The organism is Streptomyces sp. NPDC058092 (assembly GCF_042884935.1).
Classification (GTDB): domain Bacteria; phylum Actinomycetota; class Actinomycetes; order Streptomycetales; family Streptomycetaceae; genus Streptomyces.
Window position 1 is genome coordinate 56,220 of record NZ_JBHVSY010000020.1, and the last position, 57,671, is coordinate 113,890.

General features: G+C 70.6%; 47 protein-coding genes, 1 tRNA gene and 2 pseudogenes (2 of these 50 cut by a window edge). 21 read left to right on the forward strand and 29 right to left on the reverse strand.

The genetic code is table 11. The annotated features are described in order from the left end of the window. The 5 genes from folP to ACFVV1_RS28490 form a co-directional block, all read left to right on the forward strand. On the forward strand, positions 1-541 hold the 3' portion of the coding sequence (gene folP, locus ACFVV1_RS28470; RefSeq protein WP_389994965.1) for a dihydropteroate synthase. Its footprint begins 257 nt before the window's first position; only the last 541 of its 798 coding nucleotides appear in the window; its start codon lies beyond the left edge, outside the window; the stop codon is at positions 539-541. Continuing rightward, the gene (locus ACFVV1_RS28475) at positions 538-1,017 is read left to right on the forward strand and encodes a nuclear transport factor 2 family protein (protein WP_266746975.1); all 480 of its coding nucleotides are present in this window, start codon (positions 538-540) and stop codon (positions 1,015-1,017) included. The genes folP and ACFVV1_RS28475 overlap by 4 nt, the downstream gene beginning before the upstream one ends. A gap of 235 nt (positions 1,018-1,252) precedes the next feature. Further along, positions 1,253-1,612, forward strand: a complete 360-nt coding sequence (folB, locus tag ACFVV1_RS28480) for a dihydroneopterin aldolase (RefSeq protein ID WP_189546133.1) — start codon at positions 1,253-1,255, stop codon at positions 1,610-1,612. After that, positions 1,609-2,220, forward strand: coding sequence for a 2-amino-4-hydroxy-6-hydroxymethyldihydropteridine diphosphokinase (folK, locus tag ACFVV1_RS28485; RefSeq protein ID WP_389994769.1), 612 nt, complete (start codon positions 1,609-1,611; stop codon positions 2,218-2,220). The genes folB and folK overlap by 4 nt, the downstream gene beginning before the upstream one ends. 102 nt (positions 2,221-2,322) lie before the next feature. Beyond that, complete coding sequence (locus ACFVV1_RS28490) at positions 2,323-2,805, forward strand: DUF3180 domain-containing protein (RefSeq protein WP_389994772.1); 483 nt, start codon at positions 2,323-2,325, stop codon at positions 2,803-2,805. Positions 2,806-2,842: 37 nt separating this feature from the next. Here the strand turns inward: ACFVV1_RS28490 and folE are convergent, their stop codons facing one another. From folE to dacB, 6 genes are all read right to left on the reverse strand, one after another. Further along, the gene (folE, locus tag ACFVV1_RS28495) at positions 2,843-3,448 is read right to left on the reverse strand and encodes a GTP cyclohydrolase I FolE (RefSeq protein ID WP_389994775.1); all 606 of its coding nucleotides are present in this window, start codon (positions 3,446-3,448) and stop codon (positions 2,843-2,845) included. A 148-nt stretch (positions 3,449-3,596) separates the two neighbouring features. Continuing rightward, on the reverse strand, positions 3,597-5,627 hold the full coding sequence (gene ftsH / locus ACFVV1_RS28500) for an ATP-dependent zinc metalloprotease FtsH (protein WP_389994778.1): 2,031 nt from the start codon (positions 5,625-5,627) through the stop codon (positions 3,597-3,599). 212 nt (positions 5,628-5,839) lie between these two features. Next, positions 5,840-6,379: a hypoxanthine phosphoribosyltransferase gene (hpt, locus tag ACFVV1_RS28505; protein ID WP_266752243.1), complete on the reverse strand. Its 540-nt coding sequence runs from the start codon at positions 6,377-6,379 to the stop codon at positions 5,840-5,842. A gap of 100 nt (positions 6,380-6,479) precedes the next feature. Continuing rightward, a complete protein-coding gene (gene tilS / locus ACFVV1_RS28510; protein ID WP_389994781.1) occupies positions 6,480-7,562 on the reverse strand; it encodes a tRNA lysidine(34) synthetase TilS in 1,083 nt (360 codons plus the stop codon). 199 nt (positions 7,563-7,761) lie between these two features. Then, complete coding sequence (locus tag ACFVV1_RS28515; RefSeq protein ID WP_389994784.1) at positions 7,762-8,895, reverse strand: zinc-dependent metalloprotease; 1,134 nt, start codon at positions 8,893-8,895, stop codon at positions 7,762-7,764. A gap of 49 nt (positions 8,896-8,944) precedes the next feature. After that, a complete protein-coding gene (gene dacB / locus ACFVV1_RS28520; RefSeq protein ID WP_389994787.1) occupies positions 8,945-10,450 on the reverse strand; it encodes a D-alanyl-D-alanine carboxypeptidase/D-alanyl-D-alanine-endopeptidase in 1,506 nt (501 codons plus the stop codon). Between the two features lie 86 nt (positions 10,451-10,536). On the opposite strand from dacB, the gene ACFVV1_RS28525 reads away from it, so the two are divergent. Together ACFVV1_RS28525 and ACFVV1_RS28530 are read left to right on the forward strand one after the other, a co-directional pair. Beyond that, positions 10,537-11,031 (forward strand): inorganic diphosphatase, encoded by a 495-nt coding sequence (locus tag ACFVV1_RS28525; protein WP_003968257.1) that lies wholly within the window; start codon positions 10,537-10,539, stop codon positions 11,029-11,031. A 186-nt stretch (positions 11,032-11,217) separates the two neighbouring features. Then, positions 11,218-12,933, forward strand: a complete 1,716-nt coding sequence (locus ACFVV1_RS28530; protein ID WP_389994791.1) for a threonine/serine exporter ThrE family protein — start codon at positions 11,218-11,220, stop codon at positions 12,931-12,933. 24 nt (positions 12,934-12,957) lie between these two features. Here the strand turns inward: ACFVV1_RS28530 and ACFVV1_RS28535 are convergent, their stop codons facing one another. Continuing rightward, positions 12,958-13,653 (reverse strand): DedA family protein, encoded by a 696-nt coding sequence (locus ACFVV1_RS28535; RefSeq protein WP_389994794.1) that lies wholly within the window; start codon positions 13,651-13,653, stop codon positions 12,958-12,960. 146 nt (positions 13,654-13,799) lie between these two features. Here ACFVV1_RS28535 and ACFVV1_RS28540 point away from each other — a divergent pair, with 146 nt between their 5' ends. Beyond that, a complete protein-coding gene (locus ACFVV1_RS28540) occupies positions 13,800-14,165 on the forward strand; it encodes a YbjQ family protein (RefSeq protein ID WP_389994796.1) in 366 nt (121 codons plus the stop codon). Between the two features lie 60 nt (positions 14,166-14,225). On the opposite strand, the gene ACFVV1_RS28545 is transcribed toward ACFVV1_RS28540, so the two are convergent. After that, entirely contained in the window at positions 14,226-14,984 is a 759-nt protein-coding gene (locus tag ACFVV1_RS28545; RefSeq protein WP_389994799.1) for a MerR family transcriptional regulator, read from the reverse strand. Between the two features lie 145 nt (positions 14,985-15,129). Between ACFVV1_RS28545 and ACFVV1_RS28550 the strand changes: the two genes are divergently transcribed. The 3 genes from ACFVV1_RS28550 (at position 15,130) to ACFVV1_RS28560 (ending at position 18,687) form a co-directional block, all read left to right on the forward strand. Further along, on the forward strand, positions 15,130-16,416 hold the full coding sequence (locus tag ACFVV1_RS28550; protein WP_389994801.1) for an ion channel protein: 1,287 nt from the start codon (positions 15,130-15,132) through the stop codon (positions 16,414-16,416). 151 nt (positions 16,417-16,567) lie between these two features. Next, positions 16,568-17,191: an NAD(P)H:quinone oxidoreductase gene (gene wrbA / locus ACFVV1_RS28555; RefSeq protein WP_389994804.1), complete on the forward strand. Its 624-nt coding sequence runs from the start codon at positions 16,568-16,570 to the stop codon at positions 17,189-17,191. A gap of 71 nt (positions 17,192-17,262) precedes the next feature. Then, positions 17,263-18,687 (forward strand): glutamate decarboxylase, encoded by a 1,425-nt coding sequence (locus ACFVV1_RS28560; protein WP_389994807.1) that lies wholly within the window; start codon positions 17,263-17,265, stop codon positions 18,685-18,687. A 15-nt stretch (positions 18,688-18,702) separates the two neighbouring features. Here the strand turns inward: ACFVV1_RS28560 and ACFVV1_RS28565 are convergent, their stop codons facing one another. From ACFVV1_RS28565 to ACFVV1_RS28590, 6 genes are all read right to left on the reverse strand, one after another. Further along, positions 18,703-19,488 carry an ABC transporter permease gene (locus ACFVV1_RS28565; protein WP_389994810.1) on the reverse strand — a complete coding sequence of 262 codons (786 nt, stop codon included), beginning with the start codon at positions 19,486-19,488 and terminating at the stop codon, positions 18,703-18,705. Further along, positions 19,485-20,432: an ATP-binding cassette domain-containing protein gene (locus ACFVV1_RS28570; RefSeq protein WP_389994968.1), complete on the reverse strand. Its 948-nt coding sequence runs from the start codon at positions 20,430-20,432 to the stop codon at positions 19,485-19,487. The genes ACFVV1_RS28565 and ACFVV1_RS28570 overlap by 4 nt, the downstream gene beginning before the upstream one ends. A gap of 78 nt (positions 20,433-20,510) precedes the next feature. Beyond that, positions 20,511-21,152 (reverse strand): PadR family transcriptional regulator, encoded by a 642-nt coding sequence (locus tag ACFVV1_RS28575; RefSeq protein WP_389994813.1) that lies wholly within the window; start codon positions 21,150-21,152, stop codon positions 20,511-20,513. A gap of 18 nt (positions 21,153-21,170) precedes the next feature. Beyond that, positions 21,171-21,722, reverse strand: a complete 552-nt coding sequence (locus ACFVV1_RS28580; protein ID WP_389994816.1) for a DinB family protein — start codon at positions 21,720-21,722, stop codon at positions 21,171-21,173. Between the two features lie 139 nt (positions 21,723-21,861). After that, the gene (locus tag ACFVV1_RS28585) at positions 21,862-23,319 is read right to left on the reverse strand and encodes an aldehyde dehydrogenase family protein (RefSeq protein WP_389994819.1); all 1,458 of its coding nucleotides are present in this window, start codon (positions 23,317-23,319) and stop codon (positions 21,862-21,864) included. 54 nt (positions 23,320-23,373) lie between these two features. Continuing rightward, a complete protein-coding gene (locus ACFVV1_RS28590; protein ID WP_389994971.1) occupies positions 23,374-24,255 on the reverse strand; it encodes a helix-turn-helix domain-containing protein in 882 nt (293 codons plus the stop codon). A gap of 326 nt (positions 24,256-24,581) precedes the next feature. Here ACFVV1_RS28590 and ACFVV1_RS28595 point away from each other — a divergent pair, with 326 nt between their 5' ends. Continuing rightward, positions 24,582-25,082 (forward strand): ATP-binding protein, encoded by a 501-nt coding sequence (locus tag ACFVV1_RS28595; RefSeq protein WP_389994822.1) that lies wholly within the window; start codon positions 24,582-24,584, stop codon positions 25,080-25,082. Positions 25,083-25,257: 175 nt separating this feature from the next. Here the strand turns inward: ACFVV1_RS28595 and ACFVV1_RS28600 are convergent, their stop codons facing one another. After that, positions 25,258-25,500 (reverse strand): DUF397 domain-containing protein, encoded by a 243-nt coding sequence (locus ACFVV1_RS28600; protein WP_266746995.1) that lies wholly within the window; start codon positions 25,498-25,500, stop codon positions 25,258-25,260. Positions 25,501-25,776: 276 nt separating this feature from the next. Here ACFVV1_RS28600 and ACFVV1_RS28605 point away from each other — a divergent pair, with 276 nt between their 5' ends. Then, complete coding sequence (locus ACFVV1_RS28605; protein ID WP_389994825.1) at positions 25,777-26,277, forward strand: hypothetical protein; 501 nt, start codon at positions 25,777-25,779, stop codon at positions 26,275-26,277. A gap of 74 nt (positions 26,278-26,351) precedes the next feature. Here ACFVV1_RS28605 and ACFVV1_RS28610 read toward each other — a convergent pair whose 3' ends face one another. Together ACFVV1_RS28610 and ACFVV1_RS28615 are read right to left on the reverse strand one after the other, a co-directional pair. Continuing rightward, positions 26,352-28,553, reverse strand: coding sequence for an FUSC family protein (locus tag ACFVV1_RS28610; RefSeq protein WP_389994828.1), 2,202 nt, complete (start codon positions 28,551-28,553; stop codon positions 26,352-26,354). An 85-nt stretch (positions 28,554-28,638) separates the two neighbouring features. Beyond that, positions 28,639-29,853 (reverse strand): DUF2786 domain-containing protein, encoded by a 1,215-nt coding sequence (locus ACFVV1_RS28615; protein WP_389994831.1) that lies wholly within the window; start codon positions 29,851-29,853, stop codon positions 28,639-28,641. Between the two features lie 328 nt (positions 29,854-30,181). Between ACFVV1_RS28615 and ACFVV1_RS28620 the strand changes: the two genes are divergently transcribed. The 6 genes from ACFVV1_RS28620 to ACFVV1_RS28645 all read left to right on the forward strand — a co-directional run bounded on the left by ACFVV1_RS28620 (position 30,182) and on the right by ACFVV1_RS28645 (position 39,139). Further along, entirely contained in the window at positions 30,182-30,949 is a 768-nt protein-coding gene (locus tag ACFVV1_RS28620) for an ABC transporter ATP-binding protein (protein WP_389994974.1), read from the forward strand. Next, a complete protein-coding gene (locus ACFVV1_RS28625) occupies positions 30,943-33,093 on the forward strand; it encodes an FtsX-like permease family protein (protein WP_389994834.1) in 2,151 nt (716 codons plus the stop codon). The genes ACFVV1_RS28620 and ACFVV1_RS28625 overlap by 7 nt, the downstream gene beginning before the upstream one ends. A gap of 155 nt (positions 33,094-33,248) precedes the next feature. After that, positions 33,249-34,250 carry a DUF1259 domain-containing protein gene (locus tag ACFVV1_RS28630; protein WP_389994837.1) on the forward strand — a complete coding sequence of 334 codons (1,002 nt, stop codon included), beginning with the start codon at positions 33,249-33,251 and terminating at the stop codon, positions 34,248-34,250. Between the two features lie 221 nt (positions 34,251-34,471). Next, positions 34,472-35,677 carry a cytochrome P450 gene (locus tag ACFVV1_RS28635; RefSeq protein WP_389994839.1) on the forward strand — a complete coding sequence of 402 codons (1,206 nt, stop codon included), beginning with the start codon at positions 34,472-34,474 and terminating at the stop codon, positions 35,675-35,677. A 532-nt stretch (positions 35,678-36,209) separates the two neighbouring features. Continuing rightward, positions 36,210-37,268 (forward strand): type III polyketide synthase, encoded by a 1,059-nt coding sequence (locus tag ACFVV1_RS28640; RefSeq protein ID WP_389994842.1) that lies wholly within the window; start codon positions 36,210-36,212, stop codon positions 37,266-37,268. 176 nt (positions 37,269-37,444) lie between these two features. Then, positions 37,445-39,139: a bifunctional 3'-5' exonuclease/DNA polymerase gene (locus ACFVV1_RS28645; RefSeq protein ID WP_389994845.1), complete on the forward strand. Its 1,695-nt coding sequence runs from the start codon at positions 37,445-37,447 to the stop codon at positions 39,137-39,139. Here the strand turns inward: ACFVV1_RS28645 and ACFVV1_RS28650 are convergent, their stop codons facing one another. After that, positions 39,140-39,430, reverse strand: coding sequence for a hypothetical protein (locus ACFVV1_RS28650; RefSeq protein ID WP_389994848.1), 291 nt, complete (start codon positions 39,428-39,430; stop codon positions 39,140-39,142). Between the two features lie 274 nt (positions 39,431-39,704). Continuing rightward, positions 39,705-40,187: pseudogene (locus ACFVV1_RS28655) on the reverse strand (S1 family peptidase); the annotation flags it as partial. Between the two features lie 126 nt (positions 40,188-40,313). Here ACFVV1_RS28655 and ACFVV1_RS28660 point away from each other — a divergent pair. Next, positions 40,314-40,943: a DUF2804 domain-containing protein gene (locus ACFVV1_RS28660; RefSeq protein WP_389994851.1), complete on the forward strand. Its 630-nt coding sequence runs from the start codon at positions 40,314-40,316 to the stop codon at positions 40,941-40,943. A gap of 247 nt (positions 40,944-41,190) precedes the next feature. Here the strand turns inward: ACFVV1_RS28660 and ACFVV1_RS28665 are convergent, their stop codons facing one another. Then, positions 41,191-42,345 (reverse strand): glutathione-independent formaldehyde dehydrogenase, encoded by a 1,155-nt coding sequence (locus ACFVV1_RS28665; protein ID WP_389994854.1) that lies wholly within the window; start codon positions 42,343-42,345, stop codon positions 41,191-41,193. A gap of 441 nt (positions 42,346-42,786) precedes the next feature. Here ACFVV1_RS28665 and ACFVV1_RS28670 point away from each other — a divergent pair. Further along, positions 42,787-43,097 (forward strand): annotated as a pseudogene (locus ACFVV1_RS28670) (putative quinol monooxygenase); the annotation flags it as partial. Positions 43,098-43,182: 85 nt separating this feature from the next. On the opposite strand, the gene ACFVV1_RS28675 reads toward ACFVV1_RS28670, so the two are convergent. From ACFVV1_RS28675 to ACFVV1_RS28715, 9 genes are all read right to left on the reverse strand, one after another. Beyond that, a tRNA-Thr gene (locus tag ACFVV1_RS28675) sits at positions 43,183-43,256 on the reverse strand. Between the two features lie 130 nt (positions 43,257-43,386). After that, positions 43,387-44,931 (reverse strand): alpha/beta hydrolase, encoded by a 1,545-nt coding sequence (locus ACFVV1_RS28680; RefSeq protein ID WP_389994857.1) that lies wholly within the window; start codon positions 44,929-44,931, stop codon positions 43,387-43,389. Positions 44,932-45,069: 138 nt separating this feature from the next. After that, complete coding sequence (locus ACFVV1_RS28685) at positions 45,070-46,275, reverse strand: DNA polymerase III subunit delta' (protein WP_389994859.1); 1,206 nt, start codon at positions 46,273-46,275, stop codon at positions 45,070-45,072. 197 nt (positions 46,276-46,472) lie between these two features. Next, positions 46,473-49,655: a dTMP kinase gene (gene tmk / locus ACFVV1_RS28690; RefSeq protein ID WP_389994861.1), complete on the reverse strand. Its 3,183-nt coding sequence runs from the start codon at positions 49,653-49,655 to the stop codon at positions 46,473-46,475. Positions 49,656-49,952: 297 nt separating this feature from the next. Beyond that, a complete protein-coding gene (gene topA, locus ACFVV1_RS28695) occupies positions 49,953-52,838 on the reverse strand; it encodes a type I DNA topoisomerase (RefSeq protein WP_389994863.1) in 2,886 nt (961 codons plus the stop codon). Positions 52,839-53,178: 340 nt separating this feature from the next. Next, a complete protein-coding gene (locus tag ACFVV1_RS28700) occupies positions 53,179-53,376 on the reverse strand; it encodes a hypothetical protein (RefSeq protein WP_389994866.1) in 198 nt (65 codons plus the stop codon). Positions 53,377-53,745: 369 nt separating this feature from the next. Next, positions 53,746-55,260, reverse strand: a complete 1,515-nt coding sequence (locus ACFVV1_RS28705) for a methyltransferase (protein ID WP_389994869.1) — start codon at positions 55,258-55,260, stop codon at positions 53,746-53,748. A gap of 137 nt (positions 55,261-55,397) precedes the next feature. Then, on the reverse strand, positions 55,398-56,021 hold the full coding sequence (locus ACFVV1_RS28710; RefSeq protein ID WP_389994872.1) for a small secreted protein: 624 nt from the start codon (positions 56,019-56,021) through the stop codon (positions 55,398-55,400). Between the two features lie 343 nt (positions 56,022-56,364). Continuing rightward, positions 56,365-57,671, reverse strand: partial view of a sodium-translocating pyrophosphatase gene (locus tag ACFVV1_RS28715; protein ID WP_389994875.1) — the 3' portion only. It continues 1,144 nt past the right edge of the window; only the last 1,307 of its 2,451 coding nucleotides appear in the window; its start codon lies beyond the right edge, outside the window; its stop codon occupies positions 56,365-56,367.

A 57,671-nucleotide genomic window follows, 5' to 3' on the forward strand; every position in this document is an offset into this window, starting at 1 on the left:
GGAGTCGGTCGCGGCCGGAGCCGCCCTGGTCAACGACGTGAGCGGCGGCCTCGCAGACCCGGACATGGTCGGTGTCGTCGCGGCGGCCGGCGCGCCGTTCGTCGTGATGCACTGGCGCGGCTTCAGCGAGTCCATGAACAGCCGGGCGCTGTACGAGGACGTCGTCGCCGAAGTCGTCACGGAGCTGCGGGAACGGATGGACGCCGTGATCGCGGGCGGTGTCGCCCCGGAACGGATCGTGATCGACCCCGGTCTCGGCTTCGCCAAGGACGCCGGCCACGACCTCGCCCTCGTCGCCCACCTCGACGAACTGCGCGCCCTGGGCCGCCCGCTGCTGGTCGCCGCCTCCCGCAAGCGCTTCCTCGGCCATGTACTGGCCGGCGAGGGCGCCGCCCCGCCACCCGCCCGCGAACGCGACGCCGCCACCGCGGCGATCTCCGCGCTCTCCGCCCACGCCGGCGCCTGGGCCGTCCGGGTCCATGAGGTCCGGGCCACGGCCGACGCCGTACGGGTCGCCCGCGCCGTCGAGGGAGCCGCGTGAGCGGGCGCGACGAGCACGCGGAGGCGGCCGCCGACATCGCGGCCGTCGAGCAGGCCAACACCGCCTTCTACGAGGCGATGGAGCGCGGCGACTTCGAGGAACTCTCCGGGCTCTGGCTGCCCGGCGAGGACCTCACCGTCTCCTGCGTCCACCCCGGCTGGCCGGTGCTCACCGGGCGCGGCGAGGTACTGCGCAGTTACGCCCTGATCATGGCGAACACCGAGTACATCCAGTTCTTCCTGACCGATGTCGGAATCTCGATGACCGGCGACACGGCCCTGGTGACCTGTACCGAGAACATCCTCAGCGGCGGCCCCGCGGAGGACGGCAACGCGCTCGGACCGCTGGTCGGCCAACTCGTCGTGGCCACCAATGTGTTCCGGCGCACGCCGGACGGCTGGAAGCTCTGGTCCCACCACGGCTCGCCCGTACTCACCGAATCCGATGACGAGGACGAGGAAGAAAGCCCCTCCTGACCGGGAAGAGACCCCTCATCGGCCCTCTCCGGCCCTCTCCTGACCGGAACATCCGCGCGACCGGGGGTTGGAAGCGGGTGACGGGGGTAGTAGCGGATACCAGTCCCACGGGGTCCTGTCCATAGCCCCCGCGGGCGGGCACTGTCGGTGCTCGCAGGTAGATTCGAGAGTGAGAACCCGGCCGTCCGCACGCGGCCCCGTGTCTCTACGCCCAACGACAGCAGGAGTGATTCGCGTGGATCGTGTCGCGCTGCGCGGCCTCAAGGCCCGTGGACACCATGGCGTCTTCCCCCGGGAACGGGAAGAGGGCCAGACGTTCATCGTGGACCTGGTACTCGGCCTCGACACCCGCCCCGCGGCAGCCGCCGACGACCTGACGAAGACCGTGCACTACGGCATCGTCGCCGAGGAAGTCGTCGACGTGGTGCAGGGGGAACCGGTCGATCTGATCGAAACGCTCGCGGAGCGCATCGCCCAGAAGTGCCTCAAGCACGAAGGAGTCGAGGAGGTGGAGGTCGTGGTGCACAAGCCGGACGCGCCGATCACCGTTCCCTTCGACGATGTGACCATCACGATTACCCGGAGCCGAGTATGAGTGCATTTTCCACCGAGGGGCAGAGCGACCCGACCGTACAGCCGGTGCCCGCCTCCGTGGTCGAGCAGGTGGACGCAGCGGACATCACCCTCTCCAACCCCAAACGTGCCGTGATCTCCCTGGGCTCCAATCTCGGCAACCGCCTGGAGACCCTCCAGGGCGCCATAGACGCCCTGGAGGACACCCCCGGCCTGCGGGTCAAGGCGGTCTCCCCGGTCTACGAGACCGAGCCCTGGGGCGTCGCTCCCGGCTCCCAGCCCTCGTACTTCAACGCGGTGATCGTGGTGAAGACGACGCTCCCCCCGTCCTCGCTCCTGGAACGCGGCCAGGCCGTCGAAGAGGCCTTCGAACGGGTCCGCGAGGAGCGCTGGGGCCCGCGCACCATCGACGTCGACATCGTGGCGTACGCGGACGTCGTCTCCGACGACCCGTCGCTCACCCTCCCCCACCCCCGGGCCCATGAGCGGGCCTTCGTCCTCGCCCCGTGGCACGACGTCGACCCCGAGGCCCAGCTGCCCGGCGCCGGCCCCGTCGCCGAGCTGCTGGCCGGCCTCGGCCATGAGGGCGTACTGCCCCGGGCCGATCTGGAACTCCGGCTGCCCGAGTAGTCGTTAGGCTCAACGGACACGGACCAGTGGCGACACGGACGACTGACCGACCACTGACCACTGATGGCACGGACCCACCGACGGCGAAGGGCGGATCACTCGGTGAAGCAACTACGGCTCGGGATGCTGGCCGGCCTCTTCGCTGCGGCCGGGGTGCTCTCCTGGGGCGGCGCCCGCCTCTGGGACTCCTTGGGCAGCCTGCCGAGCGTTCCCCTCGCCGCGCCGATCGTGCTCGCGGTGATCGCCGCCATCCTGCTCGCGACGGCACTCTCCATCCGTTCCCGGCTGCGTGCCCAGCGCGAGCGCCGGCCGGGGGCCAAGGGCGTCGAGCCCCTGATGGCGGCCCGGGCAGTCGTCTTCGGCCAGGCCAGCGCCCTGGTCGTCTCCCTGGTCTCCGGCATGTACGGCGGCACGGGCGTCTTCCTGCTCGGCTCCCTCGACATCCCGGCCCGCCGCGACCAGGCGATCTACGCGGGCTTCGCGGTCCTCGCCGGCATCGCGGTGGTGGCCGCGGCCCTCTGGCTCGAACGCATCTGCAAGCTCCCGGACGACGAGGACAAGGACAAGAGCTCGGCGGCCGCTTAGGAGCCGTCGAGCTCTCCTCCCACCGCTGCTCCGGAACTCAGCGCGCCATGATCAGGCTCATGGCCTCGGCGCGCGTCGCGGGGTCGCGGAGCTGTCCGCGGACCGCCGAGGTCAGCGTCTTGGCACCGGGCTTGCGGATACCACGCATCGACATGCACATGTGCTCGCACTCGATGACGACGACGACGCCGCGCGGTTCCAGGATCTCCATGAGCGAATCGGCGATCTGCGTGGTGAGCCGCTCCTGGACCTGCGGACGCCGGGCGTACACATCGACGAGGCGGGCCAGCTTCGAAAGACCGGTGATCTTGCCGCTGGTCGCCGGGATGTACCCGACGTGCGCGACGCCCCTGAACGGCACGAGATGGTGTTCACAGGTACTGAAGACTTCGATGTCCTTGACCAGCACCATCTCGTCGTGGCCCAGGTCGAACGTGGTCGTCAGGACGTCCTCGGGCTCCTGGTAGAGGCCCGCGAATATCTCCTTGTACGCCCTTGCCACCCGACCCGGTGTCTCGCGCAGTCCCTCACGGTCCGGATCCTCGCCCACCGCGAGAAGGAGTTCACGTACGGCGGCCTCGGCCCGCTTCTCGTCGAACTCACCGATCGGAGCCTGGCCGTCCAACGTCACCGGGTCGGTCATCTGTGCCTCGTTCCCTTGAGCTGTCACCCGCACATGTATCCGCACGGGCGTACGAAAAAGCCGCGCCCCCACAGGCTAGAACCTGCGAGGGCGCGGCATCCATTCCGGACCCGGTACGGACCCCGTGACAGGGGCCACACCAGGGCTTCTATGCCTCGGGGCGGTCCTCCGGGATCACCTCGGTGGCCGGGACGGTGTCCGTGGGGACGACCGAGCCGTTCGCCGCGGCAGCGCCGTTGGTGAGGGCGAGCTCCTTCGGCGAGAGCACCGGCGGCCGCGTCGACGGGGTGCGTCGGGCGGAGCCGGTCCATGCCGGACGGGACGGGCGCTTCACGATCGGGGCGAAGATCTCGGCGATCTCCTCCTTGCCGAGCGTCTCCTTCTCCAGGAGCTGGAGGACGAGGGCGTCCAGCACGTCGCGGTTCTCGACGAGGATCTCCCACGCGTCGTTGTGCGCGGTCTCGATGAGCTTCTTGACCTCTTCGTCGACGAGGGCCGCGACCTCTTCCGAGTAATCGCGCTGATGGCCCATCTCCCGGCCCACGAAGGGCTCGGTGTTGTCGCCGCCGAACTTGATCGCGCCGAGCCGCTCCGTCATGCCGTACTGCGTGACCATCGCGCGGGCCGTTGCGGTGGCCTTCTCGATGTCGTTCGCGGCGCCGGTGGTCGGGTCGTGGAAGACCAGCTCCTCGGCCGCGCGCCCGCCCAGCATGTAAGCCAGCTGGTCGAGCATCTCGTTGCGTGTCGTGGAGTACTTGTCCTCCTCCGGGAGCACCATCGTGTAACCGAGGGCGCGGCCGCGGGAGAGGATCGTGATCTTGTGGACCGGGTCCGACTGGGGGGAAGCCGCCGCGACCAGGGCGTGTCCGCCCTCGTGGTACGCGGTGATCTTCTTCTCCTTCTCGGACATGATCCGGGTCCGCTTCTGCGGCCCCGCCACGACGCGGTCGATGGCCTCGTCGAGCATCTTGTTGTCGATCAGCTTCAGATTGGCGCGCGCCGTGAGGAGCGCCGCTTCGTTCAGCACGTTCGACAGGTCGGCACCGGTGAAGCCGGGCGTACGACGGGCGACGGCGCCGAGGTCGACGTCCTTCGCTACCGGCTTGCCCTTCTGGTGCACCTTGAGGATCTCGAGGCGGCCCTGCATGTCCGGCCGGTCGACCGCGATCTGCCGGTCGAAACGGCCCGGGCGCAGCAGCGCCGGGTCGAGGATGTCCGGCCGGTTCGTGGCGGCGATCAGGATCACGCCGCCCTTCACGTCGAAGCCGTCCATCTCGACGAGCAGCTGGTTCAGCGTCTGCTCGCGCTCGTCGTGACCGCCGCCCATGCCGGCGCCGCGGTGGCGTCCCACGGCGTCGATCTCGTCGACGAAGACGATCGCCGGGGCGTTCGCCTTGGCCTGCTCGAAGAGGTCACGGACCCGGCTGGCACCGACACCGACGAACATCTCGACGAAGTCGGAACCGGAGATCGAGTAGAACGGGACGCCCGCCTCGCCCGCGACGGCGCGTGCGAGCAGCGTCTTGCCCGTACCGGGAGGCCCGTACAGCAGGACACCCTTGGGAATCTTGGCGCCGACGGCCTGGAACTTCGCCGGCTCCTCGAGGAACTCCTTGATCTCCTGGAGTTCCTCGACGGCCTCGTCCGACCCCGCCACATCGGCGAACGTCGTCTTGGGCGTGTCCTTGGTGATCAGCTTGGCCTTGGACTTCCCGAACTGCATGACCCGGGAGCCGCCGCCCTGCATCTGGTTCATCAGGAACAGGAAGACGACCACGATCAGGACGAAGGGCAGCAGCGAGAGGAGGATCGAGATGAACGGGGACTGCTTCGACGGCGCGACGGTGTAGCCCTTGTCGATCTTGCCGCTCTCGAACTTCTGCTGCAGTGTGTCGGCCAGCTGGACACCCTGGTCGCCGATGTAGCTCGCCTGGAACTTGCTGCCGGACTCGCCCGAAAGCTTCTGGTCCTTCTTCAATTCGATCTTGATGATCTGTTCGTCACCGGTGGTCAGCTTGGCCTGCGCCACCTGGTCCTTGCTGATCGCCTGGATCACCTTGCCGGTGTCCACCGATTCGTAGCCGCCCGACGAGCCGACGACCTGCATCAACACGACCACGGCGAGGACGGCCAGCACGATCCACATGACCGGCCCACGGAAGTATCGCTTCACGTCCATCCATACGGGGCGATGACGCCCCGTCCCTCCTGCCCGTAGGTAAATGCTGCTGTGAGAAAAGACTGTTCTTCGGACGGTACCCCAGCATTGTCACCCGCGACCGCCGGGGACGTCTGTCAAAACCTGCCTTCGAATGCTCAACGGCGGGAATCCGGTGAAAGGTTCCCGGCGTCCCGTCCCGGTCGGGCCGGCGCCCCGGGGCCGCGAGGCGGTCAGCCGCCGTAGACGTGCGGGGCGAGCGTGCCGACGAAGGGGAGATTGCGGTACTTCTCCGCGTAGTCCAGCCCGTATCCGACGACGAATTCGTTGGGGATGTCGAATCCGACCCACTTGCAGTCGAGCGCGACCTTGGCCGCGTCCGGCTTGCGCAGGAGGGTGCAGATCTCCAGGGACGCGGGCTCGCGCGAGCCGAGGTTCGACATCAGCCAGGACAGGGTCAGGCCCGAGTCGATGATGTCCTCGACGATCAGGACGTGCTTGCCCTTGATGTCGGTGTCCAGGTCCTTGAGGATCCGGACGACTCCGGAGGACTGGGTGCCCGCGCCGTACGACGAGACGGCCATCCAGTCCATCGTGACGGGGGTGGACAGCGCGCGCGCCAGGTCCGCCATCACCATCACCGCGCCCTTGAGGACGCCGACGATGAGCAGGTCCCTGCCCGCGTACTCCGCGTCGATCTTCGCGGCCAGCTCGACGAGCTTCGCGTCGATCTCTTCCTTGGTGAGGAGCACCGACTGAAGGTCGGTGCCCATGTCCTTCTCGTTCACCCGCGTCTCTTTCTCTGCCTGCCCGGTCCGGGGTGATGCCCCGTACCTGCGCGGCCGCTCGCCTGCATTGTCAGCCGCCCGTGCTTCAGCTCTGCCGAATCACCAGTCTGCCACCCTGCCGCCTGGCTTCCACCCGGCCGGGCAGGTTGATGGCCCGCTGGCCGCGCCAGCCGGTGATCAGACGGTCGACTTCCTCGATATGCCGGGCGAAGAGGGAACCGGCCGGGGAACCCGCCTCCATGGCGGCCCGGCGCAGCACCCGGCGGCGTACGGCGGGCGGCAGCGCGTACAGCTTGGCGCACTCCAGCCGGCCCGCGTCGTCCCGAACGGCGCGGTCGGCCTCGGCGGCCCAGGTGTCCAGGGCGTCGGCGTCGTCGCGGGAGAGCTGCGCCGTACGGGCCAGGGCCTCGACGACGCCCTTGCCCAACGCTTTCTCCAGGGCGGGCAGGCCCTCGTGGCGCAGTCGGGAGCGGGTGTAGGCGGGGTCGATGTTGTGCGGGTCGTCCCACACGGGCAGCGACTGGACGAGGCAGGCCTTGCGGGCGGTCTGCCGGTCGAGCTGGAGGAAGGGGCGGCGGTAACGGCCCGCCGGTCCCGACGCGGCAGCCATGCCGGAGAGCGAGCGGATGCCGGAGCCGCGGGCGAGGCCCAGCAGCACCGTCTCCGCCTGGTCGTCACGGGTGTGGCCGAGCAGGACGGCGGTGGCGCCGTGCCGCTCGGCGGCCGCGTCGAGGGCGGCATAGCGGGCATCGCGGGCCGCGGCCTCGGGTCCGCCCTCCTGGCCGACCCGCACGGCGACGGACTCGACCGGGTCGAGCTGCATGTCGGTGAGGCGGTCGACGACCTCTGCGGCCCGGGTGTCGGAGCCGTCCTGGAGGCCGTGGTCGACGGTGATGCCGCCGGCCCGGACGTCGAGTTTGCGGCTTTCGAAGGCGAGGGCGGAGGCGAGTGCCATGGAGTCGGCGCCGCCGGAGCACGCCACCAGCACCAGGGGCGTACCGGGGCGTTCGGGGAGTGCGGCGCGCTGCCTGCCCGCGCCGGCTTCGGCAAGTTCGGGGTGCGGGGTGCGCCGGGTGTGCTCGGCGCACCGGGTGTGTTCGGTGAGTACGTCGTGGAGTACGCGGCGGACCGCCAGGCGTATCGCCGCGACCGCAGGATGGGGACCCATGTCCGGTGCCCTTCGTGAAGTTTGGGGAGGTGCCTCGGAGTGCCGGGACGGGAAGTGTGCCGTCACTCAGAGTGCGTCGATGGTGACAGAGGCAAGCCGTCCATCGAGCATTGCACGCCTTCCCATGCCCCTACGGTCCCTCGGATGGGTGATTACCGGCGCGTTTTTGTCCTGTCGTACGCCGTCCGGCCCGTCGTGATCAGGACTCTGCCTTACGGTGCACCCTCGCGATCCAGTCCGCCGGCTTCGCGATCTCCGCCTTGGTCGGGAGGGTGTTCGGCGAGGTCCAGACCCGGTTGAAGCCGTCCATGCCGACCTCCTCGACCGCGGCGCGGACGAACCGTTCGCCGTCCCGGTACTGGCGCAGTTTGGCATCGAGACCGAGGAGCTTGCGCAGCGCCTGGTCGAGCCGGCTCGCGCCGCGCGCCCTGCGCTGCTGGAACTTCTCCCGGATCTCGCCGACGGAGGAGACCACCTCCGGGCCGACGCCGTCCATCACATAATCGGCGTGCCCTTCGAGCAGGGACATCACGGCGGTGAGCCGGCCGAGGATCTCGCGCTGGGCGGGTGTCTGGACGAGTTCGACGAGGCTGCGGCCGCCGTCCTCACCCTCCTCGCCCTCGGGGCGCCCCCCGGCCAGGGACTGGGCCGCCTCCCGGAGCCGCTCCAGCACGGTCACCGGGTCGACGTCGGTCTCCTCCAAGAATGACTGGATCTCGCCCTGAAGGTGGTCCCGGAGCCAGGGCACCCCGGTGAACTGGGTGCGGTGGGTCTCCTCGTGGAGGGCGACCCAGAGCCGGAAGTCGTGCGGGTCGACCTCCAGTTCGCGCTCGACGTGGACGATGTTCGGGGCGACGAGCAGCAGCCTGCCGCCGCCGTCGGCCGAGGCCGGAAGTTCGCGGGTGGCCGGGGCGAACGTCTCGTACTGGCCGAGGACCCGGGAGGCGAGGAACGACAGCAGCATCCCCACCTCGACGCCGGTCACCTTGCCGCCGACCGCGCCGAGCACGGCGCCGCCGGGGCCGTTGCCGCGCCGCTCCTGCATCTTTCCCAGCAGCGGACGGAGCAGTTCGCGGAAGCCCGCGACGTTGGCCTTGATCCAGCCGGCCCGGTCCACGATCAGGACCGGGGTGTCCTCCGGATCGGTCCCCTCGGGGATCATCCGGGTGAAGGAACGGACGTGCTCCTCCGAGGCCTTGGCATGCCGGCGGAGCTCCGCGACGACTTCGCGGGCCTCCTCCCGGCTGATCTCGGGCCCCGGCCGCACGAGTCGGGTCGCGGTCGCCACCGCGAGATTCCAGTCGACCATCTCGGCACCACCGATGCTCGTCATGCGTCAACGGTACGTGCTCGGGTCCGTCCGCGGTGTGGTGTCGACCGGCTCACCGGGTTCGGGTGGCAAGGCTGGTGGCGAGTGCGTCGAGGGAGGACTGGGCCTCGGAGGGGGATGTCGTACCGGATGCCAGGAAGGCGAAGGCGAGCAGCCGGCCCTGTCGGTCGACGACCGTACCGGCGAGGGAATTCACTCCGGTGAGGGTGCCGGTCTTGGCGCGGATCAGGCCGGTGCCCGCGGACTTCTCGGTGTAACGGCCGCTGAGGGTGCCGCTGAACCCGGCCACGGGAAGGCCGGTGAGGACGGGGCGCAGTTCGGGGTGGTCCGGGTCGGCGGCACGGGCGAGGAGGCCGGCCAGCAGTCCGGCGGTGACCTTGTCCTTGCGGTTGAGCCCGCTGCCGTCGGCGAAGTTCGCGCCGGTCAGCGGCAGGTGGAGCTTCTTGAGCTGCGCGGCGACGGCCCGTCGGCCGCCGGCGAAGTCGGCCGGTTCGCCCGCGGCCAGCGCGGTCTGCCGGGCGAGTGCCTCGGCGATGTCGTTGTCGCTGTTGGTCAGGGCCCGTTCGACCAGCGCGGAGAGCGGGGCGGAGAGGTGTTCGGCGACCGGCCGGGACCCGCGGGCCGGGCGGCCGGGCGCCGGGCCGGACCCGGTGGCGATCCCGGCGTCGTGGAGCAGCTTGCCGAAGGTCCGGGCGGTGTCACCGGCCGGGTCGTCGCTGCGCGGGGCCGGTCCGCTGTCGGTGCTGTCGAGCCTGCCCTCGCCGGTCATCAGGGCGCTGACGGGCGCGATGTTCTCGTTGGGGCCGATCGGGTGTCGCGCGGGGCCGGAGTAGCGGGAGGCGTCGTACGCGAGGCGGACCGTCTTCACGCCCCGGTCCTTCAGGGCGCGGGCGGTGTCGGCGGCCAGCTTGCGCAGGGCGGCCTTGTCGAGGGTGGGATCGCCGCCGCCGACCAGGGTGAGGCCGCGGGAGTCGGGGGACGCCCGGACCGTCGTGGCGATGCGGTGGCCGGGGCCGAACGCGCTCAGGGCGGCGACCGAGGTGGCGATCTTGACGGTGGAGGCGGGCGTCATGGGCGTGTCGGCGCCCTGGCCGTACAGCCGCTCGCCGGTGGCGGTGTCGATGACGACGGCGGTACGCACGGTGCCCAGGGCGGGGGCCTTCAGCAGGGGGCCGAGGGTGGCGCGGAGGGCGGCCGCCGTCCCGTCCTGGTTGCCGCGGGCGTCCGGTGCGGCGTTGTCGACCGCGGCGGAGAGCGGGGCGAGGACGGCCGGGGCGCTGGGTGCGGGTTCCGGTCCGGACGGCGTGCCGGGTTCGTGATCTGCGCCACCTGTACGGTTGCGGGCGGCGGCCCAGTCCTGCTCGGCCTTACGCTGACCCGAGTCCCAGGGGCCGGCGGCAAGGACGACGCCGGCCGCGAGCACCAGGCCCAGGCCGGCGGAGACAGCCGCGAACTGCCGATCGCTCAGCCCCCGCAATCCGATCACGCCGCCCGGCCGGGCGAGCCTGCTCAGCTTGTCCAGCGGGTTGACCGATGGTCTTTTCACCGGCTCGTCCACCGTTGACCAGCCCCTTTCGCGAGCACACATCTGCGTGGGGGACACTTAATCACCAGTCGTATGTGTTGATCATGGAGGAGCCACCCGTGGAGTTCGACGTCACCATCGAGATCCCGAAGGGTTCGCGGAACAAGTACGAGGTGGACCACGAGACCGGTCGGATCCGCCTGGACCGTCGACTCTTCACCTCGACCAGCTACCCGGCGGACTACGGTTTCGTCGAGAACACCCTCGGCGAGGACGGCGACCCGCTGGACGCGCTGGTCATCCTGGACGAGCCGACCTTCCCCGGCTGCCTCATCAAGTGCCGCGCCATCGGCATGTTCCGGATGACGGACGAGGCCGGCGGCGACGACAAGCTGCTGTGCGTGCCGGCCTCCGACCCCCGGGTGGAGCACCTGCGCGACATCCACCACGTGTCGGAGTTCGACCGCCTGGAGATCCAGCACTTCTTCGAGGTCTACAAGGACCTGGAGCCCGGCAAGTCCGTCGAGGGCGCCGACTGGGTCGGCCGCGCCGAGGCCGAGGCCGAGATCGAGGCCTCCTACAAGCGCCTTGAGGCGCAGGGCGGCGCGCACTGACGACCTGCGGGTCGCGGCCGGACTCCGGCTGAGGGTAGTCGCACGGTTCCGTTTACGGTTCCGTGCCGGAAGTGGGCGGCACTCCCTCCGAGGGGGTGCCGCCCACTTCGCGTCTGCACCCTTGTCCGTGGCCATACTGGGCAGCAGCGCAACCGAAGACGCGCAGCCGATGAGGAGCGAGGTCGAGTGGTGGCGGAACCGGGCGGTCCGGAGGACCAGAAGCCCCAGTCCGACGAGGCGCGCAGCGCCTTCGTCCCGCCGACCGGGGTGGGGCGGCGGACGTCTGCGTCCGAGGACGACCAGCCGACCTCGGAATTCGCCATCCCGACCGGTCTGACGACCGAGCCCCAGGGACCGGGCCCGGCTTCCGCTTCGGGCTCCGGTTCCGGCACCGGTACCCCCTCCGGCTCGGACACGATCGGCTCCGCCTTCGCCCCGCCGAGCACGTACAGCGCCCAGCACGCGCCGCCCGCCTTCACCCCGGCGCACGGCAGCCCGATGATCCGGCTGACCAAGGAGGCCCCTTGGCAGGACCGGATGCGCACGATGCTGCGGATGCCGGTCGCCGAGCGCCCCGCGCCCGAGCCGGTGCAGAAGCCCGACGAGGCGGGGCCCGCGGTGCCGCGCGTACTCGACCTCACGCTGCGTATCGGGGAACTGCTGCTCGCGGGCGGCGAGGGCGCCGAGGACGTCGAGGCAGCGATGTTCGCGGTGACCCGCAGCTACGGCCTCGACCGCTGCGAGCCCACCGTCACCTTCACCCTGCTGTCGATCTCGCACCAGCCGTCGCTGGTCGACGACCCGGTGACGGCCAGCCGCACCGTACGCCGTCGTGGCACCGACTACACCCGGCTGGCCGCCGTCTTCCGGCTCATCGACGACATCACCACCGAGAATGTCGACGTCTCGCTGGAGGAGTCCTACCGACGCCTGGCGGAGATCCGGCGCAACCGGCACCCGTACTCCGGCTGGGTGCTGACGCTGGCCGGCGGCGGTCTCGCGGGGGCGGCATCGGTACTGGTCGGCGGTGGCGCGCTGGTCTTCGTGGTGGCCGCGATCGGCGCGATGCTCGGCGACCGGCTCGCCTGGCTCTGCGCCGGGCGGGGGCTGCCGGAGTTCTACCAGTTCGTGGTGGCGGCCATGCCGCCCGCCGCGATGGGTGTGGCGCTGACCCTCACCCACTGGTCGGACGTACGGCCGTCCGCGGTGATCACCGGTGGGCTGTTCGCACTGCTGCCGGGGCGGGCCCTGGTGGCGGGCGTGCAGGACGGGCTGACCGGCTACTACATCACGGCCGCGGCACGCCTGCTCGAGGTCATGTACCTCTTCATCGGCATCGTCGTCGGTGTGCTGCTCGTGCTGTACATGGGGCTTCAGCTGGGCGCCCAGCTGAACCCCGAGACCAGGTTCGTCGCCCATGACCGGCCGGTGGTGCAGATCCTGGCTTCGATGGCGCTCTGTCTCGCCTTCGCGATCCTGCTCCAGCAGGACCGGTCCACGGTGCTCGCGGTGACGCTCAACGGCGGTGTGGCCTGGGTGATCTACGGGGCGATGGCCAGGACCGGCAACATCTCGCCGGTGCTGGCGACAGCGACGGCGGCCGGCCTGGTGGGCCTGTTCGGGCAACTGCTCTCGCGCTACCGGTACACCTCGTCGCTGCCGTTCATCACGGCGGCGATCGGTCCGCTGCTGCCCGGTTCGGCCACGTACTTCGGTCTACTGGGCGTGGCCCAGGGCAATGTGAACGCCGGGCTCGCCTCGTTGTCGACCGCGGTGGCGACGGCGCTGGCGATCGCGATCGGGGTGAACCTGGGAAGTGAGATCTCCCGGCTGTTCATGCGGGTGCCGGGAGCGGTCGGCGGGGCGAACCGCCGCGCGGCCAAGCGGACGCGCGGCTTCTGACACCGCCGACGGTGCGGCTCGTGGTCAGCGCTTGGCGTGGCGGCCGCGCTGCGCCGTGGAGGGGCCGGGGCCCTCCACGCCGTCGGCCGCCGCTTCCTTCTTCGACCTGGAGCGGGCCCGCAGGAACTCGATCGCGATCGGCACCACCGAGATGAGCACGATCAGGATGAGCATCGCCTCGATGTTCTGGTGCACGAACTCGATCTTGCCGAGCGCGGCCCCGAGCAGCGTGACGCCGACGCCCCAGAGCACGCCACCGATGATGTTGAACGTGATGAACGAGCGGTAGTTCATCCGGCTGACACCGGCGATGATCGGCGTGAACGTACGCACGATGGGCACGAAGCGGGCCAGGATCAGCGACTTCGGCCCGTACTTCTCGAAGAACTCGTGGGCCTTCTCGACGTTCTCCTGCTTGAAGAGGCGGGAGTCCGGGCGCTTGAAGAGCGACGGGCCGACCTTGCGGCCGAAGAGATATCCGACCTGGTCGCCGATGATCGCCGCGAGGGCGACCAGGAGACAGACCAGCCACAACGGGGTCTTCATCTGGCCCGTGGTCACCAGCAGGCCCGTGGTGAAGAGCAGCGAGTCACCGGGCAGGAAGAAGCCGATCAGCAGTCCGGACTCGGCGAAGACTATGAGGAGGACGCCGGGGAGTCCGAACGTGTTGATCAGATAGTCCGGGTCCAGCCAGCTCGGTCCGAGCGCAAGCGTATTCAAGGGTCCGGGCTCCTGGATCGTTCGATGGCGGCTGCGTGGCCGCCCAAAGCTATCAACGCAGAATGATGTCCCCGGGTTCCAGTGCCCCGCGCGAAAGTGCGCACCGGGCCAACCAGGACAAAGCTCTCTCCAGGAGGTATCACACGATGAATATCGAGGATTTCGGCGGCGGGCAGACGGACCACTCGGATGTCCTGGTCGTCACCACGAACGACGTACCGGGCTACCAGGTGACCCGGGTGATCGGTGAGGTGTTCGGCCTGACCGTGCGTTCCCGCCACATAGGCAGCCAGATCGGCGCCGGGCTGAAGTCCATGATCGGCGGCGAGCTGAAGGGGCTGACCAAGACGCTCGTCCAGACCCGGAACCAGGCGATGGAGCGGCTGGTCGAACAGGCCAGGGCCCGGGGCGCCAACGCGGTGCTGATGATGCGCTTCGACGTGACCGAGGCGGCCGACGTGGGCACCGAGGTGTGCGCGTACGGCACGGCGGTCGTGATCAGCAAGATCTGAGCGACGGCCGGCACGGGGGCGAGGCCGTCCGCACCCCCGTGCCGGCCGTGCGTGTACGGGTTACGCGAGGCGCTCCGCGTTGGCGTCGATCGCGGCCCTCAGATGTTCGGCCAGGCCCGGCCGCATCGACTCGTAGTACGCGCGGAACCGCGGGTCGGACACGTACATCTCGCCGAGCCCCCGGTGGATCCCGGTGGTGCACTCGTAGAACCACTCGGTGATGTGGAGCCGGTGCGCCTCGGCCAGGTCCATCGCCCGCTCGCCGGTGGCGGGTTCGCCGGCCTCCATCAGCGCGTCGTAGGCGGCGCCCCAGTCGGCGACCTCCGCCTGCATCCGCTTCCAGTCGTCCTTGGTGTAGCGGGCGGCCCGGCGCTGCGACTCGGCGTAGGCGGCGGTGCCGCCCCAGCGGCGTTCTGCCTCCTCGGCGTGCTCCTCGGGATCCTTGCCCCCGAACACCTCGAACTTCTCCTCGGGCGTGAGGTTGATGCCCATCTTCCGTGCCTCCATGGCTGTCTCGACGGCGGCTGCCATCTTTCGGAGCTCGGCGATCCGGCCGGCCAGCAGCCGGTACTGGCGGCGCAGATGCTCCTGCGGGTCCGCTTCCGGATCGTCGAGCAGTACCGCGATCTCGTCGAGCGGGAAGCCGAGCTCCCGGTAGAACAGGATCTGCTGCAGCCGGTCGAGGTCGGCGTCGTCGTAGCGGCGGTGGCCCGCGTGGCTGCGCCCGCCGGGCGACAGCAGCCCGATGCCGTCGTAGTGATGCAGGGTGCGCACCGTGACCCCGGCGAATCCGGCGACCTGTCCCACGGAGTAGTCCACGACTGCCCGCTCCCTTCCCTGTTCTGGGTACGTGCCGAGCCTGAGTCCTGACGCGACGTGAGGTACAAGTCCGAAGCACCATCCCTCCGGCGCCATTCGAAGCTACTAGAGGGGTATGCGGCTTTTGCGTCTATAAGGTGAGCCGATGGCCACAGATTCTCCGGCCCCGGCCGGAACCGTTCCCGGGCCCACCCCCGCGCAACGGCTGCTGCCCGTCATCGTGCCCGCCCTGGCCGTCGGCGTGGCCTCGGCCCTCATCCTGCTGGGCGTCAGCCTGCTCGCGGAGAAGCTGCAGGACGTCCTCTGGGGAACGCTCCCCGACGCCCTCTCCATCGGCCGCTACTCCAGCCTCTGGACGATCGTGATGCTCACCGCGAGCGGGCTGGTGATCGGGCTGCTCATCCGGGTGGTGCCCGGCCACGCCGGCCCCGATCCGGCGACCACCGGGCTGGTCGACCCGCCGCTCGCGCCGGGCGTGGTTCCCGGGCTGCTGCTCGTCACGGCCCTCACCCTGGCGAGCGGGGTCAGTCTCGGTCCGGAGAATCCGATCACGGCCGCCAATATCGCGCTGGCGTACTGGCTCGGCCGCCGGTTCGCGCCGGGTACGACGGCAAAACTGTGGATCTCCCTGACCGCGGCGGGCACCATCGGCGCACTGTTCGGCACCCCGGTCGCCGCCGCGCTGATCCTCTCCGAGACCCTCGCCTCCCGCGCCGGACCGGGCGCGCTCTGGGACCGGCTCTTCGGCCCGCTCGCGGCGGGCACCGCCGGTGCGCTCACCATGACGCTGCTGGCCCATCCCAGCTTCGACCTGTCGCTGCCCGCCTATACCCACCCGCACTGGGGCGACCTGCTCTCCTCGGTCGTCATCGCCCTGGCGGGTGCGGCGCTGGGCCTGGCGGCGGTGTACGCCTTCCCGTACGTGCACCGGTTCTTCCGGGCCCTGAGGCACCCGGTCCTGGCACTGACCCTCGGCGGGCTGCTGCTGGGTCTGCTGGGCGCACTGGGCGGCCACCTCACCCTTTTCAAGGGGCTCGACGAGGTGAAGGAGCTCGCCGCCGACCCGAGCGGCTGGTCGGCCGGGCAGTTCGCGGTCATGGCCGTGGTGAAGACGGCCGCGCTGCTGATCGCGGCGACCTGCGGCTTCCGGGGCGGCCGGATCTTCCCCGCCGTCTTCGTGGGGGTCGCGCTGGGACTCTGCGCCCACGCCCTGGTCCCGTCGGTGCCGGTGGCGCTCGCGGTGACCTGTGCGGTGCTGGGAATCCTGCTGGCCATCACCCGGCAGGGCTGGCTGAGCCTGTTCACCGCGGCGGTGCTGGTCGGCGACGCGGCCGTGCTCCCGATCCTGTGCGTCGCCTCGCTGCCGGCCTGGCTGCTGGTGACCGGGCGGCCGCAGATGCAACTGCACGAGGACGGTACGCAGCTGAGGTGAGCCTGCCCCGGAGCGACGGCCCGGAGCCGTGCCCCGGAGCCGCCACGCTGCGCCGCCACTCGACGCGCCGGATGCCCCTTTTTTACGTATCGTCACATCCATATGGATGCGCATGGATACATCCCGTAAGGCCCCGCCGGAGGTTTCCGCCATGCCCACGCCCGTCAACGTAGCCGTCATCTACTACTCGTCGACCGGCACCGTCGCCGCGATGGCCAGGGCCATCGCGCAGGATGCCGAGAAGGCCGGTGCGGAGGTACGGCTGCGCAAGGCCCGTGAGCTCGCCCCGCAGGCGGCCATCGACTCCAACCCGGCCTGGGCCGCCAACGCGAAGGCGACCGCGGACATCGCCGAGGCGTCGCCCGACGACATGGTCTGGGCGGACGCCGTGATCTTCGGTACGCCGACCCGGTTCGGCAATGTCACCTCCCAGCTCAAGCAGTTCATCGACACCCTCGGCGGCCTCTGGCAGGCGGGCCGTCTGGCCGACAAGGTCTACAGCGGCTTCACCTCCACCAGCACCACGCACGGCGGCCAGGAGTCCACGCTGCTCGCGCTCTACCACACGGTCCACCACTTCGGCGGCATCCTGGTGGCCCCCGGTTACACGGACCCCTCGAAGTTCGTCGACGGCAATCCGTACGGCACCTCGCACGTGGCCGGACAGGGCGACATCCCGGTCGGCGTGCAGACCCTGACCGCCGCCCGGGTCCAGGCCGAACGCGTCGTCAGGTTCGCCCGAGCCATCAAGGACGGCCTCGCCGCCGAGGGCTGAACGCACCGCACGTCCACAGGACCGTGGCGGTTCACCAAAGACCGCCGAGAGCCGAGAAAGGCTGTTCACCGATGCCTCTCCACAAGGGTTCGCCGCACGGCACGGAACCGTCCGAGAAGCGCCGCAGGCTCGCCCTCAACCCGTTCTACGGAGAGGCCGACCCGATCGCCGGAATGGAGTCGGCGCCGCCCCGGCACCGGCTTCCCGACGGACCGATGCCGCCCTCGATCGCCTACGGCCTGGTCCATGACGAGCTGATGCTCGACGGCAACGCACGGCTCAACCTGGCCACCTTCGTCACCACCTGGATGGAGCCCCAGGCCGGGGTGCTGATGGGCGAGTGCCGCGACAAGAACATGATCGACAAGGACGAGTACCCGCGCACCGCCGAGCTGGAACGGCGGTGCGTGGCGATGCTCGCCGACCTGTGGAACGCCCCCGACCCCTCGACCGTCGTGGGCTGTTCGACGACCGGTTCCAGCGAGGCCTGCATGCTCGCCGGACTGGCGCTGAAACGCCGTTGGGCGGCCAGGAACGCCGACCGCTACCCGGCGACCGCCCGGCCGAACCTGGTCATGGGCATCAATGTGCAGGTCTGCTGGGACAAGTTCTGCAACTTCTGGGAGGTCGAGCCGCGGCTGGTCCCGATGGAGGGCGACCGCTTCCATCTCGATCCGCAGGCCGCGGCCGATCTCTGCGACGAGAACACCATCGGCGTCGTCGGCATCATGGGCTCCACCTTCGACGGTTCCTACGAGCCGATCGCGGAGCTCTGCGCGGCCCTGGACGCCCTTCAGGAGCGCACCGGCCTGGACATCCCCGTCCATGTGGACGGGGCGTCCGGTGCGATGGTGGCGCCGTTCCTGGACGAGGACCTGGTGTGGGACTTCCGGCTGCCCCGGGTCTCCTCGATCAACACCTCCGGGCACAAGTACGGCCTGGTCTACCCGGGGGTCGGCTGGGCGCTGTGGCGCTCGCCCGCGGAGCTGCCCGAGGAGCTGGTCTTCCGGGTCAACTACCTGGGCGGCGACATGCCGACCTTCGCGCTGAACTTCTCCCGGCCCGGCGCACAGGTGGTGGCGCAGTACTACACCTTCCTGCGGCTGGGCCGGGACGGCTACCGGGCCGTTCAGCAGGCCTCCCGGGACGTCGCGACCGGACTGGCGCAGCAGATCGGGAAGCTCGGCGACTTCCAGCTCCTCACCCAAGGCGACCAGTTGCCCGTCTTCGCGCTCACGACCGCGCCGGACGTGGAGGCGTACGACGTCTTCGACGTGTCCCGCCGGCTGCGCGAGCAGGGCTGGCTGGTGCCCGCGTACACCTTCCCCGCCAACCGGCAGGACCTGTCGGTGCTGCGGGTGGTGTGCCGCAACGGCTTCTCGTCGGACCTCGCCGAGCTGCTGCTGGAGGACCTCCGGCTGATCCTGCCCGACCTGCGCCGCCAGCCGCACCCGTTGAGCCACGACAAACAGGCGGCGACGTCCTTCCACCACTGAGGGCCGGGGAAGACCTCAGCGGCCGATCCGGGCGAACCTCCGCACCGCCAGCGGGAAGAACACCGCGAGCAGCACCAACGGCCAGACCACCGCGAGCAGTTCGGCATGGTCGGACGCCCAGGTGCCGCCGGCCGCGCCGGGGTTGCCGAACAGGCCGCGTACTGCCGTGGCCGTGGCCGACATCGGGTTCCATTCGACGACCGCACCCAGCCACCCCGGCATCGACCCGGGAGTGGCGAAGACGTTGGAGAGGAAGCCGACCGGCCAGACCAGGATCTGCACCGCCTGCACCAGCTCCGGCTTCCCGGCCACCAGCGCCAGGTGGATGCCGATCCACAGCATCGCGAACCGCAACAGCAGCAGAAGCCCCACCGCCCCCAGCGCCGCGGCCGGTCCGTGGTGCCAGCGCCAGCCGACCGCGTAGCCGACGCCGGTCAGCACGGCGAGTGCGGCCGCCGACTGGAGCATGTCCGCGGCACTCCGGCCGACCAGCACCGAACCGGAGACCATCGGCATGGCGCGGAACCGGTCGATGACGCCCTTGTCGAGGTCCTGGGTGACCGCGAGCATGGTCGACTCCAGGCCGAAGGCCATGGTGAGCGCGAGCATGCCGGGCACCAGGAACTCGGTGTTGTCGCCGTCGACGCCCTGCCCGCCGCCGACCAGGTAGTTGAACATCAGCAGCAGCATCACGGGGAAGACCAGGCCGACGACGATCCGCACCGGCTGCCGCGCCCAGTGCGCCAGTTCGCGCCGGGTCATCGTCCAGGAGTCGGAAACCGCCCAGCTCATCGTGCTCATGCCGACACCTCCGCGGGCTCGGGCTTCCCGTCGGTCAGCGCGAGGAAGACCTCGTCCAGCGTCGGGCGCCGCACCGCGATGTCCTCCGCCTCGATGCCCGCCTCCTCCAGCGCCCGTACGGTCCGGGTCAGGGCCGCCATCCGGTCCGGGGCCGGTGCCCCGATCAGCCGCCGGTCCGTGTCGACCACCGCGTCGTCGCCCAGCAGCCGCGCCGCGGCCGCCAGTCGGGCCCCGTCCCGGACGACGACATCGATGCGGTCCCCGGCCACCATCGCCTTCAGCGCGTCGGGCGTCCCCTCGGCGGCCACCCGTCCGGCGTCGATCACCGAGATCCGGTCCGCGAGCTGATCGGCCTCCTCCAGATACTGCGTGGTCAGCAGGACGGTCGTGCCGCCGCCCACCAGTGACCGCACCGCCGCCCACACCTCGGCCCGGCCGCGCGGGTCGAGTCCGGTGGTGGGCTCGTCCAGGAAGAGCACCTCCGGGTCGGTGATCAGCGAGGCGGCCAGGTCGAGCCGTCGCCGCATGCCGCCGCTGTACTCCTTGACCGGTTTCCGGCCGGTGTCCGCGAGCCCGAAGCGGGCCAGCAGTTCGTCCGCCCGGGCACCCGCCCGGCGTGCGCCCAGGTGGTACAGCCGGCCGAACATCTCCAGGTTCTGCCGGCCGCCGAGCTCCTCGTCGACCGCCGCGTGCTGCCCGAGCAGCCCGATGCGGCGCCGGACCTCGCCGGCCCGGTCCCGTACGTCGAAACCCGCCACCTCGGCGCGTCCCTCGTCGTGCCGCAGCAGCGTCGACAGGATGCGTACGGCCGTGGTCTTGCCCGCACCGTTCGGGCCGAGCACGGCATGGACGGTGGCGCGGGCGACCCTGAGGTCCAGACCGTCCAGGGCACGCTTCTCCCCGTACCGCTTGTGCACACCTTCGACAACGATCGCGTCGGTCAAAATCGCCACACCCTCCCGTAGTCAAACTTGACTAGCAGGCTCGAAGGTAACCCCGCCGCCCGTATTCGTCAAACTTGATTACTCGTCGTCACCGGGATCCGGGACACCCGTCGCGTACGGGTTCTCCTGCCCCTCGGCGAGCACGCCGACGAAGGGTTCGCCCTCCCCCGCGAAGGTGTACGCCCCGCCCTCGATGCGGGCGATCAGCCCGCGCGTCCACTCCGCCCCGGAGTCCGCCGAGTGGACCCACATGTTCATGATCTCGCCGATGTGGCCGAGCGATTCGGGCCCGGCCTCCGGCGTGTAGTAGCCGGTGACCGAGGCCCGCCAGGCCGCCAGGCCGGCCACCCGCTCCTTGAGCAGCGCGATCACCTCGGCCCGCTCCAGGTCGACGATGCCGCCGAGACCCGCGGACAGCACGTCCAGCTTCTGGTCGTACGAGGTCAGCGCCGCGCGCAGCAGCGTGAAGTACTCCTCGTTGCCGCGCTCGGTGATCTCGTACTCGGTACGGGGCGGGCCGCCCGCCGTGCTCGGAGCGGTCTCGTGGGCGACCAGCAGCCCCTGCTTCGCCATCTGTTTCAGTGCGTGGTAGATCGACCCGGGTTTGGCGTTGGACCACTCGTGGGCGCCCCAGTACTCCAGGTCGTTGCGGACCTGATAGCCGTGCGCCCGGCCGTGCTGACGCACGGCGCAGAGGACCAGCAGCCGGATCGCGGACATGTCACGCACCCTTTCTATTCAACTTTGATCAGCGTAGCGGGCCGCCTCGGCGACCAGCTCGAACGCGGTGCGGCCGTCCAGGGACTCCCGGATGATGTCGGCGTGCCCGGCGTGCCGGGCGATCTCCTCGACGAGATGGACCAGCAGCCACCGCATCGAGCACCGCTCGCCCTTCGGGAACCAGGGCGCTTCCGGCAGCGGGAAGGTGTCGTCCATGCTGGGCACCGAGCGGATGAACTTCTCGACCTCGGCGGCGATGCCGTCCCAGAACTCCAGCATCCGCTGCACCGTCTCGTCGCCCACGAGCCGGAAGCTGTCCGCCCAGGTCTCCTCGGTCCGGGCGGCCTCGTTCGGCCGCTGCTGGGCCATCCGCAGCCAGTTCAGTTCGGTCTCGGCGACATGCTTGAGCAGTCCGGAGAGGGAGAGTTCGCTGGCGCTGGGCCGGCTCGCCGCCTGTTCCTCGGTCAGTCCGATCAGTGAGCGCCGGATCGCGCCGCGCTGCGCCTCGACGAAGGAGAGGAGCGCGCCGCGCTCGTCGCCGGTGGCTTCCGCGGGAACGTGAGTGACCATGGTGTCCGCCCTTGTGGCTGTGCCGGTTTCTTCCTGACACCGACCAAGCTACGGACCCTTGCGGTCAGCTTCTGTCCTCGACTCCGCTCGGACTCGACGGCAGAGATGTCACTCGACGACAGAGGTGTCAGCAGAGGTGTCAGAAGGGGAACGCGCTCCGGCCGTGCTGGATGGAGATCCACTTCTGGGTGGTGAAGGCGTCCACGGCCGCCTCGCCGTTCAGCCGGCCGATCCCGGAGGACTTCTCGCCGCCGAAGGCCACCAGCGGATCGTCCTGGACGGTGGAGTCGTTGACGTGGAACATCCCGCTGACGACGCGCCGCGCGAACCGCACCCCGCGTTCGGCGCCGCGGGTGTGCACGGCACCGCTCAGCCCGTACGGGGTGTCGTTGGCGATCCGTACGGCTTCGTCCTCGCCGTCGAACGGCACCAGCAGCGCCACCGGGCCGAATATCTCCTGGGACAGCAGCGGGGAGCCCTCGGGAAGCCCGGTGAGCACGGTCGGCTCCACGAGGTTGCCGCGGGTCCGGCCCCGTACGAGCGCGGTGGCCCCCTCGGCGAGCGCCTCGTCGACCAGGGCGGTCAGGGCGTCGGCCTGGAAGGTGTTGATGACCGGGCCGATCTGGGTCCCCGGGTCGCGCGGGTCGCCGGTCCTCAGCGCGGCCACCCTGGCGGTGAACTTCTCGGTGAACACCCGCTCGACGCGGCGGTCCACCAGGATGCGGTTGGCGGCCATGCAGACCTGCCCCTGGTACACGAAGCGGCTGAAGACGGCCGCGTCGACCGCGTAGTCGATGTCCGCGTCCTCCAGCACCACCAGGGCGCTGTTGCCGCTGAGTTCGAGGACCGTCCGCTTGAAGTGCCCGGCCGCCGTCGCGCCGACGTGGCGGCCGACCCGGTCCGTGCCCGCGAAGGAGATCACCCTGGGTACGGGATGTTCGATGAACACGTCCCCTATTTCGGCGACGTCGGTGATCACGATGTTGAGCAGTCCCGCGGGCAGCCCGGCGTCCTCGAAGATCTTGGCGATCAGCCCGCCGCCGACTACCGGGGCGTTCTGATTGGGCTTGATGACGACCGCGTTGCCGAGCGCGAGGGCCGGCGCGACGGACTTCATCGCCACCAGGAAGGGGAAGTTGAAGGGGCTGATCACCCCTATGACGCCGATGGGCTGCCGGTAGACGCGGTTCTCCTTGCCGTCCACCGCGGAGGGCAGGAGGCGACCCGTGGGGCGCAGCGCCTGATGGATCGCGTCGCGCAGGAACTCCTTGGCGACCCGGACCTCGTACTCCGCCTTGAGGCGGGTGCCGCCCAGTTCGTCGACGATCGCCTCGACGATGCCGTCGTGCAGTTCCTCGGTGATGCGCAGGGCACGTTCCAGAACGCCGCGGCGTTCGTGCGGGCCGGTGGTGGCCCAGGACCGTTGGGCGCGTTCGGCGGCGCGGTAGGCCAGGTCGACCTCCTGCGCGGTCGCGATGGTGATCGCGGCGAGTTTCTCCCCGTTGTAGGGATTGAAATCGATGATGTCCCACGAGCCGGTTCCGGTCCGCCACTCACCGTCGATGTACTGGTCGGCCAGCTCGTAGAAGAAGGACATGCGATCCCTTAACTCAGGTGCAGACTCCTGTCGAACTGTCATCGTACTGATGAATCAGGTCAGTTGGAGCAGACCACGGAGCAGATCACGGCTCTCCTCCGGACCGGGACTGTCCTCGTGCAGTCGCGTCATGGCCTTTTCGTACTGAGCGACTTCTTCGGTCTTGTCCAGATAGAGCGCACTTGTCAGCTGCTCCAAATAGACAATGTCCGACAGATCGGATTCCGGGAATCGGAGCATCGTAAAAGAACCGCTCTCGCCGGCATGCCCGCCGAAACTGAAGGGCATCACTTGAAGAGTGATGTTGGGCTGCTCGGACATCTCGATCAGATGCCGCAGTTGCCCGCGCATGACTTCACGGTCGCCGTACGGCCGGCGCAGCGCCGCCTCGTCCAGTACGGCGTGGAATCGGGGTGCGCGTTCGGAGACGAGGGCCTTCTGCCGCTCCAGCCGCAGCGCCACGCGGCGGTCGATCTCGGCGGCGGGCGCATCGCCCATGCCCCGGGTGACGACCGCGTGCGCGTAGGACTCGGTCTGCAACAGCCCGTGTACGAACTGGACTTCATAGACCCGGATGAGCGATGCCGCGCCCTCCAGGCCGATGTACGTCTGGAACCATCCGGGCAGCACGTCTCCGTAACTGTGCCACCAGCCCGCCACATTGGCCTCGCGGGCGAGGCCGAGCAGGGCGTCGCGCTCCGCGTCGTCCGTGACACCGTAGAGCGTGAGCAGGTCCTCGACGTCCCTGGCCTTGAAGCTCACCCGTCCCAACTCCATGCGGCTGATCTTCGATTCGGAAGCCCGGATGGAGTAGCCGGCCGCCTCGCGGGTGATACCGCGCGAGTCGCGCAGCCGCCTGAGCTGCGAGCCCAGCAGAATGCGCCGCACCACAGATCCACTCGACTCGCCTGCCGCCACTGGTCCGGCCCTCCCCATCGCTTCCTGGACACCGGGGCTCCCCCTGAACCCCAAGTGCCGGATTCTGCCATCAAAACGCTTCAGCCCGTACTCGTTCGATTACGGAAATGAGAAGACTCCCGTAAAGCTACGAAAATACCCGCAGGAAGAAATGACCAAGAACCGGCACGGGTTCGGACAGGTCCGGCGCGTGCACGTGCATCTGCCCTTGCATCTGCCCTGCGCATTCGGAACCATGGCCCTCGCGCACCTGCGTGCTCGTTCGTGTTGTGCCGCTGTACCCCGTAGTGCCGATACAGCCGCGAATCCCGGGAGTGCCTCGCATGGGGACGAATGGATCGACGATGCTCGAGCCGTTACGGCAGGGGCTTCCCCCCATCGATCCCTCGGCCGTCTCCGGATCGGCGACCTGCACACTGCCCGCCCAGTACGAAGCCGTGGGCGGAGCACGGCGGTTCACCAGGACGACGCTGAACGGATGGGGTCTGGACGAGCGCTTCGACGACGTCGCGCTCGTCGTCTCCGAACTCGTCACCAACGCCCTGCGGCACGCCTTGCCCGCTGACATGGCGCCGGATCCTCAGGTACCGCCCGTACGGCTGCACTTGATGCGTTGGAGCTCGCGCCTGGTGTGCGCCGTGCGCGACCCCAGTCGGAGGAGCCCCATCGCCGCCGAGGCTCCCGACTCCGCGGAGTCGGGCCGCGGCCTCTTCCTGGTGGAGTCCTTCAGCGACTCCTGGGGCTGGCATCCCACCCCCGCCATGGGCGCGGAGAGCCCGGACAGCGTGGCGGCACCGCGCGGCAAGGTGGTCTGGGCACTGTTCCGGCTGTCCGACAACGTGTGACCCGCGCGGCCCGACGGCGGGCGACGGGCGACGGGCGGCGGGCCGGCCGGTCGTGGGAGAACCGGACCGGGTCGGCCCGGATTCCGGCGGGCCGGGCTGCGGCGGACCGAGCCGCGGCAGGATGAGCAGCGGCGGCCTGCTCGGGCCGGGCCGGATACCGGCCCGTGGGATGTGATCAGCCGCCCGCTATGAGGTGATCGAACTCCCCGTCCTTCACCCCGAGCAACAACGCCTCTATCTCGGCCGGCGTATAGACCAGGGCCGGCCCGTCGGGGTGGCGCGAATTCCGCATCGCCACATCCCCGCCGGGCAGTTTCGCGAACTCCACGCAGGATCCCTGGGAGTTGCTGTGTCTGCTCTTCTGCCAGACGACTCCGCGAAGCTCTGTGGCCGCCATGCCGTTGTACACGTGGTGCACAGGACGCTCCCCGAGTTGCAAGGTGCAAGTGTCAACTGTCTCGGATCATAGCTCTGTTCACATATCCCTGCATGAGCAGATGCATGCGCGGATGCACGTGCACGCGGGGTGTTCCCGTGGTTACAGCTTTTCGATTACAGCTTTGGACGCAGGAATGGACGTAAGGGTTGTCCGTTCGGCTCCGCCCGGCTGCGCCCGCCCCGGGTCGGGCCCTCCATCCCGGGGCCGCGCGCTGGTAACTTGGCGCGGTCTTTCGTCGACAAGGGGGAATTCCACATGCGCAAAGTCCTACGCACCGGCGTCGTGGTCGTCGCCGGACTCGTCACCGCCGCCGCACTGACCGGCTGCAGCAGTGACAGCGAGAAGAGCGACTCGGGCAAGGGCGCCGACGCCGCGAAGTCCGGCCAGGCTCCCGGCGACAGCGGCAGCAGCGGTGGAGGCGGCGGCGATTCCGGGGCCGGCACCGCGGCGCTGGAGGGCGGTTGGGCCGGGAAGACCGACGGCAAGGCGGTGATCCTGTCCGTCGCGTCCGGGAAGGCCGTGCTCGTCACCGAGCAGCAGGCCTGCACCGGCACCGTGCAGGACACGGGCAAGGTGATGCTGACGCTGAAGTGCGCCGACGGAGACACCCGGCGCACGATGGGGGCCATCGAGTCCAACGACGGCAAGACCGTCGTCGTGTCCTGGGACAGCGGGACGAAGGACACCCTGGCCAAGACCGCCCCGGGAGCGATCCCGTCGGGACTGCCGGACCTGCCGGACCTGCCGACCCCCTGACGGCCGGCTGCATCGCCTTCTCCTCCCGATCCTCAATCCGCTTGGGCTGAGGGCGGGTTCGGCTATGGGTTCGGCTATGGGTTCGGGTTCGGGCCCGGCTTCGGACCCGGGTTCGGACCCGGCTTCTGTTTTGGTTTTGGTTTTGGTTTTGGTTTCGGCGTGCCGTCCAGCCCACGGGAGAACTCATCCAGGGCTTCAAGGAGGAGGCCGGCCCCGTTCCGCACGAACGGGGCCGCCTCCCCCGCGCCCGTCCGCTGCCGCGCGTCCCACTGCGCCAGCACCTCGCGTACCTCCGTCCAGTCCGGTACGCGCCGCTCCCGTACCTCCTTCGCGCCCTGTTCGGTGGCCCGGCGCAGCGCCTCGGCCAGGCGCGCGGCGGCCGGTACGGGGGTGGCACCGCCGCACGGAAGGTGCGCCTCCAGCAACATCGCGACCCGGCCGAACTGGGCGAGGGCGTGCTGGGTGTCGGCGGCGGCGGCGCGGGAGAGGCCACGGTTGCGCACCGGTTCGTGCTGGGCGGTGGCCAGCGCCTCCTGCCAGGCGACACGCGCCTCGCGGGTGTCGAGCAGGGCGGCACGGACGTCGTCGTGGCCGCGCTCGGCCGGATCGGCGTACTGACCGACGACCGAGGCGGCGTACCGCCCGTCCGCCTTCAGCCAGTCGCCGAGCCTGCCGCGAAGCCGCGGGGTCTCCCAGGCCGGGTAGGCGGCGTACGAGATCATCGCGAGGAGGCCGCCGACGAGAGTGAGGACGACCCGTTCGAGTACGGTCTGCGACCAGTTGTCGCCCGCCATGCCGAGCAGGAAGACGACGTACGCGGAGACGCACGCCTGGCCGACCACGTACCCGGTGCGCATCAGCAGATACATCAGCAGGGCGCAGAGCACGGAGAGCATCGCGGACAGGGTCACGCCGGGTCGGGTGGTCTGGACGATCGCGGTGGCGAGCGAGACGCCGACGATCGTGCCGCCGAAGCGGGCCACGGAACGTCCGTACGTCTGGGAGAACTCCGGCCGCATCACCATCACCGCCGCCATGGGCGCCCAGTAGCCGTGGCCGAACGGCAGCGCGGTGCCGATGAGATAGCCGACGGCGGCGACGGCGGAGACCCGGACGGCGTGCCGCAGGATCGGTGAACCGGGGCGTAGTTCGGCGCGCATCGCCTTCATGACGACGGGGATCATCCGCGGGAGGGTGGGCCTGCGGCGGTGCGGGGCGGCGGGCGGTTCCTCCCCGGTGGTCTTGATGGCCTCCGCCGCCGCCTCGGCCTCGGCCTGTTCCTCCTTCGTCCCCTCGCCCTCGGCCGTCTCGATGACGTCGGAGAGCAGCGCGCCGAGCCGGTCGGCGGCGCGGCGGGGCGGGCCGGTGAGGAGGGTGCCGGTGTCGGGGGTCCGCAGCACCGCGACGGCGGCCGGGGAGAGCTTCACCGGATCGCCGTTGCGGATCGCACGGGCCGCCGAGTCGAGCACGGATCCGGCGGCCGCGAGCAGCTCGCGGACCCGGTCCCGCTCCGGCCCTTCGGACGCAACACCCATCGCCGGGTCCGCGAGCGAGGCGAGTACCGGCCTGATCCGCTCGGCGACACCGCGCGAGCCACGCAGTTCGGGCGGCCGGCGGCGGGCTTGACGCGGGGTGACGGCGGCCGCGCTGCGGGCTGTCATCAGCGGCACCGGGTCGAAGGCGGCGAGCGGGTCGTGGCGCAGTCGTCGGGCGTAGTCCGCCTCCGCGGCCAGGGCGTCGGCGAGGGCGTCGCGCTGGGCACCCCATCTCCGTACCGGGAACAGGACGATCAGCACCGCCTGCACCACACCGCCGAACAGGATCATCGCGGCGTGCACGGCCGAGTTCGCGACGGAGGTGGGCAGGGTGACCGTCACCAGCATGATCGCCACGTTGGACGACGCGATGATGCCGCCCGTCGGCCCCGCCGCCCAGGCCAGGCCCGCGAGGAACGTCCAGAGAACCAGCAGGGCCAGGAACAGCGGCATGCGGGAGCCGGTCAGATAGCCGAGGAAGGTGGATACGGCGAGACTCGCCCCGGAGACCAGGGCGAGGACGGGCCGGGGGCGCCAACTGCGCTGGAACGTGGCGATGGCCGCCTGGAACGCGCCGAACGCGGAGCTCGCGGCGACGACGGGCCCGAAGAACGCGAGGCCGATCCCGATGACGAGGGCGAGCCCGGCCGCACCGCGGATGGCGATGAGCGGTTCGAGACGCCGTCGCTCGATCCTCAGCCCCGAGCGGGCCGTCTCCTTCAGCGCCCGGAGCCAGCTCATGCCCAGAGCCTAGCCGGAATCACCGATAAGCCCGAGTTTCAGGATTTTTCAGGGCTTTCGGGATTTTTCAGGGCTTTCGACGTTTCTACCGTTTCCCGCGCCTGCCGGGGATCTCCGGCCCGGTACCGCCCGTCCTCGCCCGGTCCGCGGCGGCCGTTCCATGGGTCCATCCGTCGAGGTCGGTGGCGCCCCGGACGCGCGTGGTCGTGGTCTCGGGGAACATCCGCTCGGCGGTGTCCGTGACGGCCATGTCGCGAGCGGCGAGGACCGGGAGCAGATGGGGGGTGGCAGATCCCCCGGATTCGGCCCCGGGTTCGGCCCCGGCTGCGGATTCCGTCTCCGCTTCGGCGGCGGCGGTGACGCGGGCGGTGTCGGCGGCAAGCCGGCTGCCCAGGCGCTGGGCGTACGCCATCAGGAAGGACTGCCGGAACGTCTTGGTCCGCTTGCGTCCGCCGGCGCGCTGGCCCGCCTCCGCCTTCGTCATCGCCGCCGTGCCCTGGACCAGCAGCGAGGTGTACAGCAGCTCCGTGGCCTCCAGGTCCGGCTCGAAGCCGACCACCGTGGAGAAGCCGAGGTCGCTGTTCCACACCGCACGGCAGCGGTTCGCGGAGGCGACCGCGTCGAGCAGGATCGCCTTCGCCGTCTCGTACGGGGCATCGACCCCGATCCGGCACGCGCCCGGCGCCTCCTTGCTGTGGGTACGGGCGGCGAGCAGGGCCTCGTCGATGGAGTGCCGGGCCATCAGCTCCTGCGCCTTGGTGGTGAGGGCCTCCGCCTCTTCCGGGTAGCCGGTCGCCTCCGCCTTGGCGAGCAGGGCGCGGATCCGGGTCAGCATCCGGGGTTCGTCGTGCGCGGGCGGCAGGTGGAGCCCGTGCGGGGAGGTGCCGGGCGGCGGACCGACCGGTTCGATGGCGGGGAGCCGGAGCAGCAGCCGGTACAGGCCGAGGAGGGCGAAGGCGTAGGAGAAGCGGTCGGGCCGGTTCCGGGGCGGCGCGGCGGGGAGCCCGTCGAGCTGCGACCGCCAGCGGGGCGGCAGCGACTCGTACCGCCGGGTCTCCGAGGCGATCAGCCCGGCGACGAGGCCGGCCGCGGTCTCGTCGAGGTCGCGGCGGACGATGCGTACGACATCGGCGGGCTGCCAGCCGCGCACCCAGGCCCGGCGGACGAACTCCTCGCCGCGCCGGACGAGTTCCGCGTCGGCCGTCGGGTCGGCGGCCAGGAGGGAGGCTCCGGTGTCGGGACCGGCGTCGCCGTCCGAGTAGAGGGCTGCCGAGAATGCCTGGTCGATCACCGGTTCCATGAGGTCAGGGTAGGCAGGACAGTGTGTCGGGGTAGGGCTGGCCCCACCCCGAGTACGGGGCCGAGTGGTCGTGAGCGTGGGGCGCGCAAACGGTTCGATCGAGGACATGACTTCCCCGCATGCGTCCGCCGCCTCCGCCGCCTCCGCCGCGTCCGCCACGTCCGCCGCGTCCGCCACGTCCGTTACGTCCGCCACGTTTTCCGAGCCCGCCGGGGCCGCGAGTGCCGCCGACGCCGTACGGCTTCGCGCCGTACGACGCGCCTACGGTGAGGTCGAAGCTCTCGCGGGCATCGACCTCACCGTCCGCCCCGGCACCTTCACCGCCGTCATGGGCCCGTCCGGCTCCGGGAAGTCCACGCTGCTGCACTGCGCGGCCGGGCTCGACCGGCCGACGTCCGGCACCGTCGAGGTGGGCGGGGTGGAGCTGACCGGGCTGAGCGAGCGCCGGCTGACACTGCTGCGCCGGGACCGGATCGGCTTCGTCTTCCAGGCGTTCAACCTGGTCCCTTCGCTGACCGCTGCCCAGAACGTCGCGCTGCCGCTGCGGCTCGCGGGCCGCAGCCCGTCCCGAACCGGGGTACGGGAATCCCTGGCCCGGGTCGGACTGGCCGACCGGGCGGGGCACCGGCCCGCCGAGATGTCCGGCGGCCAGCAGCAGCGGGTGGCCCTGGCACGGGCCCTGATCACCCGGCCCGCGGTGCTCTTCGGCGACGAGCCGACCGGTGCGCTGGACACCGCGACGAGCCAGGAGGTGCTGGTGATGCTGCGGGAGCTGGTGGACCGGGAGGGGCAGACGGTTGTGATGGTCACCCATGACCCGGTGGCCGCGGCGTATGCGGACCGGGTGGTCTTCCTGGTCGACGGGCGGGTGGCGGACGATCTGACCGGGCTGTCGGCCGAGCGGATCGCCGCCTGGATGGCGACGGGGCGTACAGGGCGCAAGGGGCGTACGGGATCTTCCGGAGGCGCCCCCGGGGCCCGCCGGACGACCACGGACACGGACACGGACATCGTCGGTCACACCGCCCGCGCGAACATCACCGGTCGTGCGGGCCGCACGGACGTCACCGACCACGCGGAGGGTGCGCCGTGCTGATCGTCGCCCTGGCCACCCTGCGTACCCGCTGGACCACCCTCATCGGCGCCTTCGTCGCGCTCGCGCTGGGCGTGGGGCTGATCGCGGTCATGGGGCTCGGCCTCGCCTCGACCCTTGGCGCTCCGGAGCGGGCGCCGCAGCGGTTCGCCGGAGCACCGGTGGTGGTGATGGGCGACGACACCCTGACCGTGGGGGTGCGGCGCGGGCCGTCCACAGACCGGGTCAGCCGCAGACTCGCTCATCCACACCCTGTGGATATCGAACTCCTGCGCGATCTCCGGGAGCTCGGCCCGGTGACGCGGGACGACGGGAACAGCGCGCGGGGCGGTCCGGACGCCGTGGGTGTGGACGCGCCCGTCGACGAGGTGCGCCGTGTCGTCGGCGACCGCGCCCTGGTCCTCACCGGGGACGACCGCCGCCGCGCCGACCCGGCGGCGGCACGGGACGCCGAGGGACTGGTCACCGTGAACGCCCTGCTCGGCACGGCGGGCGGCGTCACCGCCTTCGTCGCGGTCTTCGTCGTCGCGTCGGTCTTCGCCTTCGCCGTGGCACTGCGCCGACGCGAGTTCGGGCTGCTGCGCACGGCGGGCGCCACCCCGGGCCGGCTGCGGCGGCTCCTGCTGACCGAGGCCGCCGTGGTCGGCACGCTCGCCTCCGCCGCCGGGTGCGCGCTGGGCCTGCGGGGTGCGCCGCTGCTGGCCGGACTGCTGGTCGACGAGGGGATGGCACCGTCCTGGTTCACCGTCCGCCCGGTTGTCTGGCCGCTCCACGCCGCCTTCTGGACCGGCCTCGTCGTGGCGTTCGCGGGGGTCTGGGCGGCGTCGCGGCGGGCGGGCCGGATCACCCCGGCCGAGGCGCTGCGCGAGGCCGACGTCGATGCGGGCGTGCTGCCGCCGACCCGCCGGCTGCTGGGCTTCGCCCTGCTCGTGGGGGCCGCGTTCCTGATGGCGAAGTCCCTCGCCACGGACCCGTCCGCGCTGCTGAAGCGGAAGACGTACACCACCCAGCCGATGGTCCTGATCACGGCCGCCGCCCTCCTCACACCGCTGCTGGTACGCCCGTTGGCCCGGCTGGTCCGGCTGCCCGGGGCAACCGGAATGCTGGTGACCGCCAACGTGTCGGCATCGCTGCGGCGTACGGCCGCGGTGGCGGCTCCGGTGCTGATCACGGTGGCCCTGGCGGGTTCGGTGGCCGGCTCCGCGACGACGGTGGCTGCGGCGAAGGCGGCCGAGGTACGTGCACACACCCGGGCCGATCTGGTCGTGACGGGCGAGGAGTTGAGGGTCCGGCCGGTGCCCGGCGCGACACTGTCCGCGTCCGCCTCGACGGCCGTCTACGTACGCGAGGAGGGCACCGCTCTCCTCGCGTCCGAGGCCCGCGCCGTGGACGACGCGAAGGCCCTGGCGACGGTCGGGCGGCTGCCGGTGGTGGCGGGCGACATCCGGGATCTGGACGACCGCTCGATCGTGGTGAACGAGGAGTGGGAGCAGCACACGGTGGGCGCGACGGTACGGGTGTGGCTCGGCGACGGGCGGCCGGCCGCGTTGCGGATCGCGGCGGTGCTGGCGCTCGGGACGGGGAACAACGGGGCCTATGTCACGAGGGCGAACGCCCCGGCGGCCCCGGTGGACCGGATCGACGTACGGCTCTCGCCGGGCGCGGACCGGGCCGCCGTCACCGCGCGCCTGCTCGACACCGGCGGCACGGTGCGGCCGGTGGAGCAGTGGCTGGCCGCGACCCATCCGCGTACCGGCCCGCAGACCCGGCTCGGTCTGGTCGTGATCCTGGGGATCGCGCTGGTGTACACGGCGATCGCCCTCGCCAGCACGATGCTGATGGCGGGGTCCGTACGGTCCTCGGAACTGAACGCGCTCCGGCTGGCCGGGGCCACCCGGTCCCGGGTACTGGCCGTGGTGGCCGGGGAGACCCTGTTCGCGGTGGCGATCGGGGCGCTGCTCGGACTGGCCGTGACCGCAGTGAACCTGGCGGGCCTCGGCATCGCGCTGGCCTCGCTCTCCGCACCGGTGGCGGTGTCGGTGCAGTGGCCGCTGGTGGGCGGTACGGCCGGGGTGTGCGCGGTGGTCGCGGTGGGGGCGGCGCTGCTGCCGGGAGCGGTGCGGTGCCGCTCGACGCCGGTGCACTGAACCACCGACGCCGAGCGAGAGGCCCGGCCGGACCGTACGGGACCGGTCCGACAACGTGATTGGTCCATCCAGCCCCACCCGCTGACGGTGTATCCGCTTTCATTCTTTTATTCAGGTTTCGCATGGTTTCATCTCGCCATGGAGGCGATCAAGTGATGACTGGAGACCGACAGCAGGACACACAGGCACGGGCGATCACATCGCGGCGACGCGTACTGGCGACGGCCGCACTCGCACCGGTGCTGGCCGCCGCGGGGCCGGCCACCGCGTGCACCCTGCCCGCCGGAATGCCCGGGCCGGGGCACCGCAGGCGGGTCAAGCCGGTGCCGACCGGCCTGGCGGACTGGGCGGCCGTGACGAAGGCCCTGGGCCGTACCGGCAACATGCTGCGCGGAACGACGTACCACACGAGTTTCCCCCGGCGGGACCTCCACGTGGTGTCCGACGGCGTCGTCGTCACACCGGAGCTCGCGCTGGGCACGCATGTGGCCTTCGTCCGTTACGCCGACGGCAGCACGATGCTGATGGGCGACGTGGTGGTCACCGAGCGCGAGTTGCAGCAGGTGACCGACGCCTGGCAGGCGCACGGAATCGAGCAGACCGCGCTGCACAAGCACCTGCTCGCCCAGGTCCCCGACATCTGGTGGACCCACGTCCACGCCCACGGCCACGACGCGGTGGCCCTGGCCCGCGGCCTGCGCGCCGGATTCGACCGCACCGGGACCCCGCCCGCTCAGCAGCCCGGCCCGCCGGTCCCGGTCGACCTGGACATCGCCGGGATGGAGGCGGCGCTCGGCGCGAAGGGTTCCACCGAGGACGGGCTGTACAAGGTCATCTTCGTCCGCCGCGAGACCATCGCGGACGGGCATCTGATCCTGCCCCCCGGCCTGGGATCGACCAGTGCGTTCAACTTCCAGCCGCTGGGCGGCGGCCGGGCCGCGCTCAGCGGTGACTGCGCCATGCGCGCCGGTGAGGTCCAGAACGTACTGAAGGCATTGCGGCGCGGCGGGATCAAGCTCGTCGAGCTGCACAACCACCATCTGGCGGAGGACCCCCGCCTGTTCTTCATCCACTTCTGGGCCGTGGGCGACGGCGTCGAGCTCGCCCGCGCGGTGCGCCCCGCGGTGGACGCCACCGACGTCGTACCGTCCGGCTGAGACCGGCCGCTCACGCCGACCCCGGCGAACGCGCCGAACCGGCCGAGCGGGGTCGCCGGACCGATTTGCGCCGGTCCAGCGACCCCGGCCGTCGATTCCGTTCTGCATATGGACCAATCGGCCCGAAGCGGCGCGTGGCCGTGCGGGTGACCGGGCACCCATGTCCCGTCCAGCCCGCACCTTCCTCGAACCGCCCGTCAGATCCCCCTCTGGAGCTCCGTATGGAACCGGTCGCCGCCGCACGGCACTGCCCGTTCGACTATGCCGAGGCCCTCGAATTCGACCCGGTGCTCAGGCACTTGATGACCGAAGAACCCGTCTCCCGCATCCGGCTGCCGCACGGCGACGGCGAGGCATGGCTCGTCACCGGCTACGACGACGTGCGCACGGTGACCACCGACCGGCGCTTCAGCCGGAGCGCCATCATCGGCCGGAACTTCCCGCGCATGACCCCTGAGCCGATCGTTCAGGACGAAGCGATCAACGTGATGGACCCGCCGGGCAGCAGCCGGCTGCGCAGCCTGATCTCCAAGGGGTTCGCGCCCCGTCACATGGAGCGGATGAAGGTGCGCACCCAGCACGTCGTGGACGAACTGCTGGACCGCATGGAGGAGCACGGCGCCCCCGCCGACCTCTTCGAGCATCTCGCGGCCCCGCTGCCCCTGACCACCATCTGCGAGGTCCTCGACATTCCCGAGGCCGACCGCGCACAACTGCGCGCCCACGCCCGGACCATGATGGACACCACCGTCGAGAACAAGGACGCCGCGGTACGCGCCAAGGCCGATCTCCGCGCCTACTTCCAGAAGCTGACGGCCGAGCGGCGCGCGGACCCGGGCGACGACCTGATCAGCGCGCTGGCCACGGCCCGCGACGGGGACGAGATCCTCAACGACCAGGAACTGACCGTCATGGCCATGGTCCTGCTCATCACCGGCCAGGACACCACCACGTACGAGATCGGCAACATCGCCTACACGCTGCTCACCAGGCCGAACGAGCTCGCCATGCTGCGCGAGCGCCCCGACATGCTCCCGCAGGCCATGGAGGAGCTGCTGCGCTTCATCCCGTTCCGCAAGGGCGTCGGCATCCCCCGGGTCGCCCTGGAGGACGTGGAGCTGAGCGGGGTGCTGATCCGGGAGGGGGACATCGTGCACGTCTCCTATCTGACGGCCAACCGCGACCCCCGGAAGTTCGACCGGCCCGACGAGCTGGATCTGGAGCGCGAGAATCCGTCCCACATGACGTTCGGCTGGGGCGGCCACCACTGTCTCGGCGCGCCGCTCGCCGCCACGGAGCTCCAGGCCGCCATCGGAACCCTGCTGAAGCGCTTCCCCACTCTGAAGCTGGCGACGCCGGCCGAGGAAGTGCGGTGGAACAAGACGTCGATCTGGCGCTATCCCCTCGAACTGCCCGTCACCTGGTGACAGGGTGCACCGCGTGTCTGCGCAGGGACCGTGCGGGCCGTACGGTCCCTGACTGTCATCGATGATGCGTCGCGGCAAGGCGCCCGGCAACCCGGATCCGTCCCGGGCGCCGGGCGCCCTTTTGCATCCTTTTTGCACTCCTCTTGCATCCCTGTTGCATCCCTGTTGTACTTCGTCACGTCGGCCCGGCATGCGCGCTGTTCCGCTGGACACGCGCCCCTGATCCGCTCGGCGTGCGGCCCTGATCCGCTCGACATGCGGCCCTGACCCTTCTGCCGTAGCGTGATCCCCGACGGCCACCCAGCCGTGGCGGATCAGCATCCGCCCACGAACGGCTAGAACTCAGTCTTCGACGGTCGGCCGGTCCGCGCCCGTTCCAGGGGGGTATCGAATCCGGCGCAGGAATCCACCAGAGCTCTGTCTCGCGCGGCACCGCGCGTGACGGAACAGTGGTGGCCACTCCCGCGTCGGTCCACACCCCGTGACCGTTCCGGGCCCGGCCGTGTGGACCAAGTCCGCTAGGAGGAGTTCCATGGCGGTTCTCTGCAAGCCGGCAATCGAGGTTCCCGAGTACGTCATCACCAACGAGGAAACTCTCGAGCTGGCTCAAAGGTTGCATGGCGACCATCCGCAGATCGACCTGGTCCTTCGCTTGATCGAACACACCGGGGTGCAGAAACGGCACCTGATCCAACCTATCGACAAGGTGCTGCAGCACCCGGGCTTCGACGCCCGCAGCATCACGTATGAGAAACACACCAAGGCCCGTGTGCCGGCGGTGGTACGCCGGGCACTGGACGCGGCCGAACTGGAGCCGCAGCAGATCGACTTGATCGTCTACGTCTCCTGCACCGGCTTCATGATGCCGCCGCCGACCGCGTGGCTCATCGGCGCGATGGGCTTCCGGCCGGAGACGCGACAGCTGCCGATCGCCCAACTCGGCTGTGCCGCGGGCGGCGCGGCCGTCAACCGGGCCCATGACTTCTGCACGGCATACCCCGACGCGAATGTGCTGGTCGTCGCCTGCGAGTTCTGCTCGCTCTGTTACCAGCCCACCGATCTGAGCGTGGGATCCCTGCTGTCCAACGGCCTGTTCGGCGACGGCATAGCCGCCGTCGTGCTCCGGGGCAACGGTGGCACCGGTGTCCGCCTGGAACGCAATGGCTCGTTCATCATCCCGGACACCGAGAACTGGATCTCCTACGCGGTCCGCTCCACCGGGTTCCACTTCCAGCTCGACAAGCGGGTGCCCGGAACCATGAAACCCCTCGCCCCGGCGCTGAACGCCGTTGCGGAGGCGCACCAGTGGAACGCCAGCAAGCTGGACTTCTACATCATCCACGCGGGCGGCCCGCGCATCCTGGACGACCTGAGCCGCTTCCTCGACGTGCCGCCCGAAGCGTTCCGCTTCAGCCGGGCCACGCTCACCGAGTACGGCAACATAGCCAGTGCGGTGGTGCTCGACGCCCTCGGCCGCATGTTCGACGAGGCATCGGCCCTGAACGGCCACCGCGGCCTGATGGCCGGCTTCGGCCCCGGCATCACCGCCGAGATCTCCCTGGGCACCTGGACGACGGCCCCCGAGTCCTGACATCCCGCCTCCAGGCCGCCCGGCGTGCCGGCCTTTCCAGCCCTCCCGGGTGCGGGGTGGGGTGAAGCCCCGCGCAGCGGCCCACCCCACTCCGCACCGCACCGCACCGCAGGCCCCCTTCCCCGCCCGCGCTCACCTCCCGCCCGCTGTCAGTGCCGGGTGCCAGACTCGACGACATGACCGAACGTTGGGCTCTGGCCACCACAGAGACCGGCGGCGCCCTCCTCGCCCCGCTGGACCCCACCGGCCTGCCCACCGCCCCGGTCCTGACCGAACCCGACCTCGTGGAGGCCGTCCGCTCCCGCCCGGACGTCACACGCTGGGTCTGGCGGTCCACCGCCGAGATCTACCCGCGCCTGCTCGCCGCCGGCGTCCCCGTGGACCGCTGTTACGACATCGAGGTCGCCGAATCCCTCCTCCTCGCCCACGAGGGCCGTCTCGGCGAACCCCGCTCCGCAGCCGCCGCCCACGCCCGCCTGCGCAACGCCCCCGTACCCCCCGATCCCCCGCCCCGCTCCGCCGAGCCCGGCTCGCAGTCCTCCCTCTTCGAGCCGCAGTCCGGCACGGACCTGCCCTTCGACGACCTGCTCCAGGTGTACGCCGCGCAACTCCGCCGCCACGACGCCACCGCGCACCCGGGCCGGATGCGCCTGCTGACGGCCGCCGAATCGGCCGGCATGCTGGTCGCCGCCGAGATGAACCGGTCCGGCCTCCCCTGGCGCGCGGACGTGCACCGAGAGGTGCTCCAGGAACTGCTCGGGGAGCGCTACGCGGGCGGCGGCGAACCCCGCAGGCTGGCCGAGCTGACCGACGAGGTGTCGGCCGCCTTCGGCAGACGGGTCCGCCCCGACCTCCCCTCCGACGTGGTGAAGGCGTTCGCGCAGGCCGGCATCAAGGTGAAGTCCACCCGGCGCTGGGAGCTGAAGGAGCTGGACCATCCGGCGGTGGAACCCCTCATCCAGTACAAGAAGCTGTACCGGATCTGGACGGCGCACGGCTGGAGCTGGCTCCAGGACTGGGTGCGCGACGGCCGCTTCCGCCCCGAGTACCAGCCGGGCGGCACCGTCAGCGGCCGCTGGACGACCAACGGCGGAGGGGCGCTGCAGATCCCCAAGGTGATACGGCAGGCGGTCGTCGCCGACGAGGGCTGGCGCCTCGTCGTCGCGGACGCCGACCAGATGGAACCCAGGGTCCTGGCCGCGATCTCCCGCGACCGCGGCCTGATGGAGGTGGCCGGCCATGACGGCGATCTCTATACGGCGCTGTCGGACCAGGCGTTCCAGGGCGACCGGGAGCACGCCAAGCTCGCCCTGCTGGGCGCGGTCTACGGCCAGACCTCGGGCGACGGCCTGAAGAACCTGGCCGCCCTGCGCCGAAGATTTCCCCTGGCCGTGGCCTATGTCGACGACGCGGCGAAAGCAGGCGAGGAGGGACGTCTCGTACGGACGTGGCTGGGCCGGACCAGTCCGCCCGCCGCCGGGAGCGGGGACGACGACGAGGCCGGCATCCCGCAGGAGAGCGCGGAACAACCCTCTGCCGATGACGAGTTCACCCCTGGTTACGCCTCGTCGAACGCCCGCGCGCGGGGCCGCTTCACCCGTAACTTCGTGGTGCAGGGCAGCGCCGCGGACTGGGCGCTGCTGCTCCTGGCCGCTCTGCGCCGGGCGATCGGCTCCGCCGGTCTCCGGGCCGAACTGGTCTTCTTCCAGCATGACGAGGTGATCGTGCACTGTCCACGAGAGGAGGCCGAGGCGGTCGCGGAGGCGATCCGGACGGCCGGTGAGCTGGCCGGGCGGACCGCCTTCGGTGAGACGCCGGTGCGGTTTCCGTTCACGACGGCGGTGGTGGAGCGCTACTCGGACGCGAAGTGATCACCCTCCGGAACCCGAACCGGAACCCGAACCGGAATCAGAGCCGGAATCAGAGCCGGAGTCTGCCCCGGAACCAGCTCCTCCGCCTTGCCGTTGTTCACCCGCGCCGGACTCCGGAGCAAGCCGGGAAGAGCGTCCCGAAGCAGGTTCCTCCCCAAACGCGGCCAGCCCGTGTTTGTAGTGCGCCGGACGCAGATGCTGATGCCGATGGCGGGCATTGAGCTGATGTATGACGAACGCTGCGATCGCGATCATCGCGAGGACGATCACGACAGTGACCAGGGCGTCCATGCGATACCGGCCCCCTTCGATGCGCAGGCCGACAGAACCGGCTCACCGGGAGCCGTACACATCCAGGCTACTCCGCGGCCCGTCAGCCGCCCCCCGGGCAGCGGGCCGTTCGCGTCCTGGCATCACCACACGAAAGGGCCCGGGCCGGATGCGCTCCGGCCCGGGCACCGCCGCGCGGCGGTGATACGCCTGCGCCGTACTGCCTGTCCACCCGCGTTCCCACAGCGCGGGGACGTTCGGCGGTTCCCGACCGGCCATGGCCGAGTGCGCCTGCGACGTACCAGGCGGGTATGCCCTCAGGGGCCTTGTGCAGCGCCAGCCGGTCCAACGCGGCCTTCGCGTTGTCGCGTTCGGCCGGACCGTGTTCGACGACGACCGCCCTCGCGCCCGCCCGGCCGATCCGGGCGGCGTCCGCGGCATCGGTGGTGGCAACGGTCAGGACGGCGTCATCACCGCTCACCCGGGCCCCGGCGAAGTCCACGCCGAGGGAACGCTTCAGCCCGGCGGCGACGGCTGCCGCCCGGGACTCGTGACCGATCCTGCCGCGCGCCTCGGCCGCGGTCAGGCCGAGGTCGCGGCGCACGGCCGTCAGCAGACCAGGCGAGAGCTGGTCGGTGCCTGCGGCGGTGGGACCGGCGGTGCGGGGTGCGGGATCGGCGGACGCGCTGCCGGCCGGACCGGCCGGCGCGAGCACGCCGACGGCCACGGTGGCGGTACACGCGGCCAGGGCACGTCTGCGGAGGATGGGCGGCTCCACGGAACTCTCCTTGACATCGGGGGAATTGCCGCCAAGGTAGCCGCGTACACGTCACTCCCAGGAGATCCCGTTCTCCTCCTCACTTCGCGTCATGGGGCACGTGAACAGCAGCGATAGGGTCCGCGCATGGCCACGCACGAACGTGAGATCAACGAGCCGGTCGATCTGTGCCTGCCGGACGGCCGGCTGAATCCGGCGGCCCGCGGCTGGTCCAGGAAGCCGCTGCACCGGGCGAACCTGCGGCGCTGGGGCCGGACGAAGCGGGCCACCGGCACGGTCCGGATCGGGGACCGGGTCCTGGAGTCCGACGATGACGCCTGGGCCGTGCTCGACCACGGCCGGGGCCGCTGGCCGCGCTCGGTCGGCTGGAACCGGGGAGCCGCCTCGGGCCGTACGGACGGCCACACGGTGGGGTTGCGGTTCGGCGGACGCTGGACGTCGGGCACCGGCGCGACCGAGAACGCGCTCTGCCTCGACGGGCGGCTCACCAAGATCGGTGAGGAGCTGGAGTGGCGCTGGTCGCCCGCCGACTTCATGACCCCCTGGACCATCACATCGTCCGGCGAACGGCCCGCGGTGGGCCTGATCTTCGCCCCGTTCCACAACCGCTCGACCCGTACCGAAGCGGGCCTGATCGCCAACCGCACCGACCAGTGCTTCGGCCATGACAGCGGCCGCGTCCGGGACGACGAGAGCCGGGAGATCGTCGTGGACCGGCTCCTCGGGTGGGCCGAGGACGTCCATATGCGCTGGTGAGCTGCCGGGTGCCGGACGGTCCGCCGATGCGTACACGCTCGCCGGGAGTGGCGCCGGGGCAAGAGTGGGCCCCGCCTCCCGGTCGGGGCCCACGCGCACGGGGCCTGTTCCGACTGGCGGGGCGAAACGTCCTCCCCGTCGTGGCCGCGCCGCCCCCGGGTGTCACGCGCGTTGTACGGGCAGTTGGGGTCCCCGGGCTGTCGTGGCCGCGCCGCCCCCGGGTGTCATCCCCGGGGGCCGGCCGGATTCAGCTGTTGCCGTCGGGGTGGAGGACGACCTTGGTCCAGCCGTCGTCGCGGGCGTCGAAGTGCTGGTAACCGTTGGGGGCCTGGTCCAGCGGCAGCTCGTGGGAGACGATCCACGACGGCTTCGCCTTGCCCTGCTCGATCAGGGCGCACAGCTGGCGGTTGTAGGCCTTGACGTTCGCCTGTCCCGTGCCCATCGACTGTCCCTTGAACCAGTAGAGGCCGTAGTCGAAGGCGACCTCGCCGTCCTCCTTGTACAGCTGGTCCGGACTGCCGGGGTCGTGCGGCAGGAAGACACCGACGACGCCGATGGTGCCGGTGAACTTCACCGAGTGCACCAGGTTGTTCAGCGTCAGGTTCGGATGCTCCTTCCCCTGCGCGTCGTGCGCCTGGTAGCCCACGCACTCACACCCGCGGTCCGCGCCCAGACCGTTGGTGTGCTCGTTGATCTGGTCGATCGGTGAGACCTTGGAGTCGTCGATGGGGATGGCCCCGATCTCCTCGGCCAGCCGCAGCCGGTCGGCGTGACGGTCCACGACCATCACCTTGGCGGCGCTCTTGAGGTTCGCCGACAGGGCCGCCATCAGGCCGACGGGTCCGGCGCCGTAGATGACGACGGTCTCGCCCGGCTGCACACCGGCGAGTTCGGTGCAGTGCCAGCCGGTCGGAAAGATGTCGGACAGCATCACGTAGTCGGTCTGCTTCTCCCGCGCCTCTTCCGGCAGCACCAGGCAGTTGGAGTCGCCGTACGGCACCCGCAGGAGCTCCGCCTGACCGCCGTTGTACGGACCCATCCCCGCGAAGCCGTACGCGGCGCCGGCCATCTTCGGATCCACCGGCGTGGTCAGACAGAACGCCGTCAGCCCCCTGTCGCAGTTGCGGCAGAAACCGCAACTGATGTTGAACGGCAGGCAGACCAGGTCCCCGACCCGCACCCGGTCCACGCCGTCGCCGACCTCGACGACCTCACCCATGTTCTCGTGGCCCAGGACACGCCCCGTCTCCATGTCCGTGCGCCCCTCATACATGTGCAGATCCGACCCGCAGATGTTCGTCGAGGTGATCTTCACCAGCACGTCCGTCGGCCGTTCGATCCTCGCGTCAGGCACGTCCTTGACGCTCACCGACCGCGGCCCGTCATACACCAGCGCCTTCATGGAATTACCTCCACACGCCTCATTTCGAAACATTCTCCGTTTCGAAATTCAAATGATGCAGATTCAGCGATCGCGTCGCCCGTGCCCACCGCTTCGAAAGCTCATGCGCGGAACACTGCGAGGAACACTGACCTCGCACGGATGGAAAATGGCATTCACTTCTGCCGGAGCCCGGATCCACCTGGGCCGAACCGCCGCTCGAGGAGCCGTGCGACCGCCCTGGACACATCTGTCCCGGGCGGGACTCGCCCCCCCTTCAACCCTCCCACCAGGGCGCTGCCTGTCAACCGGGAGACAGGGCAAGCCACCCTCGACCACCCGGGCTGCCACGCCCTGCCCGCACTCGCTCCCGGACGACCCGCCGCCATTGCGCAGAACATCCACGACCGGACCACGGCGGAAGATTCAACGGAATAGAAGTTTCTGCGGGGCGAAAACCGAATTACCGAAGGCGGACGAAATCGTCGGCGTGCGCTCCTCGCGTGCATCGAGGCGAAGCCCGTCGAAGAACAGGACGTCGCCGAATTCCTCCGCGCCGGCCTGACCAGCGCCCACGGTGAACCCGACACCCGTCGCCTGGCTCGCCGTCCGGTTCGGCCCCTCGACGTCCGGAATCTTCGACGCGTTCCCCGACGACACCGGACGCCGGGCCCACCTGGCCGGTCCGCCGGGAAGCGCCCTGACGGCCCGCGCCCGGCGAACCGTTCTCCACGCCCCCGACTGTCGAACCCCTGGACGCCCTCGCCCACAGGTCGTCCTGGCCCCGCACGGCAGCGGACGAACGGGCGCATAAGAAAAACCCCAGGTCACGGCGAGTGAGTCCTGGGGTTCTTCCGGAGCCGCCTTCGGGATTCGAACCCGAGACCTACGCATTACGAGTGCGTTGCTCTGGCCAACTGAGCTAAGGCGGCACGCCCTGTCGCACCACGGCGCGATCAGCAGCGTCGCCAAGTCTACACAGTTTCCGGGGGTGCTCCGCACCAGTCCGCTTCTGGACCGTTTTCGCAGGTCAGTGGCAGATCCGTGGTGGGCCGAGGGGAATCAGGAGCACTGCTTGCCCTCGCTCGGCGGGGTGCCGTCCAGGAGGTAGGTGTTGATCGCCGTGTCGATGCAGTCGCTGCCGCGGCCGTAGGCCGTGTGGCCGTCGCCGCGGTAGGTGAGGAGGGTGCCGGAGGAGAGCTGGCCGGCCAGGGACTCGGCCCACTTGTACGGCGTGGCCGGGTCACGGGTGGTACCGACCACGACGATCGGGTCCGCACCCTTCGCCTCGATGCGGTGGGGGATGCCGGTGGGCCGGACCGGCCAGTGGGCGCAGTTCAGGGCGGCCCAGGCGAAGGTCCTGCCGAAGACCGGGGACGCCTTCTCAAAACTCGGAAGCGCCTGGGCGGCGGCATCGGCGTCGGCGAAGGCGGGCGGCAGGTCCAGGCAGTTCACGGCAGCGTTGGCGGACATCAGGTTCGCGTACGTGCCGTTCGGTTCGCGTTCGTAGTAGCTGTCCGACAGGGAGAGCAGGCCGGAGCCGTCGCCCTTCTCGGCGCCGGTGAGGGCCTCGCGGAGCTGGGGCCAGGCCGACTCGTCGTACATCGCGGCGATGACTCCCGTCGTGGCGAGGGATTCCGTGAGTTCGCGGGAGTCGCCGGTGGGGATCGGCCGGGCGTCGAGGTGGGCGAAGAGCTGCTTCAGCCGGGTGGCCGCGTCGGCGGTGGAGGTGGTGCCGAGCGGGCAGTCGGCCTTCTTGAGGCAGTCGGCGGCGAAGGACTGGAACGCGGTCTCGAAGCCCGCGGTCTGGTCACGGTTCACTTCGACGGCGGGGAGCGACGGGTCCATCGCCCCGTCCAGGACCAGGCGGCCGACCCGGGCGGGAAAGAGCTCGGCGTACGTCGCACCGAGGTAAGTGCCGTACGAAGCCCCGACGTAGTGCAGTTTCTCGTCACCGAGCAGGGCGCGCAGCATGTCCATGTCCCGTGCCGTCTCGACGGTGGAGACATGCGGCAGGATCTCGCCGGAGTGGCGCTCGCAGCCGCTTGCGAACTGCTTGTAGGCGCCGCTCAGCCTGGCGACCTCGCCGGCGTCGTCGGGTGTCTGGTCGACCTGGGTGTAGGCGTCCAGCTGCGGACCGGTGAGGCACTCGACGGGCTCACTGCGGTCCACGCCGCGCGGGTCGATGGCGACCATGTCGTAGCGGGCCCGGACCTGGGCGGGATAACCGACGGCCGCGTAGTTCTGGAGATAGCCGATGGCCGAACCGCCGGGGCCGCCCGGATTCACCACGAGGGAGCCGATCCGCTTGCCGGGTCCGGTGGCCTTCACACGGGAGACGGCCAGCTTGATGTCGCCGCCGTCCGGCTGCGCGTAGTCCAGGGGCGCCGTCATCGTCGTGCACTGGAACCCCTCGACGCCGCAGTCCCGCCAGTTCAACTGCTGCGCGTAGTACGGCTTGAGCGCGGCAGGGACGGATGCGGCGGACGGGACGGACGCGGCGGACGGTGAGGCGCTCGTGGAACTGCCGCTGCTGCAGCCGGAGATGAGGAGGCCGGCAGTGCCGAGCGCGGTGGCAAGGATGCGGAGCGGGCGCCTGGTGTCCATCCCCGGAGCGTAGTCGCCGCGTGACGGCTCACCCGATTCCCCGCTCGTACGGGTGAAAGCAACGCCAGAAAGTGACACGTGGTGATAAACGGTGATGCGCGTTGACAACTGACGATGGGTGGCGACGGCTGCCTGCCGTCAGCCCGCGCGCAGCGCCATCGTCATCGCCTCCACCGCGAGCAGCGGGGCCACATTGCGGTCCAGCGCCCGGCGGCAGGCGATCACCGCCTCTATCCGGCGCAGGGTGCGCTCGGGTGTGGAGGAGCGGGCGATGCGGTCGAGGGCGTCCTGTGCGTCCGCGTTGGCGATGGCGATGCGCGAGCCCAGCTGGATCGCCAGTACATCGCGGTAGAAGCCGGTCAGATCGGTGAGCGCGAGATCGAGGCTGTCGCGCTGGGTACGGGTCTTGCGGCGCTTCTGTCTGTCCTCCAGCTCCTTCATCACCCCGGCCGTGCCGCGCGGCATCCGCCCACCGGCGGCGGCACCGAGCGCCGCCTTCATCTCCTCCGTCTCCTTGGCATCGACCTCCTCCGAGACCTGCTTGGCGTCATCGGTGGCGGTGTCGATCAGCTCCTGGGCGGCCTTGAGGCAGCCCCCGATGTCCTCGACACGCAGCGGCAGCTTGAGGACGGTGGCGCGACGGGAACGGGCCTCCTCGTCGGTGGCCAGGCGGCGGGCCCTGTCGATGTGGCCCTGGGTGGCACGGGCGGCGGACGCGGCCCGCTCCGGATCGATGCCGTCGCGCCGGATCAGGACGTCGGCCACCGCGTCCACCGGCGGCGTGCGCAGGGTGAGGTGACGACAGCGGGAACGGATGGTGGGCAGCACGTCTTCGAGGGCGGGCGCACAGAGCAGCCATACCGTGCGCGGCGCGGGCTCCTCGACTGCCTTCAGCAGGACGTTCCCCGCGCCTTCGGTGAGCCGGTCGGCGTCCTCCAGGACGATGACCTGCCAGCGGCCGACGGCCGGGGAGAGCTGGGCGCGGCGGACCAGCTCGCGGGTCTCCTTCACACCGATGGAGAGCAGATCGGTACGGACCACCTCGACGTCGGCGTGGGTACCGATGAGGCTGGTGTGGCAGCCGTCGCAGAAACCGCAGCCCGGTGCTCCGCCCAGCGCCCGGTCGGGGCTGGTGCACTGGAGGGCGGCGGCGAAGGCGCGGGCGGCGGTGGAACGGCCGGACCCCGGCGGGCCGGTGAACAGCCAGGCATGGGTCATCTTCGACCCCGGGGGCACCGGCTCCCCCGCGGAGTTGGCGGTGACCAGCTCATCGGCGTCCCGGGCGGCTGCACCGAGCTGCTTCTGCACTCGGTCCTGGCCGACCAGGTCGTCCCATACGGTCATGGGTCACCGCCCTTCCGGTGGTGTGTGCCGCGCGGCCGTCGTGCGATGCGGTCGCGCGGCTGTGATGTCGCTGCTTGTCGATCCGGCTTCCCATTGTGAGGGACGGGTCTGACAATCCCGGCAGTCCGGCAGTCCGGCAGCACGGTGGGACGGCAGTCCGGCAGCCGGACGAGCCTGCCCGGAATCCGGACTGCCGATCAGCGGCGCGGCCGGCGCCCCCGGCCCGAGGAGCCCGAGCCCTCGTCGTCACGGTGGTCGCCCAGCAGCTCGTCCGCCAGCGTCGGCAGATCGTCCAGCGGAGTCTCCTCGGCCCAGTCGGGGCGACGACGCCGGCCCCGGCGCTCCTCCTGTTCCTGGCGTTCCGGACGTTCCCGGCCGTCCCGGTGGTCCTGAACCGGCCGCGGGGCCGCCGCGTGCGGATCGCCGATCTGCGGAAGCTCGCGGGTGCGCTCGTTCTCGTTCTCCCGAGCGGGTTCTACCGGGCGCTCGTCACGGAAGATGCCCCGCGGAACCCGGTCCGCCGGATTCGTGTCCCGAGCGTCGTGCACGTCCCGTACCGGAGGAAGAACCGCCGTCTCGTCCGCACCAGGGCGCTCGGTACGGCCCGAACGGTCGTGGATCTTCGGAATCATCGCCGTCTCGGCCTCGTCGGACGGCGTGGACCCGGGCGAGGACGGGGTGGCCGGCGACGGCACCGGCTGCGTCACATCGTTCGGGTTGACGATCGGAGTCGGCACCGTGATCTCGTTGTCCGGCACGGACGCCGACGCGGCTTCCTCCGCCCGGGCCGACTCCGCCGCGGCAGCCGCCTCGGCCTCGGCCTGCCGACGGGCCTCCTCGGCCCGCAACAGCGCCTCTTCAGCCTTGCGCTGCTTCTCCAGCCGTCGCGCCTCGGCCTCCCTGCGCAGCCGGGCCTCCTCCTCGGCCTGCCTGCGCAGCCGGGCCTGCTCGGCCTCGTGGGCCGCTTCCTCGGCCTCCCGCCTGACCCGCTCCTCCTCGGCCAGACGGCGGGCTTCCTCGGCGCGCTGCCGGGCTTCCTCCGCCTGCCGCTCGGCCTCGCGCCGGCGTGCTTCCTCCAGCTCGCGGCGCTTGCGCTCCTCCTCCTCGGCACGGAGCTTGGCGAGCTGTGCCTGCCGCTCTTGCTCCAGCCGCTCCTCCTCGGCCTTGCGGGCCGCCTCTTCCTCGGCCTTGCGCCTGGCCTCCTCCTCGGCGGCCTTGCGCGCTTCCTCCTGGGCCTTGATCTCGGCCTCGGAGAGCGGAAGGAGCTGGTCGAGCCGGTGGCGTACGACTGTGGTGATCGATTCCGGATCCTGGCCCGCGTCCACCACCAGGTAGCGGGTCGGGTCGGCCGCGGCCAGCGTCAGGAAGCCGGACCGCACCCGGGCATGGAACTCGGGCGGCTCGGACTCCAGCCGGTCGGGCGCCTCGGTGAACCGTTCCCGCGCGGTCTCCGGGGCGACATCCAGCAGCACCGTCAGATGCGGAACGAGTCCGCTCGTCGCCCACCGCGAGATCCGGGCGATCTCGGTCGGGGAGAGATCGCGGCCCGCGCCCTGGTAGGCGACGGACGAGTCGATGTAGCGGTCGGAGATGACGATCGCGCCGCGCTCCAGCGCCGGACGGACGACCGAGTCGACGTGCTCGGCGCGGTCGGCGGCGTACAGCAGTGCCTCGGCCCGGTTGGAGAGCCCGGCCGACGACACATCGAGCAGGATCGAGCGCAGCCGCTTGCCGACCGGGGTCGCGCCCGGCTCGCGGGTGACGACGACCTCGTGGCCCTTGGCACGGATCCACTCGGCGAGCGCCTCGACCTGGGTGGACTTGCCGGCGCCGTCGCCACCCTCCAGGGCGAGGAAGAAACCGGTCGCGGCGGGGGCGACGGCGGGGTCGCCGCCGCGCAGCGCCTCGCGCAGATCGCGGCGCAGCGGCACACCGGAGCGGTCGTCCGTCTTCGCGAGGACGATCACGGCGACGGGCAGCAGCAGCGCGCCGATCAGCATCAGGGCGAAGGCCGCTCCGCCGTGGGCGAAGACGAAGTCGCCGGAGGTCAGCCGGTGGGTGCCGATCGCGGCGGCCAGCAGCGGCCCCGCGAGCGCGCCGAGCGCGATGAGCACCCGTACGACGGCCTGGAGGTGTTCCGTGGTCCTGGCCCGGTGGAACTCCTCGGTCTCCTGGTCGACCAGGACATGACCGGTGCCGGCGGCGACACCCGCCGCGTATCCGGCGAGCACCGCGATCATGAGCACGGTCGCCGTGTCCGGCACGAGGCCCATGGCGAGGAGCCCGATGCCGGTGACGGCGATGGCCAGCGCCAGCAGCCGGCGCCGCGACAGCGCGGGCAGCACCTTCCCCGCGGTACGGATGCCGACACCCGTGGCGCCGGTCAGGCCGAGGATCAGCAGGGCGAAGGTGGCGGGCCCGCCCCCCAGCTCGGCGGCGTGCAGTACGGCGACGGCGGCAGCGGCGGCAATGGCCCCGGCGACGATGGCCGAGGCGCCGACGATCAGTGGTACGGCTCCGGTGCGCCCCTTGCCGGGTCCGCTGCCGGCCGACGGCCGGCGCAGGCCCTCCAGCGGCGAGCGCGGGCGGGGCGTCTGCGTACCGGGCAGTTCCAGGAAGTACAGGGTGGAGATCGAGGCCGAGAAGAGCCCGGCCGCCACGTACGAGCCGAGGGCCGCCTGGTGGAGCGAGAACCACTCCAGGCCCGAGCCCAGCAGGTTGCCGATGAGCGTGGCGATCAGCAGGACGACCGCGGCGGCCGGAATGGCGGCGAAGTCGGTACGGACGGAGAGCCGGCGCAGTGCGTCGAGGTGGTCGGGCAGCGAACGTACAGCGGCGCCTTCGGGGGGCGGGGCAGGCAGCAGCGCGGGGGCGGCACCGTCCTTGGCGACCGTCCACAGGCGTTCGGCTGCGCCGACGACGAAAACGGTGATGAGGATCATCATGAGCGCCTTGTCGGGCATCCAGTCGATCCACAGCGGTGCGACGACCAGCAGCGCGAGCCGCAGCCCGTCCGTCCCGATCATCAGCCACCGCCGGTCCAGCGGTCCTCCGGGCGCGGTGAGCGTCGTCAGCGGCCCCAGGAGTACGGCTCCGAAGAGCAGGGTGGCAAGGATCCGGGCACCGAACACCGCGGCGACGGCAAACGCCGCCCCTCGGTACCCGGCTCCGAATGAGCCCTCGAGGACCGCCGCTTGCAGCGACATCAGCACCAGCACGAGAAGGGCGAGTGCATCGCCGATACTGCCGACGAGCTGGGCGCTCCACAACCGCTTCAGCGGGGGAACACGCAACAGGGCTCGTACGGCGCGCTCGCGTGAGTCTGCGGCAAGTGTGTCGGAGGTGGGGCTCACGACCGTTGGCTGCTCGGCTCGCGTCATCCGCCCAGCCTATCCGGAGCGGAGGGGTCCCCGGAGGCCCAGCCCGAACATATGGGCGCCCGGGGCCCCAGCCCCTCCGGCAATGGACGGGTCGTACCCGGACTCTCCCGCGACCGAGGTGGCTTTCCAGCCCTCCGGCGTTTGAGGAGCGGAGGCCGGGGCAGAGCCCCGGTTCGGGAAGGGGCGGGCAGGGGAACGGCCCGCGCAGGCACCGTCCCACTCCCCGCCCGCCCCGGCACGCAAACGCCGGAGGGGCTGGAAAACCCAGCCCCTCCGGCGATCGGACCCGTCGTACGGTCAGTCCTCCACAGTCGCCGCAGCAGTCGACTTCGCCGCAGTCGTCTTCTTGGCGGCCGTCGTCTTCTTCGCGGTGGTCGTCTTCTTCGCGGTGGTCGTCTTCGCCGCGGTCTTCTTGGCCGCCGTCGTCTTCTTGGCCGCGGTCGTCTTCTTGGTCGCCGTCTTCTTCGCGGTCGCCTTCTTGGCCGGGGCCTTCTTCGCCGTCTTCTTGGCGGGCGCCTTGGCGCGCTTCTCGGCGAGCAGCTCGTAGCCGCGCTCCGGCGTGATGGTCTCGACGCTGTCGTCGGTCCGCAGCGTCGCGTTGGTCTCGCCGTCGGTGACGTACGCACCGAAACGCCCGTCCTTGACCACGACCGGAGCCCCGCTCACCGGGTCCGTGCCCAGTTCCTTCAGCGGCGGCTTCGCGGCGGCGCGGCCGCGCTGCTTGGGCTGGGCGTAGATCGCGAGGGCTTCTTCAAGGGTGATGTCGAAGAGCTGATCCTCGGAGGTCAGCGAACGCGAGTCCGTGCCCTTCTTCAGGTACGGACCGTATCGGCCGTTCTGCGCGGTGATCTCGACGCCCTCGGCGTCCTCGCCGACGACACGCGGCAGCGACATCAGCTTGAGCGCGTCGGCCAGCGTCACCGTGTCCAGCGACATGGACTTGAAGAGCGAGGCCGTCCGCGGCTTCACCGCGTTCTTGCCGGTCTTCGGGGCGCCCTCGGGCAGCACCTCGGTGACGTACGGGCCGTACCGCCCGTCCTTGGCGATGATCTGGTGCCCGGTGACCGGGTCCGCACCGAGCTCGAAGTCGCCGCTCGGCTTGGCCAGCAACTCCTCCGCGTGCTCGACGGACAGCTCGTCGGGCGCCAGGTCCTCCGGCACGTCCGCGCGCTGGTGGCCCTCGGAGTCCTTCTCGCCGCGCTCGATGTACGGGCCGTACCGGCCGACGCGGAGCTTGATGTCGTTGCCGACGGCGAACGAGGAGATCTCCCGCGCGTCGATCGCGCCGAGGTCGGTGACGAGCTCCTTCAGACCGCCGAGGTGGTCGCCGTCGCCGTTGCCCGCGTCGGAGGCCGCGCCCGCTCCGGCCGTGTCGCCGGCGCCCGCGCCGAAGTAGAAGCGCCTCAGCCACGGCACGGCCTGGGCCTCGCCCCGTGCGATGCGGTCGAGATCGTCCTCCATCTTCGCGGTGAAGTCGTAGTCGACGAGCCGGCCGAAGTGCTTCTCCAGCAGGTTGACCACGGCGAAGGAGAGGAAGGACGGCACCAGGGCCGTGCCCTTCTTGAAGACGTAGCCGCGGTCCAGGATCGTGCCGATGATCGAGGCGTACGTCGACGGGCGGCCGATCTCGCGCTCTTCGAGCTCCTTGACCAGCGAAGCCTCGGTGTAACGGGCCGGCGGCTTGGTGGCGTGGCCGTCGACCGAGATCTCCTCGGCGGACAGCGCGTCGCCCTCGGCGACCTGCGGGAGGCGCCGCTCACGGTCGTCGAGCTCGGCGTTCGGGTCGTCGGCGCCTTCGACGTACGCCTTCATGAAGCCGTGGAAGGTGATGGTCTTGCCGGACGCGGAGAACTCGGCGTCCCGGCCGTCGCTCGCCCGGCCGCCGATCTTGACGGTGACGGAGTTGCCGACCGCGTCCTTCATCTGGGAGGCGACGGTCCGCTTCCAGATCAGCTCGTAGAGCCGGAACTGGTCGCCGGTGAGGTTGGTCTCGGCAGGGGTGCGGAAGCGGTCGCCGGAGGGGCGGATCGCCTCGTGCGCCTCCTGCGCGTTCTTGACCTTCCCGGCGTACGTACGCGGCTTGTCCGGCAGGTAGTCGGCGCCGTACAGCTGCGTGACCTGCGCCCTCGCCGCGGAGATCGCGGTGTCGGAGAGAGTCGTGGAGTCAGTACGCATGTAGGTGATGAAGCCGTTCTCGTACAGCTTCTGCGCGACCTGCATGGTGGCCTTGGCTCCGAAGCCCAGCTTCCGGCTCGCCTCCTGCTGGAGGGTCGTCGTCCGGAACGGGGCGTACGGGGAGCGGCGGTACGGCTTCGACTCGACGGACCGTACGGAGAACGTGGCATCGGCGAGCGCGGCGGCCAGGGCGCGGGCGTTCGTCTCGTCCAGGTGCAGCGTCTGGCCGGAGCCGGACTTCAGCTGCCCGTCCGGACCGAAGTCACGGCCCTGGGCGATCCGGCGGCCGTCAACCGCGCTGAGGCGGGCGGTGAGGGCCGACGGGTCGGAGGCGTCACCGGTGCGGCCGGTGGCGAAGGTGCCGGTCAGGTCCCAGTACTCGGCGGAGCGGAAGGCGATGCGCTCGCGCTCCCGCTCGACGACGAGACGGGTCGCCACGGACTGGACGCGGCCGGCCGACAAGCGCGGCATGACCTTCTTCCACAGGACGGGCGAGACCTCGTAGCCGTAGAGACGGTCGAGGATACGGCGGGTCTCCTGGGCGTCGACCATGCGCTGATTGAGCTCGCGCGGGTTGGCCACCGCCTCCCGGATCGCGTCCCTGGTGATCTCGTGGAAGACCATCCGGTGGACCGGGACCTTGGGCTTCAGAACTTCCTGCAGGTGCCACGCGATGGCTTCGCCCTCGCGGTCCTCATCGGTGGCGAGGAAGAGTTCGTCGGACTCGGCCAGCAGCTGCTTGAGCTTCCTGACCTGCGCCTTCTTGTCCGCGTTGACGACATAGATGGGCTGGAAGTCATGCTCGACGTCAACGCCGAGCCGACGGACCTCGCCGGTGTACTCGTCGGGGACCTCTGCGGCGCCGTTCGGCAGGTCGCGGATGTGCCCGACGCTCGCCTCGACGACGTATCCGGGGCCGAGGTAGCCCTTGATCGTCTTCGCCTTGGCAGGCGACTCGACGATGACGAGTCGGCGGCCGCCCTGTGCGGTCTCGCTGGTCGGGGACAACTTCGCTCTTCTCTCCGGTCGACACTCAGTGGGCATCCGGGCAGCGCGATGACGCTGCCGACGGTGCTGTCGCTGCGGAGTGTGACGGTACAACCCGCCCCCGTGTCAAACGGCAAAAGCCCGCAACGGCCACTCGAACGGTAACCCGACTTCCGCCATTCCTGCCGCCCGGACCACCCGCTCCCCTGTGGACACGGCCGCTGCCTGCGGGTTTCCGAGTGGTGTGGCGGCACTGGGGAGCGGGACTTCCGGCGTCGGGCACCCGGGCGCCCCGGGCGTGTTTTTCGCCTCCCCGCCATGGCTGCCGAGGCCCTCGGGGCCGGATCCGGTGGAAAGTGGATCAGATACGAGTGAAGCACCACACACCGAGGACGAGAAAAAGTACGCCGAACACAGTGGCGAGAGCGACGGAAGCGATAGGGCTCACTCCGTGTGCCACCGGCGCACGGTGCAGCACGCGCGCCCCCGTCCACAGCAGCAGCGCGGCGCCGAACAGCGCGAATGCCGTTCCGGCGAAGACCGCAGGTCCGCTCTCCATGTCCGTACGCCTCCCATTCCCTGCCCGGCCGGATCCGTGCCGGTCCCGAGGGAGGCTGCCACCCCAGGGCGTCGTGGACGCGAACCTCGGGTGAATGGCCGGATTCACCCACCCCGCAAGCTCGGGGCCTGGGGCCGGGGGCGACACCGGCCCGGTGAGCCAACCGGAATCCACAGCCTCCGCGACGGACCGGCGACGGTGAACGTGAAGGCGCTGATGGCGAGCCCGTTCAATACGTAACGCAGTACGCGCCCGAACTGGAGCGGAGCCCGGTGACGGAGTCCGCCAAAGGGTGCGACAGCAGGGGAGGCAGCCGCCGGGCCCGGGATCACGGCAACGTGATCGGCTCGATCAACTCGAACAAGCCGATCAACTCGTCGACGGCACCGGCTCCAGGAAGCCCTCCTCCACCAGTAGCCGGATCGCCTGCGGAGTGCGGTCGCGCAGCAGCACCGGGTCCTCGTTCATCAACTGGGCGATCGCGTCCAGGATCCGGCCCGCGGGCAGCGTCCCGTCGCACACGCCCGCGAAGCCGGCGCCGACGGCGTCGACCTTCGTCGCACGCCGCATGCCACGGTTCTGACGGAGCACCACGTGCTCGGGGTCCTCCGCGCCCGGGAGCCCGACCTGTTCCTGCACGACCTCGGCGGCGAGGGTGAAATGCCCGGCCAGGAGCGCCGCGTCATCCTGTTCGCGGAGGTAGTCCTGACGGACGAAGTGGGCCTGGACGGCGGGTCCGAGCGGCTGCTCCACCGCGTGCGGCCACTCCTCGATCACGACGGACGGATTCCCGGCGGCAGCCGCGGCGGACTTCCGCAGGGTGACCCAGCCGAAGCCCACGCCCTTGGTCTTGCGGGCCTCGAACTCGTCCAGCCAGGCGTCGTACCGCGCGGCGTACTCGGCGGGGTCCGTGCGGTGGTCGCCGCTGTCGCGCAGCCACAGCTCCGCGTACTGCGTGACGTCCTGGACCTCGCGCTGCACGATCCAGGCATCACAGCCGTGCGGCACCCAGGAACTCAGCCGGGTCTGCCACTCCTCGCCCTCGATGTGCTGCCAGTTGGCAAGAAAGTGGGCGTATCCGCCTTCGTTCAACCGGTCGCCCGCCTGCTGCACCAGGGTCCGGCACAGGTCGTCGCCGCCCATGCCGCCGTCGCGGTAGGTGAGGCGGGCACCGGGCGAGATGACGAACGGCGGGTTGGAAACGATCAGGTCGTACGTCTCCGTGCCGACCGGCTCGTACAGGGAGCCCTGACGCAGATCGGCCGGGGCGACGCCGGAGAGGGCGAGCGTCAGCCGGGTGAAGTCCAGCGCTCGCGGGTTGAGGTCGGTGGCGGTGACCCGGGTGGCGTGCTGCGAGGCGTGCAGCGCCTGGATGCCGGAGCCCGTACCGACGTCGAGCGCGGAGGCGACTGGTGTACGGACGGTGATGCCCGCGAGCGTGGTGGACGCCCCGCCGACTCCGAGGACCACGCCCTCCTCGCCTGAGCCGATGCCGCCCGCGCCGCCGACCGCACACCCCAGGTCGGAGACGATGTACCAGTCCTGCCCTTCTGGCCCGCCGTACGGCCGCACGTCGACCGTGGCCCGTACTTCGCCGGCGGTGTGGGTCACCCAGCCGTCCTCGACGCACTCGGCCAGGGGGAGCGCGGCGCGGGCCCGCTCGTACGGGACCGGGTGCTGGAGCAGGAAGAGCCGCACCAGTGTGTCGAGCGGGGAATCGCCCCGGGTGGCCCGCAGTGCCGGGACCGTCTCGCTGCGGGCGAGCGCGGCGTAGGCGGGGGCACCGAGCAGGTCGAGGAGCCCGTCGGCGGTGAAGGCGGCGGCGAGCAGGGCTTCACGGAGCCGGGGCGAACGGTCGGGCGCGGGGAGACTGGTCGTACTCACCCCCTCATTGTGGCCGCTCCCACTGACAACGGCAGCGGCCCGGCGCCCACCGGGGCCGCCGGGCCGTACGCACAACGGCTGCAATCGCTACACCCGCCGCGCCTGCCGCATCAGCTACAACTGCCGCGGCCGTCCGGTTACGGCTTCTTGCTGGGCGAAGCGGACGGCGCCGGGGCGCCCGGCTTCGGGGAGGCGGTGTTCGGCGCCACCGAGGCCGTCGGCTTCTGGCAGCCCTTCTGCTTCGCCATCGCGGTGCCGACCTCGCCGGACTGGAGCTTCCTCAGGGCCTCGTCACCACTGGTGCTGATCTTGTTCAGCTCGTCCGCGATGCCCTTGAGGCCGTCGGCGAACTTCGCCTGGTCCTTCGTGTCGAGGGCGTCGACCTTCTTCTCCAGGTTCGCGTACGCCGCGGAGGAGGCGTTCAGCTCCTTCACGGCCTCCTTCTGCGTGGTCTCGCCACCGTCGACCGGCGGCGCGCCCGCCGAATCGACAGCCGCGCCCAGAGCCTTGTACGCCTGCGAGATCTGCTGGAAGGCGGCCGAGTCGGTCTTCTGGACGTCGGCGGGCTTGCTGTTGTCCGCGGTCTGCTGCTGGATGGCGGCGTTGGCGTTCGCGATCTTCTGGAGCTGGGGCTGGACCTTGTCGCAGACGGTCTTGGCCCAGTCGTTCACCTTGTCGCTGTTGTCGTCGCTGCTGCAGCCCGACAGCGTAAGTACCAGTACCGCACCGCCGGACAGCGCGGCCGCAAGCTTCTTGTTCACCGGATCGGTCCCTTCCAAGGCTCTCGGCCCCGGAACTTACACGTCGGGCGCCCTCCATCCGGGTGCCGGGCGTCCGATGAGAGGCCTTTTGTAGCCATTTGCACCAAGGGAAATGAGGGAGATACAACTCACCCACGCGGCTCTCCACAGCCCTCCGGACGGGTGAACACCTGCACGAGCAAGCACCCGGACGGGGCTGCCGACGGGCGTCTTGCCCGGCGCCCCGCCGCCGGGCAACCGAATGGACCGCGGGCGGACGACACATCAGAGTGCGTCGCCCGCCCGGTCATGGGCCGAGGGCGGCTACGTACCACCGCCCCACCACCCTCTTCCCGTCACCGCCTCACGAAACCGCCGCCTCTCCGGGCGACTCGGCGGGCCTGCCTCCGCCCCCGGCCCCGTCACCGGGGCCCTCCTCGTCCCCCACGGCGACCCCGCGCCGCTTGGAGACGTAGACGGCGCCGATGATGACGACGATGGCCAGCACCGCGACCGCCGCCCGCACACCGGCGCTCGCGTCCTGCCCGTAACTGAACTGCACCACCGCCGGGGCAATGAGCAGCGCGACCAGGTTCATCACCTTGAGCAGCGGGTTGATCGCCGGTCCCGCAGTGTCCTTGAACGGGTCGCCGATCGTGTCACCGATGACGGTCGCGGCATGGGCCTCACTGCCCTTGCCGCCGTAATGGCCGTCCTCGACGAGCTTCTTGGCGTTGTCCCACGCGCCACCGGAGTTGGCGAGGAAGACCGCCATCAGCGTGCCGGTGCCGATGGCGCCCGCGAGATACGAACCGAGTGCCCCGACACCGAGCGTGAACCCGACGGCGATCGGCGCCAGGACCGCGAGCAGGCCGGGCGTGGCGAGCTCGCGCAGGGCGTCCTTGGTGCAGATGTCGACGACGCGTCCGTACTCCGGCTTCTCGCTGTAGTCCATGATCCCGGGGTGCTCGCTGAACTGCCGTCGCACCTCGTAGACCACGGATCCGGCGGACCGGGACACCGCGTTGATCGCCAGCCCGGAGAAGAGGAAGACGACCGCGGCACCGAGGATCAGGCCCACCAGGTTATTGGGCTGCGAGATGTCCAGGCTGAGGGTCATCTCCCCGGCCTTGGCCCCCACGTCGTCGACGGCGGTGGCGATCGCGTCGCGATACGAACCGAAGAGCGCCGAGGCCGCCAGTACGGCCGTGGCGATGGCGATGCCCTTGGTGATGGCCTTGGTGGTGTTGCCGACGGCGTCCAGGTCGGTGAGGACCTGCGCGCCGGCGCCGGTGACGTCGCCGGACATCTCCGCGATGCCCTGCGCGTTGTCGGAGACCGGGCCGAAGGTGTCCATGGCGACGATGACACCGACGGTGGTGAGCAGTCCGGTCCCTGCCAGGGCCACCGCGAAGAGCGCCAGCATGATCGACGTACCGCCGAGCAGGAACGCCCCGTAGACGCCCAGGCCGATCAGCAGCGCCGTGTAGACGGCGGACTCCAGACCGATGGAGATACCGGCGAGTACGACGGTGGCCGGACCGGTCAGCGAAGACTTGCCGATGTCCCTGACGGGGCGCCGGCCGGTCTCGGTGAAGTAGCCGGTCAGCTGCTGGATCAGGGCGGCCAGCACGATGCCGATGGCGACGGCGATCAGGGCGAAGACCCGTG

What these genes read in the sequence shown, in the direction of transcription:
- folK (WP_389994769.1), top strand. Translation starts at nt 1,609, where the DNA reads ATGAGTGCATTTTCCACCGAGGGGCAGAGCGACCCGACCGTACAGCCG.
- folE (WP_389994775.1), bottom strand. Translation starts at nt 3,448, where the DNA reads ATGACCGACCCGGTGACGTTGGACGGCCAGGCTCCGATCGGTGAGTTC.
- ftsH (WP_389994778.1), bottom strand. Translation starts at nt 5,627, where the DNA reads ATGGACGTGAAGCGATACTTCCGTGGGCCGGTCATGTGGATCGTGCTG.
- hpt (WP_266752243.1), bottom strand. Translation starts at nt 6,379, where the DNA reads ATGGGCACCGACCTTCAGTCGGTGCTCCTCACCAAGGAAGAGATCGAC.
- tilS (WP_389994781.1), bottom strand. Translation starts at nt 7,562, where the DNA reads ATGGGTCCCCATCCTGCGGTCGCGGCGATACGCCTGGCGGTCCGCCGC.
- ACFVV1_RS28515 (WP_389994784.1), bottom strand. Translation starts at nt 8,895, where the DNA reads ATGACGAGCATCGGTGGTGCCGAGATGGTCGACTGGAATCTCGCGGTG.
- ACFVV1_RS28540 (WP_389994796.1), top strand. Translation starts at nt 13,800, where the DNA reads ATGAATATCGAGGATTTCGGCGGCGGGCAGACGGACCACTCGGATGTC.
- ACFVV1_RS28550 (WP_389994801.1), top strand. Translation starts at nt 15,130, where the DNA reads ATGGCCACAGATTCTCCGGCCCCGGCCGGAACCGTTCCCGGGCCCACC.
- wrbA (WP_389994804.1), top strand. Translation starts at nt 16,568, where the DNA reads ATGCCCACGCCCGTCAACGTAGCCGTCATCTACTACTCGTCGACCGGC.
- ACFVV1_RS28560 (WP_389994807.1), top strand. Translation starts at nt 17,263, where the DNA reads ATGCCTCTCCACAAGGGTTCGCCGCACGGCACGGAACCGTCCGAGAAG.
- ACFVV1_RS28565 (WP_389994810.1), bottom strand. Translation starts at nt 19,488, where the DNA reads ATGAGCACGATGAGCTGGGCGGTTTCCGACTCCTGGACGATGACCCGG.
- ACFVV1_RS28575 (WP_389994813.1), bottom strand. Translation starts at nt 21,152, where the DNA reads ATGTCCGCGATCCGGCTGCTGGTCCTCTGCGCCGTGCGTCAGCACGGC.
- ACFVV1_RS28580 (WP_389994816.1), bottom strand. Translation starts at nt 21,722, where the DNA reads ATGGTCACTCACGTTCCCGCGGAAGCCACCGGCGACGAGCGCGGCGCG.
- ACFVV1_RS28585 (WP_389994819.1), bottom strand. Translation starts at nt 23,319, where the DNA reads ATGTCCTTCTTCTACGAGCTGGCCGACCAGTACATCGACGGTGAGTGG.
- ACFVV1_RS28590 (WP_389994971.1), bottom strand. Translation starts at nt 24,255, where the DNA reads ATGGGGAGGGCCGGACCAGTGGCGGCAGGCGAGTCGAGTGGATCTGTG.
- ACFVV1_RS28595 (WP_389994822.1), top strand. Translation starts at nt 24,582, where the DNA reads ATGCTCGAGCCGTTACGGCAGGGGCTTCCCCCCATCGATCCCTCGGCC.
- ACFVV1_RS28605 (WP_389994825.1), top strand. Translation starts at nt 25,777, where the DNA reads ATGCGCAAAGTCCTACGCACCGGCGTCGTGGTCGTCGCCGGACTCGTC.
- ACFVV1_RS28610 (WP_389994828.1), bottom strand. Translation starts at nt 28,553, where the DNA reads ATGAGCTGGCTCCGGGCGCTGAAGGAGACGGCCCGCTCGGGGCTGAGG.
- ACFVV1_RS28615 (WP_389994831.1), bottom strand. Translation starts at nt 29,853, where the DNA reads ATGGAACCGGTGATCGACCAGGCATTCTCGGCAGCCCTCTACTCGGAC.
- ACFVV1_RS28620 (WP_389994974.1), top strand. Translation starts at nt 30,182, where the DNA reads ATGGGCCCGTCCGGCTCCGGGAAGTCCACGCTGCTGCACTGCGCGGCC.
- ACFVV1_RS28630 (WP_389994837.1), top strand. Translation starts at nt 33,249, where the DNA reads ATGACTGGAGACCGACAGCAGGACACACAGGCACGGGCGATCACATCG.
- ACFVV1_RS28635 (WP_389994839.1), top strand. Translation starts at nt 34,472, where the DNA reads ATGGAACCGGTCGCCGCCGCACGGCACTGCCCGTTCGACTATGCCGAG.
- ACFVV1_RS28640 (WP_389994842.1), top strand. Translation starts at nt 36,210, where the DNA reads ATGGCGGTTCTCTGCAAGCCGGCAATCGAGGTTCCCGAGTACGTCATC.
- ACFVV1_RS28645 (WP_389994845.1), top strand. Translation starts at nt 37,445, where the DNA reads ATGACCGAACGTTGGGCTCTGGCCACCACAGAGACCGGCGGCGCCCTC.
- ACFVV1_RS28650 (WP_389994848.1), bottom strand. Translation starts at nt 39,430, where the DNA reads ATGGACGCCCTGGTCACTGTCGTGATCGTCCTCGCGATGATCGCGATC.
- ACFVV1_RS28660 (WP_389994851.1), top strand. Translation starts at nt 40,314, where the DNA reads ATGGCCACGCACGAACGTGAGATCAACGAGCCGGTCGATCTGTGCCTG.
- ACFVV1_RS28665 (WP_389994854.1), bottom strand. Translation starts at nt 42,345, where the DNA reads ATGAAGGCGCTGGTGTATGACGGGCCGCGGTCGGTGAGCGTCAAGGAC.
- ACFVV1_RS28680 (WP_389994857.1), bottom strand. Translation starts at nt 44,931, where the DNA reads ATGGACACCAGGCGCCCGCTCCGCATCCTTGCCACCGCGCTCGGCACT.
- ACFVV1_RS28685 (WP_389994859.1), bottom strand. Translation starts at nt 46,275, where the DNA reads ATGACCGTATGGGACGACCTGGTCGGCCAGGACCGAGTGCAGAAGCAG.
- tmk (WP_389994861.1), bottom strand. Translation starts at nt 49,655, where the DNA reads ATGACGCGAGCCGAGCAGCCAACGGTCGTGAGCCCCACCTCCGACACA.
- ACFVV1_RS28700 (WP_389994866.1), bottom strand. Translation starts at nt 53,376, where the DNA reads ATGGAGAGCGGACCTGCGGTCTTCGCCGGAACGGCATTCGCGCTGTTC.